Origin of the sequence: Nannocystis pusilla (assembly GCF_026626665.1) — a bacterium.
Classification (GTDB): Bacteria; Myxococcota_A; Polyangia; order Nannocystales; family Nannocystaceae; genus Nannocystis; species Nannocystis pusilla.
Genome location: NZ_JAPNKE010000002.1, coordinates 7666782 through 7723824, shown reverse-complemented (window position 1 = coordinate 7723824; position 57043 = coordinate 7666782). Strand labels below are relative to the sequence as shown.

The window sequence follows — 57043 nt, the reverse complement described above, 5'->3', positions numbered from 1 at the left end:
TCGAGAAGCTCTCTCTCGAGAGAGACACGCCCATGCGCCGCCAGTTCCTTGCGCGGCTCGAGAAGGAGGTCGGCAAGCGCGGCGTCATCGATGTGCTGCGCAAGGGCCTCGACCACGGCCCCGTACACGTCGACCTGTTCTACGGCACGCCCTCGCCGGGCAACGACAAAGCCGCCGAGCGCTTCGCGTGCAACCGCTTCAGCGTCACGCGGCAGCTCGCCTACAGCCGCGACGAGACGCGGCGCGCCCTGGACCTGGGCCTCTTCATCAACGGCCTGCCCATAGCGACCTTCGAGCTGAAGAACAGCCTCACGAAGCAGACCGTCCATGACGCGGTTGAGCAGTATCACCGTGACCGCGATCCGCGCGAGCCGTTGTTCGCGTTCGGGCGGTGCGTCGTTCACTTCGCCGTCGACGACAGCGAGGTACGCTTCTGCACCGAGCTGAAGGGCAAGGGCTCTTGGTTCCTCCCGTTCAACAAGGGCTATAACGACGGCGCGGGCAACCCGCCTAACCCGAACGGACTCAAGACCTCGTACCTCTGGGAAGAGATCCTCACGCCGCGCGGGCTGACAGACATCCTCGAGAACTACGCGCAGATCGTCGAGGAGACCGACCGCCGTACGGGCAAGAAGAAGCAGAAGCAGGTCTTCCCCCGCTTCCACCAGCTCGACGTGGTTCGCAAGCTGCTCGCTGACGCACGCAAGGTCGGCGCCGGGCGGCGCTACCTCGTCCAGCACTCGGCGGGCAGCGGCAAGTCCAACTCGATCGCCTGGCTCGCTCACCAGCTCATCGGTGTGAAGCAGCCCGACGGCAAGGACACCTTCGACTCCATCATCGTCGTCACCGACCGCCGCATCCTCGACGAACAGATCCAGGCGAACATCAAGCGGTTCGCGCAGGTGAGTGCGGTGGTCGGCGCGGTCACCGGCTCGGGTACGTCGAAGACGCAGCAACTCTCGAAGTTCCTCGAGTCGGGCAAGAAGATCATCATCAGCACCGTCCAGACGTTCCCGTCCCTCCTCAAGGAGATCGGTGACGCGCATCGCGGGCGACAGTTCGCTGTCATCATCGACGAGGCGCACTCCAGTCAAGGCGGCAAGACTTCCTTGGCGATGAATGAAGCCCTCGCGGAGGCGGCCGACGACCCCGAGGACGTCGTTAACGACGAACTTCAGCGGCGCATGGACGCGCGCAAGATGCTCACCAACGCGAGCTACTTCGCGTTCACCGCGACGCCCAAGAACAAGACGCTGGAGATCTTCGGCGACGCGCTCCCGCCCGACGCCGAGGGCAAGGTCCAGCACCGGCCCTTCCACAGCTACACGATGAAGCAGGCCGTGCAGGAGGGCTTCATCCTTGACGTGCTCAAGTCGTACACGCCAGTCAACAGCTACTACAAGCTGGTCAAGACCATCGAGGGCGATCCAGAGTTCGACGTAAAGAAGGCGCGCAAGAAATTGCGCCTCTACGTCGAGAGCCACAACACGGCGCTCCGGCTCAAGGCCGAGATCATGATCGACCACTTCCACGAGCAGGTGATCGCGCTCGGGAAGATCAAGGGGCAGGCTCGCGCGATGGTCGTGACCAGCGGCATCGAGCGGGCGGTGCAGTACTACGCCGCGTTCAAGGCCTACCTCGCCGAGCGGAAGAGCCCGTACCGCGCGATCGTTGCGTTCTCGGGCGAGCACGACTTCGGGGACGGCAAGGTGACCGAGTCGTCGCTCAACGGCTTTCCGTCGTCGGAGATCCCGGACCGAATCCAGGAGGACCCGTACCGGTTCCTCATCTGCGCCGACAAGTTCCAGACCGGTTACGACGAGCCGCTGCTCCACACGATGTACGTCGACAAGGGGCTCTCGGGCATCAAGGCGGTGCAGACACTCTCGCGCCTGAACCGCGCGCACCCCGACAAGCACGACGTCTTCGTGCTCGACTTCCAGAACAAGGTCGAGGGGATCGCGGAGGCCTTCGCCGACTACTACCGCACGACGGTCCTCAGTGAAGAGACGGACCCCAACAAGCTCCACGATTTGAAGGCAGCGCTCGACAGCTGGCAGGTCTACTCGCCCGAGCAGGTGGAGGAGATCAGCGCGCTGTTCCTCGGCGGCGCGCCGCGCGACAAGCTCGACCCGATTCTGGACGCGTGCGTCGCTGTATACCTCGATCGGCTCAACGAAGACGGCCAGGTTGACTTCAAGGGGAAGGCGAAGGCGTTCACGCGCACCTACGATTTCCTCGCGTCGATCCTGCCGTACTCGAACCCCGGTTGGGAGAAGCTCTCGATTCTGCTGAACTTCCTCATCCCGAAGCTGCCCGCGCCGAAAGAGGAGGACCTGTCCAAGGGCATCCTCGAGTCCATCGACATGGATAGCTACCGGGTGGAGAAGCAGGCGCTGCGCGGGCTCCAGCTTCCGGACGACGAGGCCGTCATCGACCCGATCCCGGTGGCGGGCGGCGGGCGGAAGGCCGAGCCCGAGCTTGACCGCCTCTCGCACATCATCAAGAGCTTCAACGAGCAGTTCGGCACACTGTTCGACGATGCGGATCGCGTAGCGCGACGGTTCCGCGAGGATATAGCACCGAAGGTCGCGGCCGATCCCGCGTACCAGAACGCCAAGCTCAACACGCCACAGACGGCGCGCATCGAGCATGACAAGGCGCTGGGCAAGGTAATGCTCGAGCTGCTCAAGGACGATACCGAGGTCTACAAGCAGTTCGTCCAGAACCCGTCGTTCAAGCGCTTCGTGACTGACATGGTGTTCGGGCTGACCTCGGACAGCGCGACACCAAGCACGGGGAAACGGGTTTTGTCGCGCCCGCCTAGCAAGCATCAGGCGCTGGAGGAGCGGCTTGCGAAGTCGGTGGACGGGCGGGATCGCCTGGGCGCGGTGCTCCTCGGCCGGCTCGAGCGCGCTCGACGCATCACGCTCGGGGACGCGATCCGGGCGGCCGAGAAGCTGGGCCTGGGCGATGATGACGCGCTCGCGGCGGTGGAACGCCTGGCTCGGCCGCAGACGGCGAGCCTGCATCGGTTCTACGTGGACCGGTCGGGCAGCCAGGCGCGCATCGTCAGCACCGACGAGGTGCGGGAGCGCTGCGCGAAGGCGACGGACACGCGGCACGAGTGGGCGTCGGCGGTCGAGGTCGTGTGGGCAGCGAATGAGGCTGACGCCATCGCCGGAGGTGCGGCGTGAGGAAAGTTGACAGGGATTCTTCCCTCGAGCGGCTCCTCGGTCTCTTGGAGGCGCACAACTCCAACCTGAAGGACCTGCTGCTCGCCGAGACCGGGCCAGAGTTCATCGTGGCCACGGAGGGAGCGATCGAGCACGCGATGAAGACGATCGAGAACGGCTCGAAGGAGTACTCGACGCTGAACGAGCTCGGCCTGTCCCATCTCCTGGCTGACTGCCTAAACCTCATGGGCTGGCGCGCGACTGCCGAGACGAACAACAACGGCCACGTCGACGTCGTCGTGGCGTGCGCGTTCGGCAGGCACTGGAAGTACCTGGGCGAGTGCAAGCTCCACAAGGGCTACCAGTACCACGTCGATGGGTGCGAGCAGCTCCTCGGCTACTGCACCGGCCGCGAGCCGCGCGCGTTCTGTATGGACTTCATCAATGCAACCGATGCCTTCAAGAAGATGATGAAGCTCCGTGCCGACATGGACAAGAAGCGCCCGCTCAAGCAGAAGGCCGCAGGCGCCGACCACCGTATCCTCGGCGGCTTCGTCACGAGTCACGCGCACGTTAGCGGCGCGGTCGTCGAGATCCTTCACCTCGGCTGCTCGGTACCGAAGCCGTGAGGGCCGATACCCGCCGCGCCCTCCCCTGACGGCGCCCGCGCCACCATCGCCGCCCGCATCGACCACTACAACCACCGTCGCCTTCACAGCGCCACCGGCTACATCACCCCGCGCGACAAGCTCGCCGGCTGCGAGACCGAGATCTGAGCCAAGCGCGACCGTAAACTCGAGCAAGCCCCGCAAGCACCGAGAACCGGACCACGCCGGCATCGCCATGGTCTCGTCAGACCCCGGGGAGCCGCGGGCGCCCGGCCAGCTCGGGACCGCGGTGTTGACTGCCGCGATGGAGAAGGCGTCGAGCCATGATGGCGGACTGAGGTCGTGAACTACGGAGCCCGGCAAGAATGTCTGCGCGCGGCTCTGTGTGATCCTGGAGCGTCTCCACTATCTCTCCACGACACAGGTCGACGCCCGCGAGCCTTGGGGACTCGCGGGCGTTCAAAGGGGGAGCGAATTCATGAACATCTACGCGGGCTTTGGCGAATTTGCGAACGCGATCAATGGGTTGAGAAATCCGCGTAGTTACTGCTTCGAGCAGTAAAGGGAAAGCGGATTTAGATTGAGCTTCCGAGCACTGACGAGTGCTCGGAAGCGCGTCTCCCCGACGTCTCCAAGGCGTGATCGCGTTCGACACCATCGAGCTGTGCGGGGCGGCCTGCAGCGGGCGACGGTGCTCGAGGTCGGCACCGACGACCCGCGCGACCAGGCCGAGTACCCCGACATCGACCTGCGCGCGGCCCCCGAGGGCTACGTGCATCGCGACGGCGCGCCGTACCCGCGGCGCGAGGGCTGAGCGGCGTTCGCGGGTGAAAAAATCTGCAATTGAAACGCGGCTCGCCTGGAACGACGCGGCGCCCGTGTGCATGCGGGGCGCGAGCCTGATGGACTACCCCGACGCGTGCGCTCGACGTGCCGGTGCGAGACCGCTGAGGCGAGATCGATCCGCGCCGCGATGGAGCGCGCTCCATCGCGGCGGCGGGCCTCGCCGGCGGCGGGCTCACTCGACGTCGATGTCGGTGAGGGCGTCCGACAGCGGGCCCGAGGGCTGCGGGGCGCGGGGCTTCATGAAGTTCGCCTGCGAGGGCTCGCGCATGAAGGCCGGCGGCGGGACGTCGCGGAGGTTCATGAAGTCACCGAGGCCGGGCTCCTGGTGGGCGAAGAACGCGAGGATCGGCTTGACGCCGGCGATCTGCTCCTCGGTGGCGGCGTCGCGGATCGCCTGGTCGGCCAGCGCGGCGGCCATCGACTCGCGGATCTCGGCGATCTCCGCGTCGAGCTCGGCGATGCGTGCGGTGCCCTCGTCGATCACCTTCTGGGCCCGCGCGCCGCCCTCGCGGATGAACGCCTGCAGCGCGTCCACCTCGGCGCTCGCAGCCTGGATGATCTTGTGCGTCGGGACATCGAAGGCGGTGAACGCCGCCTCGACGATCTGCCGCTTCAGCGCGGCCGGCGAGCTCTCCGGCAGGCTCCGCAGCAGGTCCTGAGCCTTGGTCACGCGCTGCTGCTGCTCGACATCGACGCCAGCCCGGCGGAGCACCGCCGGGAAGTCGATCTCGGTCGGGTAGCGCTCGGCGAGGCGAAGTGGGGCGGGGGCGGGGGAGCGGGTGGCTGGATCGGCATGGGTGCGGGTGCGGGTGCGGGTGCGGGTGCGGGTGTGAACGCGGGGACGGGTGCGGGGGGAGCGCGGGCATGTCGTCATCGACATCGGTCGGGCGGCTCCCGAACAGGCCCTTCAGGAAACTCATCAAGCCCATGGTCTGGCCCTCTCTGGCATGGGACCGACTTTACTCCATTTTTTGAGGGGGGCGCTCGTGCGGTTCGAAGGGGATTTCGTCGAAGTGTCGCGTACGAGACGCTTGTAGGTCCACGGAGCAGGGTCAGTTCGTGAACCACGATGCTCGACCTCGAACAGCTCTACAGAGCTCTCGGTCGGCAGGCATCGAGAACCTGGGCCCGGCGGGTGCGCCGAGACGGACTTCTCGTCGGGCAAACGACGAGGGGCAACGAACTCCTCGTCGGGCAAACGACAAGAGAGGCCGAGCGCGGCGCTGGAGGCCGGTGCGGTCAACCGGTGAGCTGCAGGAGCGGCGCTGGAGGTCACGACAAGAAGGCCGAGCGCGGCACTGCGTCCGCTCGACGGCGCCACCGCCGGGACCGCCGCGCGCTTCCTCGCCGCCTTGCTGGCCGCCTCCCCGGTCGCCTGCCTCGTCGACGGCAGCGCCCGCATGCGCGAGCGGCCCATGGAGGGCCTCCTGCAGGCCCGGCGGGCCCAGGGCGGCGACATCGCCTGCCGCGGCGCCGACGCCCTGTTGCCGTGCGAGCTCAGGGGCGCCCGCCTGCGCGGCGGCGAGATCCACCTGGTCCGTCCGGCGAGCTCCCGGTTCATCTCCGCCCTCCTGCTGGCCGCCCCGCTCGCCGCCGCCCCGCTGCGCATCGTCCGCGAGCAGGGCTCTCCGGCGCGGCCCTACGTCGACTTGACCCTCGCCTGCCTGCGCGACTTCGGGGCCGAGGCCGCGTGGGTCGAATCAGATGTCCTTCAGGTCAGCCCGGCCGAGCTGCGCGGGCGCGACCACCCCGACTGCGTCGGCAAGACCTTCCCCAAGTTCTTCGAGGTGCTCGCCGGACTCGGCATGGTCGAGTGACGGTGCGCCGCGGCGATCCGCTGCCCTTCGAGCTGGACGGGCTGTCGCCGGAAGATGACGGCCTGTCCTATGCGACAGGTATCATCGTACATATCCCCGGGGCGATGTACCGGCAGCTCTGACGCCGGGCGCCCCGAGGCGGCTCACCCCATTCCGCCCGAATGGGTGCGGTCACCGGCCACCACTCCCGTGCGAACGGCGTTGACCGGTGTACTGGCACGCGCTTTCACGCCGGCGATCGGCGAGACTTGATTCGGGCGGACTGGCGAGGAGATACTGCGGCGCTTGAATGAGTGGTGGACACCAACTATTCCGGGCGGAGCGCCACGACGACGAGGTCCCGACCGTCATGTTCGGCGACCGCGCGGCGGACGTGGACATGGACGAGCAGGGCGTCAACGACGTCCCTACCGCCCTGTTCCGTGGCGCCGCGGCGGCAGACGAGGGAGTGGTCGTGTACGACGCGGGTGTCGAGCCCGACGGGCACGGACCCCTGCGTATCGGCCACTTCACCGTGCTCCACGAGATCGCCAAGGGCGGCATGGGCGTCGTCTACGCGGCGCACGACGAGCAGCTCGGACGCAAGGTAGCGATCAAACTGTTGCGTGCGCAGGGCGACCTGGCCGGTCAGGCCGACGAGCGCATGATCCGGGAGGCGCGGGCGATGGCTCGCCTGTCCCATCCCAACGTGGTGCAGGTGCACGAAGTGGGGGCATTCGAAGGCAAGACCTTCGTCGCCATGGAATACATCGAGGGGCAGACGCTGCGGAAATGGCTCAAGACCGGCCCCCACGCGTGGCCCGACGTGCTCGACGTCTTCCGGCAGGCGGGGCAAGGGTTGGCCGCGGCGCACCGGGCCGGCGTCGTGCATCGCGACTTCAAGCCCGAGAACGTGGTGGTGAGCAAGGACCAGCGGGTCAAGGTCCTCGACTTCGGCCTGGCCCGCTGGAAGGCGGAGGAGGTCCAGGTCGAGGGCGAAGAGGTCGAGATCTCCCTCGACGAACATCCGTCGGAGTCCGACGACGGACCCTGTCTGACCAGACCAGGGTTCTTGCTGGGGACGCCCGCGTACATGTCTCCCGAGCAATTCGAGGGCAACCCGGCCGACACCCGCAGCGATCAATTCGGATTCTGCGTCGCCCTCTACGAGGCGCTCTACGGCCGCCGCCCCTTCCCGGGCAGCAACTTCGCCAAGCTGGCGCGCGCCATCACCAAGGAATCGCCGCTGCCCCCGCCGGCCGACGTCGACGTGCCCAAGTGGGTGCACGCGGTGGTCCTGCGCGGGTTGTCGCGCGACCCCTCCCAGCGCTTCCCCTCGATGGACGCGCTGCTGACCGGCTTCGGGGACTTCAAGGCCAGCGTCGACGCGCACAACACCGAGATGCTGCGCCTCGAGTCGGGGCTCGGCACGATCATGGTGCTGGGCTTCTGGATCCTCGATTGGATGTTCGTTCCCGAGCACGTCTATCTGGCGCTGTTCATCCGCCTGGGCATCGGCGGCGCCGCCCTCGTCGTCCACGTGCTGTGTCGACGGCGCCCGCGGCTGGTCGAGCGCCACATCGACGACCTCTCGCTGGCGATCAACGTCCTGACGGGGTGGGGCATGAGCGCCATCATCTGGCTGGCGGGAGGCTACGAGTCGGCCTACTACGCCGGGCTCTGCCTGCTGGTGCTGACGCTCGGCATCATGTTCCTGTGGACCGTGCGGCGGGCCCTGCTGCTGAACGCGATCATCTACGGCTTTTACATGACGCCGCTGGTGCTGGGCCTGATCGAGGTCCACGAGCCCACCGTGGTCCTGAGCAATCAGTTGTTCCTGCTGAGCACCATGATCATCGTGATGACGGCGCAGCGACAGCGCTACGTCCAGGAGCGCCGCCGATTCCTCGCCGAGCAGGAGCGGAGCCAGCTGCGCGAGGAGGTCGCGGCGATGGCTCGCGGCCGAAGGCGCGCCGAGCTGTACGAACGCACCCAGTTCCTGCTGCTGGGGGAGGACGAGCTGCAGCGCTCGCGTCGGGATCGACGACCCGTGTGGTGCATGGTGGTGGGGGTGGACGGCTTCGCCGAGATCGTCGCTCGCCACGGCGAATCGGTGCGCGACGAGATCCTCGAGGGCCTGCGACAGCGGCTCGCCGAGGACCTGTGGCGGTTCGACCTGGCGGGCCAGTACCACGGCGACGAGCTCGTGTTCCTGGTGTCCGACGCCCAGTCGCGGTCGGTGCGAAAGCTGACCGAACGGCTCATCCGCGCGCTCTCCAGCGAACCGGTGGTCACGCGGGCGGGCGCCTTGAAGCTCACGGTCAGCGCGGGGCTGGCCGTGTCGTCCAGCGCGAGCGGGAACCTGACGACCCTGCTCTCCAACGCCGTCTCGGCGCTGGAGCAGGCGAGACACGCGGGCGGGGCCCGCCTGATGCTGTGGAGCGTCGAGGAGCTGGTCACCACCCGGTCCGGCCCGTGAGCGCCGGGTCGACGAGCGCCCTGTCCTCGACGACATAACCCATACGACATGTCTTTTGCGCCATCCTGGCAGGGGTCGTCGTCGGCGTTCCGGCCGGCCTAGCGGTGGATGGGGCGTCGCGGCCCGGCCTCGGCAAACTTGACCACGTTCTGAGAACGTTCTGCGCGAATTTGCGCTCCCTTCGCCCATCGGCCCTCGAAGGGGGTCTGGGCGTGCAAGTATCACTTGCTTGTCGCCAACAAGTATTCCAAGATCCGGATTCGGCTCCTCCCGTCTGCCAGTGGAACCCCATGACTACCGAGCATCGCGTCATCCCAGCCGCTCAACGTCGCAACCACTGGATGAACCATATCGCCGGCCATGCCGCCATGCGGTCCGCCGAGACGGCATTCATCCATCGGGACACCGTCACCACCTGGAAGCAGGCCCATGAGCGTATCACCGCCTGCGCGGCCGCCCTGCAGCGGCGAGGCGTGAGGTTCGGCGACCGCGTGCTCATGTTGGTCCTCAACCGCACCGAGGTGATCGAGGCGATCATGGGGATCAACACGCTCGGCGCCATGGCGGTGCCCATCAACGCGCGCCTGACCCCGCCCGAGATCGCGTACATCATCGACGACGCCGACGGCGATGTCCTCGTCGTCGACGCGCCGCTCGTCCCGTTCGTCGCCGCGATCAAGCAATGCACCGAACGGGTCAAGCGGGTGATCGTCCTCGGGGCGGCGCCGGTCGGGACGGAGGCGTTCGACGACCTCGTGGCCGAAGGCCCGGGCGAGTTCGTCGCGCCCGACGTCCCCGAGAGCACCCCCGCGCTCATCATGTACACCTCGGGGACGACCGGTCGACCCAAGGGGGCGATGCTCGACCACGTGAACATGCTCGCGCAGTCGCTCACCTGCATTCGCGCGATGGAGATCTTCAAGGAGGACGACGTCTCGTTCATGACGGCGCCGCTGTTCCATATCGCCGGCCTGGGCTCCATCGCGTGCAACTTTCTGCTGGGGATCCCCACGGTGATCCATCCGCTCGGAGGCTTCGACGCCGGCGCCCTGCTCGACGCCTACGAGAGGTACGGCGCGACCATCGTCTTCAACGTCCCGTCGCAATGGCAGGCGATCTGCAACCACCCCGACGCCAGGCACAAGGGGCGCAAGCTGCGGGTGATCAGCTAGGGCGCCGCGCCGGCGTCGGGGACGGTGCTCCGGCAGATGGAGGCGACCTTCCCGGCCGCCCGCAACGTCGCGGTCTTCGGGCAGACGGAGATGTCGCCGATCACCTGCGTCCTCCGCGGTGCCGACTCGCTCCGCAAGCTCGGCTCGGTCGGCCTGCCGATCCCGACGATCCAGTACCGCATCGTCGACGACGACATGAACGACGTCCCCAGAGGCATGGTCGGCGAGATCGTGTACCGCGGGCCGACGCTGATGCAGGGCTATTGGCGCAAGCCCGAAGAGACCGCCGCCGCGTTCGCGGGCGGATGGTTCCACTCCGGCGACCTCGTCCGCCAGGACGACGAAGGCTACGTCTGGGTCGTCGATCGCAAGAAGGACATGATCATCTCGGGCGGCGAGAACGTGTACTGCGCGGAGGTCGAGAACGCCCTCGCGTCCCACGCCGAGATCCTCGACGCCGCGGTGTACGGGCGCGCCGACGAGAAGTGGGGCGAGGTCCCGGTGGCGGCCGTGGTGCTCCGACCAGGATCGACGCTCGACCTCGACGCGCTGCGGACCTTCCTCGACGCGCACCTCGCTCGCTTCAAGCAGCCGAAGGCGGTGGTCGTCCTGGACGTGCTGCCTCGCAACGCCGGCGGCAAGGTCATCAAGAGCATCCTTCGGGACAGGGACCCGGGCTCGTGCTGAGACCCGCCGGCATGCAGGTCCGAGGCCTACTTCGAAGCGGCCGCGGTGTGCGTCCGCAGGTGTGTTGCGAGCTCGACGAGGGCCTCGTCCGTCGCGGGGAGGCGCATGATCGTGAAGATCATGAACGCGTGGATCATGTCCGGGTAGACCGAGAGGCTCGCGTCGACGCCCGCGTCGATCGCCCGGGCGTGGAGCAGCCGCGCGTCGTCGACCAGGGTCTCCGCCTCGCCGGCCTGGATCAGCAGCGGCGGCAGGTCGTGCAGCGGCGCGTGCGCGGGGGAGAGCAGCGGGTGGGTGCGCGCCGTGTCGCGAGCGTAGCGCGCCGCGTAGAGCGAGAGGACGCGCCGCGGGATGTAATCGTAGCGCTCGTTGCTTGCGATGCTCGCGCCGCCCAACGTGAGGTCGACCCACGGAGACAGCACCGCGGCGGCGCCCGGGAGCGGCTCCCCGGCGTCGCGCGTCTCGATCAGCGTGGCGATCGTCAATCCGCCGCCCGCCGACTCGCCGGCGATCGCCGCCCGCGACGGATCGACGCCGCGCGCGAGGAGCCAGCGCCATGCGGTCCGGGCGTCCTCCAGCGCCGCGGGGAATGGGTGCTCGGGGGCCAGGCGATAGTCGACGAGGAGCACGCGCATCCGCGCCTTGCGGGCGATGCGGGCGACGTAGTGGCGGTGGGAGGCGATCGAGCCGCAGGCATATCCGCCGCCGTGGAGATAGAGGAGCACGCGCGCGGGGTCGGCGTCTTCAGGGACGATCCATTCGCCCGGGATCCCGTCGATGTCGACCGAGGACAGCCGCACCCGCCACGGGCGGTGCCGCGGCGCGATGGCGCCGATCATGCGCCGGTGGAACCCGACGGGCATCCAGCTCGAGAGCCGCGCGTAGTGGTGGAGCACCCGGGTCATGGCCTCGGTCTCGACGGACCAGCCCTCGCGCAGCGGACCACGAAAGACGCGCCTCAGACGCGTCGCTTCGATCAAGGCGCGACGGTACAGCTGAATCAACATGTCCCGAGCGTATCGCGCTCACCCCCGTTCCGCAACCCGCTCGCTCCATTGACGATGCGCAGAGTCGGCGAGCGTCCGACCCGCGAATGTCCGAGTCGTGAGGAAGCATGAAGCTGCTCAATGTCGTCGATACTTCGTGGCTCTTCGTCGAGTCCCGCGCGACGCCGATGCACATCGGCACCCTGTCGATCTTCGCGCTGCCCGAGGGGGCCCACGACGAATTCGTGCAGCAGACGGTCGCCTTGCTGCGGGACACGCGGACCTTCGCGTCGCCCTGGAACCTCAAGCTCAACGACGGCGCGCTGGTCACGTCGATCCCGCGGTGGGTCGAGGACGACGACATCGACATGGACTACCACTTCCGCCACTCGGCGCTGCCCAAGCCGGGTGGCGAGCGTGAGCTCGGCGTGTTGGTCTCGCGCCTGCACAGCCATCAGCTCGACCTCAATCGTCCGCCGTGGGAGGTGCACCTGATCGAGGGGCTGGCCGGCAACCGAATGGCGCTGTACACCAAGATGCACCACTCGATCGTCGACGGCGGCAGCGGCGTGCGTCTGCTGAGCCGGATGTACTCCACCGATCCGGACGCGCGGCAGATGCTGCCTCCCTGGTCGATCCCCCCGTCGAGAGAGCCGCGCAAGGCGGCGGCCAGGGTGCTGTCGCCGCGCGCGCTGTTCGAGATGGCGCGGAGCGGCGGCAAGAGCGGGGTCGCGCTGCTGCGGGCGTTGCGGCGGTGGGTCGAGAGCACCCGCGACGAGGGCTCGAACCTCAAGGTGCCGTTCACCGCGCGGCGCTCGGCGCTCAACTCGCGGATCAAGGGCAGCGCGCGGCGCTTCGCCACCCAGCAGTACGACCTCGGCGAGATCAAGGCGCTGGCGAGGGCCGCCGACTGCACGCTCAACGACATCGTCCTCTACCTGTGCGGCACCGCCCTGCGCCGCTTCTTGAAGGAATCCGACCGGCTCACGGACGCGCCGCTGACCGCGGGGATCCCCGTCGATGTCAGGCCCGCCGACGACGAGGGCGTGGGCAACGCGCTCAGCTTCATGATCGCCAGCCTCGGCACCGACATCGACGACCCGCTCGTCCGCCTCGCGGCGATCAAGGCGTCGACGAGGGAGGGCAAGGAGCTCCTCCAATCATTGCCGCGATCGGCGCTCACCCCTTACATGATGATGATCATGGCGCCCTATATGGTCCAGATGATGACCGGGATCGGGGCGAGCACGCGGCCGGTCTTCAATATCATCATCTCCAACGTCGCCGGGCCGCGGCGGCCGCTCTACTTCAACGGCGCCAGGCTCGCGGCGCTCTACCCCGTGTCGCTGCTCACCCACGGGGCCGCGCTCAATATCACCTGCCTGTCGTACGCCGACACCTTGAACTTCGGCTTCACCGGCTGCCGCGACAGCTTGCCGCACATGCAGAGGCTCGCGGTCTACACCGGCGAGGCGCTCGCCGAGCTCGCTGCGGTCCTCCGACCGGCTTGAGCGAGCCGCGGCCGCTCATCGCTCGCGCCGCCGGCGATGGCTCATCCATCGCAGGCCCTCGTGCATCAGCCGCGACGGCAGGAACTCGTTGGCCAGCGTGGTCAAGCGGAACTGCCAGCCGACGGCGCGGTGCAGCTGCGCGCTCCGGGACGTGACCGTGTCCCAGACGGCCGCCGCGACATCGGCGGCGCTGAGGCGAACGCCGAAGCGATCGATGAGCACCGACTGGTTGCTCCGCACCATGCCCGTGTCGACGAAGGGCGGCATGATGTCGCGCACCGCGATCCCCTCGTCGCGCCACTCGATCTCCAGCGCCTCCGTGAGGGCGCGGACCGCCGCCTTCGTCGCCGAGTAGGTCGCAAAGTCCGGGGTGCCGTGCAGCGCCGACGCCGAGCTCATGTTCACGACCATCGCGCCCGAGGTGCCGCGGAGGTGGCGGTAGGCGGCGTGGCTGAGGTTGATGAGCCCGGTGATGTTCACGTCCACCAGCAGCCGGTGGTCCGCGGCCGCGATGTCCTCGAAGCGCCCGGTCCTGAGCACTCCGGCGTTGTTGAAGAGCACGTGCAGTCGACCGTGGTGGTCCGCTGCGAACGCGTCGACGACCTCGCGGGCGGCGTCGGCGTCGGTGACGTCGAGCACCCGCGACCAGACCCGGCCTGCCTCGAGCGTACGGACAAGCGCTGCCAGAGCGGCTGCGTCGATATCGGTGAGCCCCACCGCCCATCCGTTGCGGTGGAACAGCTCCGCGGTGGCGCGGCCGATGCCGGCGGCGGCCCCCGAGATCAAGATCGTCTTCCTCATGGCGCACCCTCCTGCGGTCGTTGCATCCGTCGATCGAGGCATCGCTCGCGGACCTGCAGTGCCCCCCGCCGATCCCCGCGTTGCTGCCGGTAGCATGGCAAAGACGCGATTTTTTACAACAGATTAAAAAATTCTCGCTGCGGCCCTCAGGCCCCACGTCCACGGACATGAACCGCGCGGACAAGATCGTGAAGACGCCGGAGCGCGACGGCATCGAGCCTCCGCGGGGCGCCATGGACCGCAGCGGCGACGCAGCGCGTGGGTCGAATGCGCCGTGACGACGGTCAGCATCGCGAGGTGACCGATCGCCGCGAGCGCGGGTAACGTCATTCACCCGCGCGGGGCTGGGGTCTCCCTGCCAGGGCGTCGAGCACGATCCGCTCGATCGCCGCCTCGTTGCGCTCCGCCGACTGGCTGTTCTGCAGGATGACGACGCCGATCCGCTGGTCCGGGTAATACGCCGTCCACGACGAGAAGCCGTCGATGTCACCGGAGTGCCAGACCCGCTCCCGTCCGTCCGGCGAGCCGACCAGCACGCCCATGGCGTAGTCGGAGCCCCACGCCGCCTGCATCGGCGCCGGCATCGCCGCTCTCGTGGTGCGCCCGTCGGCGAGCCGCCCGGGAGCGGTCATCCGCGCGAGGCTGGCGGGCGACAGGATCCGCCCGCCGAACAGCGCCGCGTGCCAGCGCAGCAGATCGCCCGCGGTCGAGCGCAGCCCTCCCGCGGGTCCGGGCACCGTCGGGCTGATCCAGTCGGCGTTGTGGTAGCGCCCGGGCTCGGCCTTGCTGGCGCGGTAGCCTCGCGCTCGCCGCGGGACGATGTCGGCCGGGTCGTCGAATGCCGTGTGCTCCATACCCGCCGGCGCGAACAGGCGTCGCGCCAGGAACGACGGATAGGGCTCACCGCTCGCGCGCGCGACGACGAGTCCGAGCAGCGCGTAGTTGGAATTGCTGTAGCCCCACGACGAGCCCGGCTCGAACACGAACGGCGGCTGCAATCCGGCGATCCAGCTCGCCATCTCCGCGGGCGTCCGGTGCACCGACTTGAGGTGCTCGCCTGCGGGGTCTTCAGCGTAATCGGCGATCCCCGTGGTTTGCACGAGCGCCTGCGCGACCGTGACGCGGTGCGCCTGCGGCACCTCCGGCACGAAGCGCGACAGCGGGTCGTCGAGCCCGACCTTGCCCTCCTCGGCGAGCAGCAGGATCGCGGCCGCCGTGAATTGCTTGGTGATCGACGCGATCGGGAACACGGTGTCGACGGTGACCGCGACCTCGTCCTCGAGGTTCGCAAGGCCGTAGCCCCTGGCGAACACGACCTGGTCGCCGCGTCCGACCGCCACCACCATCCCGGGGCTGCCCGTTCCCATCGCCTGGGCGACCGCCTCGTCGAGCGCCGCCGCGAGGCCGGCCGTTTCGCCCTCCGTCGGCTCCGCCCTCGCGGCGTCCGCCTGTCGCTCGCCGCAGCCCGCCGCGCCGACGCAGGCGAACAGCACCGCCGCGCATATCTTCGCATGCGCCCGCCGATCTGTCCGCGTGAGCCTGCCTCGAGCCGGTGTGCGCGTGTCGTCCATGTGCTGCGGGTTCGGCCGACACGCATCCTAACACGTCCGGCGACGGCGGCGGCGGCCGCTGAGCCGAAGGAATTCGCTGCGCGATCGACCAGAGGCGAGATCCATCTCCTGCGGGTCTCATGAGTTCGGCGGCGTGCTCGGCGGCTGCAATTGACTGTGAAGCCGAGCCGTCGAAAGCCCGCGAGCCTGGGGACTCGCGGGCGCTCGAGCCAGGAGCGAGTTCGTGAATGGCTATGCGGAGTGGCCTGCGAGCGATGAAATCGTAGGAGCACGATATGTTCCGTGGCTTCGCCCGCCTCGACGAGGACGAAGTCGCGACCGCGGCGGATCCGTGCATTTCTCGCTCGCGCTGGGGGCTCCGCGGCGACCTCCGGCGCGCCACCTGTCGCCGACGCGACCCATGCATAAATCCGCGAAGGCGTGCGAGCATCTCGACGACCGAGATGCGAACGACCACGAACGTTTTTGTGCAGAACACCACGAAGATCCTGTATGCCGCCGCCATGTTCGCGTGGGCGGGGTGCGAGCCGCCGGACGGCGAGGAGAGCGGCGAATCGACCGCGGAGACGCTGGCGGGGTCCGAGGGCCCCGGCGACGGCGAGACCGGGGCGGAGGCGGGTCTCGTGAGAGACATCGAGGAGCTCCCGATCGTGGAGCCCGGAGAGGACGAGGTGCTGCCGGCCACGCCGAGTTATCGCAGCAGCGCGGTCGCCAGCGGCGCCGGGCTCACCGCGCTGACGATCGGCAAGCCCGCGGGCGTGGTCCAGGGCGACGTGCTGCTGGCGCGCGTCACCAATCGCAACAACGCCACCGCGGTCGTCACCCCGCCGGCGGGCTGGACTTTCCTGCGCTCCGATCAGAGCGCCTCGCAGATCAAGGCGTGGGTGTTCTACAAGGTCGCCGGGGCGGCGGAGCCGGCGAATTATGCGTTCTCGATCGACCTCGCCAGCAACATGGCCGGCAGCGTCGTCGCGTTCGCGAATGTCGACACCGCGAGTCCGATCGACGCGCACAGCGGGCAGAAGAACGGCCTGGTCGCGACCTTCGACACTCCACCGATCACGACCACCGCGGCCGGCGGGGTCGCGGTGTGGTTCGGCTCGCAGGTGTGGGCGGGCACGACCTGCCCGACGAGCCCGATCGTGCCGCCGAGCGGCTTCACGGAGGTACTCGACACCTGCCTGCCCTCGGCCGGGACGGCGCTCCTCTACGACGCGGCCTACAAGGTGCTCGGCGCCGCCGGGCCCCAGCCGGCGTTCAACGGCAGCTCGCCGTACGCGAACACCAACATCGCCCAGGTCGTCGCGCTGCGGCCGGCGGGCGCGCCCACCTGCACGGTCGGCGACAGCTTCGCGGGCAGCTACACGACCGTCGGGACGGTCGCTTCGCCGGCGATCGTCGAGCCGTCGGGGCTGGCGGCGAGCCGGGTCTCGCCGGGGGTGATCTATGTGCATAACGAGGACACGACCGCGGTGGTGGCGATCAGCGCCGCTAACGCGTCGACGCTCGGCACCTTCGCCGTCGCGGGCGTGACCCCGGCCGACTGGGAGGACGTGGCGACCGGCCCGTGCCCGACCGGCAAGTGCATCTACATGGGCGACATCGGCCGCTCGAGCGCGAACTTCCCGACCCCGCCGTCGACCTTCGCGGTCTACCGGATCCCCGAACCCGACGTCGCCGGCGGTCAGACCAGCGGCAACCTCACCGCGGAGAAGTTCCCGTTCCAGTACCCCGATTCGCCCAAGGACGCCGAATCGATCATGGTGCACCCGACGACCGGCGACATCTATGTGATCACCAAGTCGAGCACCGGGCTGAGCAAGGCCTACAAGATGCCCAATCCGCTGCCGGCCCCGAACACGATGTCGACGCTGATCTTCGTGGCCAACCTGCAGCTGCCGACCAACGGCGACCCCAACTTCTCGTACGCGACCGCGGCGGCGATCCATCCGTGCGCGAATCGCTTCCTGCTCCGCACCTACCGGACGGTCTACGAGTTCCGCGCCGCACCGAACGCCGCCTTCGAGACCGCGTTCGCGGCGACGCCGGTGGCGCTGACGGACACCGTCGAGGGCCAGGGCGAGGCGATCGAGTACCAGGCCGACGGCGCCGGCTACTTCACGATGAGCGAGAGCCCCTCGCCGTTCCGGCTCAAGCGCGTCGCTCGCCTGTGACGTGGCGCGGGCGGGCCGCCTCACTGCGGCCCGCTACGTGCCGGTCGGCACCATGCGGCCGATCGCCACGCTCCAGTCGGTCGTGTCGACCTGGTAGAAGGTCGAGAACACGATCGACTTGCCGTCGGCGGTGAACGTCGGGTCGCGGTCGTCGAGGCTGTTGCGGGTCAGCACGCGCATCGGCCCGCCGGTGAGCGGCACCACGGCGATCTCCGGCGGGATCTTGTCTTCGAGGCGGATCCGGAACGCCACCAGGTCGCCGCGCGGCGCGACCGCGGGGGAGCCCATGTCGAGGCGGTCGTTGTCCTGGACCAGCGGCGTGAACGTCCAGTCGCGCGTGTCGACGTCGACGACGATTGGTTCGCCGTCGGCGGGCGGGCGCTTCTTGCCCAGGCTCGCGAACAGCTCGGGGACGCTGCGCGGCAGGTCGACGCGGTACAGCTGCGAGCGGCTCTGCACGATCAGGCGCGGGCCTTTCGGACCGGGCGGCGCGGGCACTGCGGTGTGGATGGTGGCGTTGCCGGCGAAGTTGGCGGCGTCGATGCGCAGGGCGCGGTCGGGGTGCTCGGTGCTGAAGAACAGCAGGCCGTCGTGGCGCGCCGGCGCGTCCGGATCGTCGGGGTCCTCGGGGTCGCTGACCGCGATGAGCGTGGTGTCGTCGAGCCACGCGGGGTAGTGGAGGCCGAGGGACGGCGAGCGCACGAGGTCGAGCGCGACCTCGTCGCCGGGTTTGATCAGGGCGATCGCGGAGTCGTCGTCGCCGAGGCGCAGGCGCGCGACGGTGCCGGCGCTCGAGGGGACGCCGGGGTCTTGCTTGCGCTCGAGCGGCACGCGGATGTCGCCGCGGTGGACGAAGTTGCAGCCGCCCTCGCCGAGCGTGTAGACGCGCGAGACGCCCTCGTGATGGATGACGAGCGCGTCGCCGCGGGTCGAGGGGACCAGCAGCGGGCGCGCGCCGGTCTGCTCGATCGACCCGCCGAGCAGGCTGGTGCAGGGCGTGCGGCCGGCGATCGGGTCGGCGCCGGCTGGCACATAGGACAGGTCGTGGCGGGTGGTGAAGGAGGCCTGGGTGTCGTCGCCGTTGGTGGTGACGAGGCGCATGGCGTTGGTGACGAGCAGGAGGCCGCCGTCGGCCAGGGCGATCGTCTGCATGGCCTCGCGCACGCCGCCGAGCAGGACGGGCGCGGGGGTGGCGGTCTCGGTGGTGGTCAGCCGGGCCTGGCTGGTCTCGAGCACCTTGGCGACCCGCGCCTCGGCCTCGCGGACCGAGCGCACGGTGCGGATGCCGGCCTCCAGCTTGCCGCGCAGCAGCATGACCTCGGGCGAGCCGGGGTCGTCGCGGAGGGCGCTGGCCAGCGGCTCCTGGGCGAACAGGGCCGCCAGCAGGTCGACGGAGGGGCCCGCCATCACGTCCGACGGCTTCGGGTTGAGGGTCATGACGTGGGGGAACGCGAGGTCGCCGGCGCTGACGACCGCGAAGCGGTGGTGCGGCTCGAAGGTCGGGAGGCCGCCGGCGATGTCGAGGCCGCTCCAGTCGTGCTGCGCCGGGTCCTCGAAGGCGACGAAGGCGTGACCTGACCAATCGGCCAGGCGCAGCGCGGCGGCGACCCCGGTCTCGCTCGCGCCGGGCACCTTGTCGCGCAGCTCGGAGGTCATGCGCCCGAGCCCGCCCTCGACCGGCTCGAAGCCCCACTGGCCGAGGATGACGAGGTAGCTCAGGTTGCGCGCCGGGACGACGAACACCCGCTCGGCGGCCTCCGGCTTGCCGAACGGGCCCGGGCGCAGGTACAGGGCGATCGCCGCGACCGCCCCGCAGAGGAGCAGCGCGAGCGCGACGTACTTGCCGCGGCTGCTCCGCTGCATCGCCGCGAAGTCAGTGGCAGAACCCTCGGCGGACTCGGACATGCGCCTTCGTACCACGGGCGCAGCGCCCAGGGCAGGCGTCGGGCGTACGATTCGCAGGGGTGGGATGTGGGTGCATTCGGTGGTCCGCTCGCCCCGTGCTCGCCGCGGCCTCGGCGTCGTGGGACGGTGCTTCGCCGTCACAGCACCAGCCGCAGCGCCAGGGCCGAGGCCGCGGCCAGGGCGGCGAGGCCGAACACGCCGGTCACGCCGTGGTGCTCGAGCAGCAGTCCGCCGAGCGCGGAGCCGGTGGCCATGCCGATGAACACGACGGTGAAGAAGCTGGCGTTGAGGCGGCTGCGGGCGGCGGGGTCGAGCCCATAGACGATGGTCTGGTGGGCGATGAGCGAGGCCTGCACGCCCAGGTCGAAGCCGACGGCCGCCAGGGCGACCAGCCACAGCCCGGCGGCGCGGCCCAGCAGCGGCAAGGCCAGCAAGGCGAGGAACGAGGCGAGGACGAGCGCGGCGCCGAGCCGCGTCACGCCGTGCGGACCGCGGCGATCCGACAGGCGCCCGGCCAGCGGCGCGGCCAGGGCTCCGGCCGCGCCGGCGAGGCCGAACGCGCCGGCCGCGGTGCTGCCGAGGTGGAACGGCGCCGCGTGCAGCCACACCGCCAGAGTCGACCAGAACGCGCTGAAGGCCACCGACAGCAGGCCCTGGGCCAGGGCGGCGCGGCGCAGCGCGGGGTGCCGTCGCCACAATGTGCGCAGCGAGCCGAGCAACGCGAAGTAGGACAGGCTGGTGGTCGGGGCGAAGCGAGGCAGCCGCCAGCGCAGCGCCACGGCGATCAGCGTCACCGCGCCCGCGGCCAGCGCGAACATCATCCGCCAGCCGAGCTGCTCGGCCACCGCGCCGCTGACCACCCGCGACAGCAGGATGCCGAGCAAGAGCCCGGTCATCACCGAGCCGACGGCGCGGCCGCGACGCGCGTCCGGGGCGAGGGTCGCGACGGCGGGCACGATGTCCTGCGCGGCGGTCGCGACCACGCCGACGGCGAGGCTGGCCAGCAGCAGCAGCGGCAGGCTGGGCGCGAGGCTGCTGGCCAGGAGCGCCGCGGCGAGCAGCAGCACCTTGACGACGATGACCCGCCGACGATCGTAGCGGTCGCCGAGCGGCGTCAGCAGCAGGATACCGAGCGCGTAGCCGAGCTGCGTCAGCGTCGGCACCAGACCGACCGAGGACGGCGTGACGCGCAAGGACTCGGCCAGCAGCGCCAGCAGCGGCTGGGCGTAGTAGATCGAGGCCGCGGCCAGGCCGGTGCTGGCGGCGAGCAAGCCGAGCAGCGGTCCGGGCAGGTCGGCGGGGGGCGTCGCGGTGGAGCTGGGCGAGAGGTCTGGCATGCGCGGTCCTGCGGGGCGAGCGATGGACGACACTGTGCAGGACGGGCCCGGCGCCGTGTAGCGCGCGCGCGGCACAACTGCTATACGTCCGCCGCATGAGCCCGGAGTCGACCTCGACCGACCGGATCGCGCTGATGCAGACGTTCGTCCGCATCGTCGAGGCCGGCACGCTGTCGGCCGCCGCGGCCCAGCTGCAGACGACGCAGCCGACGATCAGCCGCCGCCTGCAGGCGCTGGAGCGCTTCTTCGGGGTGCGCCTGCTGCAGCGCTCGACGCACACGATGAAGCTCACCGAGGACGGCGAGCGCTGCTACGAGCAGGCCAAGGCGCTGCTGGCGAGCTGGGCCGCGTTCGAGTCGCACCTGCGCGGGGCGAAGGACGAGGCCGAGGGCCTGCTTCGCGTGGTGGTGCCGCACGCGTTCGGCCAGCAGCAGCTGGTCGAGCCGCTGCTCCGGTTCCTGCAGCGGCACCCGAAGGTGGACGTCGAGTGGCTGCTGCGCGACGACTTCCGCGACCTGATCGGCGGCGGGATCGACTGCGCGATCCAGGCCGGCGAGGTGCGCGACCCGTCGCTGGTGGCGCTGCGCCTGACGGAGATCCCCCGCATCGTGGTGGCCGCGCCGGCGCTGCTCGGGGCGGACCCGCCGGGCGACGACCCCGCGGCGCTGGCCGGGCTGCCGTGGCTGGCGTTCAGCACGTACTACCGCCGCGAGGTGGTGCTGACGCACCGCACCACCGGGGCGACGTCCCGCCTGCCGATCCGCCCGCGCCTGGCCACCGACAGCCTGTTCCCGCTGCGCCAGGCGGCGCTGGCCGGGACCGGCGCGGCGATCGTGTCGACCTGGCTGGTCGAGGACGACCTCGCCGCCGGTCGACTGGTGCATCTGGTGCCGTCGTGGCGCGCGGCGCCGCTGCCGGTGTGGCTGGTGTACCCGTACGCGCAGTTCTACCCGGCGCGGCTGCGGCGCTTCGTGGAGGCGGTGAAGGCGTGGGCGGAGCAGCCCCGCTGAACGTCTGTTGCCATCAATGTCCTTTCGGACATGTCCTCAAGAGCATCATGATCGGCGGCGAATGTGTGGGTGGCCGCAGCACGCGCGCGGTCGCCGTGCCGCGGGTGCTCAGCGCGACGGCACCACCGCGACCGGGCACGCGGCGCAGCTCGCCAGCGCCGAGGCGGTGCTGCTGAGGAAGGCGCGGGCCACCGTCCCGAGGCGCCGCGAACCGACGACCACGAGGGCCGCCTCGCGCGCCCGGGCGAGCTCGGCGATCTGCTGCGCCGGCTCGCCGTAGACGACGTGAGGGGTCCCGGTCAGCCCGCGCTCGACCGCCCACTCGCGCACCGCATCGACGACGTCGGCGCGGTAGATCTCCCTGGCCGCCAGCCAGCGGGGTTCGAGCGTGTCGATGAAATCATTGTAGAGCGCCGCGCCGACGTGGACGAGCTCGAGCGGGCGGCGGTGTCGCGCGGCGAATTGCTGCGCGAACTCGACGGCGCCCGCGCTGGTCTCCTCGAGGTCCGTCGCGATCAGGACCGGGCCCGGGGCGACCGCGGTCAAGTCGGGGGGCACCACGATCACCGGCGCGGGCAGCTCTCGCAGGACCCGCCGCGCGGTCGCGCCGAGGCGCAGCAGGGCGTTGCCCTCGCTCGGCGCGGCGCGGCCGATGATGAGCCCGGCCGCGCCCTCGGCCGCGCGCGCGAGGCCGACCTCGGCGCGGTCGGCCTCCACCAGCTGAATGTCGCCCGGCGAGCCGAGGCCCATCTCCGCGGTCGCTGCCGCCAGCACCGTCTGGAGGCGCGCGTAGTTGTCGCTGCGGAGGTAGCCGCGGATCCACGTCTCGAGCACGTGGACGCTCGTCACCGGCTCACCCGCCTCGCGCAGCCAGCGGGCGAACGCCAGCGCCCCGCGGGAGCGCGCGCCGAGATCGAGGCCGAGGACCCATTGCCGTGCTGTCGACATACGAATCATTGCTCCTGTCGTCTTCTGCGGTTTTGCAATCGCCGCACCTCGATGACGGCGAGAGAATCATTGATGATTCTGCGGTCCGGTGAATCACCGCGTGCAAACCATGCACCGCCGACGCAAGCCTCGCGGCGCGAGGCAGCGCTCGAACGATGGATCACGCGTCGACGCGCCTACGCCGGCCGTCGTCGACCGCGGGCGACGCAGGCGAGCGGGCGGGCGCGCAGCTCGGCTTGGCGCGGCCGTACTCGTTGAGCCGGTACTGGATCTTGCGCGCAGAGATGCCGAGGATTCGCGCGGCCTTGCTGGTGCTGCCGCCGGTGTGCTCGAGGGTCTGCAAGATCGCGTAGCGCTCGATGTCCCACAGGCTGGCGCCCGGGATCACCGGCGCGTTGCGCTGGTCGACCACCGCCGCGGTGTACTCGCGCGGCAGGTCGCGCGGCTCGATCTCCCGGCCGCGCGCCAGGATGACCGCCCGCTCGATGCATTGGTCGAGCTGGCGGACGTTCCCGGGCCAGTCGAGGCCGAACAGGATCTGCAGCACCCGCTCGGCGCAGCCGGCGACCGACTTGCCGAGCTTGCGCGCGTGGCATTGCACGAAGTGGTTGGCCAGCAGCGCGATGTCGTCCCGGCGCTCGCGCAGACTCGGGACCCGCAGGCTGACGACCTGCAGGCGCTCCGCCAGATCGGCGCGGAAGCGGCCGCGCGCGACGGCCTCGGCGAGGTCGCTGCTGGTGGTGGCGATGATGCGGACGTCGATCTCGAGGCGCGCGCCGCCGAGCCGGGTGACGCAGCGATCCTGCAACAGGCCGAGGACGCGGGCCTGCAGGGCGAGCGGCAGGGCGTCGACGTCGGCGAGCAGGAGGGTGCCGCGGTGGGCCGCCAGGACGCGACCCTCGGCGCCGAACAGCTCGTCGGTGAGGGTCGCCTCGTCGGCGGTGCTGCAGCCGACGCGTACGAGCCGGCCGGAGCGCCCGCTGAGCTGGTGGATCAGGCGGGCGATGTGCTGCTTGCCCGCGCCGCGCTCGCCGGTGATGAGCAGCGAGACGGGCGCCTCGGCGACCTGGCCGGCGAGCGCCACGAGATCGCGGTGGACCCGGCTCTGGCCGACGAGGTCGGCGGTGGCCTCGGCGCCGGCGCCCCCGACGGCGGCGCGCCCCTCCTGGACCCCGCTGGTGACGGCGCGGCCGGCGACGATGCGCTGGAGGGTGAGCAGCACCTGGTCGAAGTTGAGCGGCTTGGCGAGGTAGTCGTCGGCGCCGAGCTGCATCGCCTCGACCGCGCCCTCGACCGAGCCGAAGCCGGACATGACGACGACGGCGACCTCGGGCAGCCGCTCGCGCAGGCGCGTCAGCAGTTCGATGCCGCCGAGCGCGGGCATCTTGACGTCGGTGAGGACGATGTCGGGCCGCCACTCGTCGGTCCGCCCGAGCGCCTTGTAGCCGTCGGCGGCGCACTGGACCTCGTACCCCTCCTCTCGCAACAGCAGCGACAGGGCCGAGCGGGCGCTGGGCTCGTCGTCGACGATGAGGATCCGTGGGGCGGCGGGGCTCAGGTTCGGCATGATATGTCCTCAGGGCCAGGTGACTCGCGGCGACGGCGAGGCGGTCGGCGCAGGAGGTTCAGCAACCGCCGTGCCAGATCGGAGGCCGGTGAGCACGCAAGGTTGGCGGCGCCGGAGATGCAGCGGCTGCGTCGAGGTGCACGGTTTGCGCGAGGTCGGAGGGGGCCGGGCGGTCGACGAAGCGACGTGTTCGCCGCGGGCTCGCATCGACGCTCCAGGCGCGCGAGAGCTCGCGAATCATGGGCGCGGCGAGGAGCGAGGTGAGGTGAATGACGAGAGCGCTCGCGGTTCGCTCGAGCGAACCTCGGGCCGTGCGGGCGCGATCGTGGCAGCGCGAGCTCGCGGGCCGGGGCGTGCATGCACGCCGTGCATTCGCGTGCAGGATCTGCGCGTACGACCACGGCGGCGGCCGGATATCCTCGGCGAGCTCGAGAGGCGCAAGAGGTGACCTTACGGGAGCTCCGGCGTCGGGCTCATTACCTCATTGATTGAATTTAGAGCCGAAGAAGGGGGCGGAGGCGCCACGTGCAGGTCTTGCACGGGCGTGCAAGGCACTCGCGCGGGCGGCGGAGAAGGGCCGGCGTGGGGCCGCCAAGACGCCCGAAGAACGATGGCATGGCGCTTGCTCGACGCTCCTGGACCGCGACGCCTCTCCCCCTCACGACCATGATTCGAGGTGCCATCCAACAGCCCGTTCAGACCGTCGCAGCCGGCGAGCGGCCGGTCTCGGTCCTCGTGGTCGACGGCGAGCCGAAGACGGCGACCGTCCTGGTCAAGCTGCTGCGGGTCGACGGCTTCGTCGTCGAGGTCGCCGCCGACGCGGCGGCCGCCGAGGCGAGGGTCGAGCGCGGCCCGCGGCCCGACGTGCTGGTGATGGATGTCTCGCCGGCCCGCGCGGGCGAGGTCGAGACGCTGCGCCGGATCCACGCGCACCACCCGACGCTGCGCCTCGTGCTCGTCACGGCCCACCCGCAGGTCGCGGAGCGCCTCGCGCTCGGGGCCGCACCGGGCTGCCGGATCGTCACCAAGCCGATCGATTACACCGGGCTCTTGCGGCTCCTGGAGGTCGACGCGTGAGGCGGAATTGCCGGGGATACGGGCCCTTGTTGCCGCGCAGGTCGAGATGGTGATTTTCACGCGAACCCAGCGAGAGCGACGGTCTTCCCTGCCGAACCACGGTCTTCCTCCCGCCGCAGAGACCCGATTCGAGGAGCTGAAGCGCTACGTCGCGTTCGCGGCGGAGGACGCGGCGCTCCTGCGCTCGTTCCGCGACGTCGCGGCGCCCCACTTCGCGCGCATCGCCCAGGAATTCTACGACCGGATCCGCCTGCACGACGAGGCGCACGCGGTGTTCACGGGGGAGGCCCAGATCGCGCGGCTGCAGCGGTCGCTGGTGCTGTGGATGGAGCGGCTGTTCGGCGGCCGCTACGACGAGGCCTACTTCGAGGACACGGCGCAGATCGGCCGCGTACACGTCAAGGTCGGGCTGCCGCAGCGCTACATGTTCACGGCGATGGCGCTGATCCGCTCGTCGCTGCTGAAGATCGCCGAGGCCGCCGGCCCCTCGGGCCTCGCGGTCATGGACGCCATCTCGCGCCTTTTGGACCTCGAGCTGGCGATCATGCTCGAGAGTTATCGCGACAACTTCGTCGCCCGCATCCAGCAGGTCGAACGCCTCGAGCGCCAGGCGCTCGGCGCCTCGCTGGCGCGCACGGAGCACCGCTACGTCAACGCGGTGGAGCTCGCCCACGTGATCATCGTCGGCCTCGACGCGCAGGGCTCGATCCTGCTGTTCAACCAGGAGGCCGAGCGCATCACCGGCTTCGCGCGCGACGAGGTGATCGGCCGCTCGTTGCTCGATTGCCTGGCGATCGAGGAGACCGGCGAGGGCGCCGAGCGCGGGAGATCTTGCGCGCCTTCACGGCGGTGCAAGGCGAGGCGAGCCCCGAGCGCGAGGTGGTGAGCCGGGCGATCGAGACCGCGGTCAGCACGCGCAGCGGCCAGCGCCGCAGCGTGCTGTGGCAGCTCACGCACGCGCCCTCGAGCGGCGACGACGTGTGCGTGTTCGCCATCGGCCGCGACACCACCGACGAGAAGGCGCTGCTCGCCCGCACCAAGCAGCAGGAGAAGCTCGCGGCGATCGGCACGCTCGCGGCCGGCCTGGCCCACGAGATCCGCAACCCCCTCAACGGCGCGCAGCTGCACGTCACCTACCTCGACCGCTCGCTCAAGAAGTCCGGCGCGCACCCCGAGCTGATCGAGACGGTCGGCGTGGTGGCCGACGAGATCCGCCGCCTCGGCAGCCTCGTCACCGAGTTCCTGGCGTTCGCGCGGCCGAAGCCGCTGCTGGTCAAGCGCGTGGCGGTGCAGACGCTGCTCGAGCGGGCGGCGCAGATGGTGGCCGCGCAGGCGCACCAGCACGGGGTCGAGGTGGTGCTCGACGTGCCGCCGCAGGCGATCGAGCTCGAGGCCGACGGGGCCAAGCTCGAGCAGGTGCTGCTCAACCTGACGCAGAACGCGATCGAGGCGGTGGCCGGCGAGGCCGGGGCCGGCAAGGTGGTGCTGCGGGCGCGGCGGCAGCCGCAGACGGTCTCGTTCGAGATCGAAGACGACGGCCCGGATCCCCGAAGACGCGCCGATCTTCGACGCCTTCTTCTCGACCAAGCCGCAAGGCACCGGTCTCGGCCTGTCGATCTCCTATCGCATCATCACCGACCACGGCGGCACCCTCGACGTCGACAGCAAGCGCGGATGCACGGTCTTTCGCATCGTGCTGCCGCTCGACGGCCCGCCCGACAGCGCGCTCCGCTCGCGCGTGGAGGCCTCGTCATGACGCAGGAACCGGACAAGCCGCGAATCATCGTCGTCGACGACGAGCCGAGCGCGCGCCAGGGCCTGGAGAAGCTGCTGCGCCACGAGGGCTTCGAGGTGCGCATCGAGGCCGACGGCGCCGCCGCGCTGCGCACCGCCGCCGAGTTCGCCCCCGACGTGGTGGTGACCGACCTGCGCATGCCGAAGATGGACGGCATGGAATTGCTGAAGCGCCTGCGCGAGCAGGACCGCGACATCCCGGTGATCGTGGTCACCGCGTTCGGCGAGGTCGCGTCGGCGGTCGCGGCGATGCAGGCCGGCGCCGACGATTATCAGACCAAGCCGGTCGAGATCGACGCGCTGGTGCTGGCGATCCGCCGCGCCATGGAGCGTCGCGCGCTGCGCAACGAGGCCGAGAACCTGCGCCGGCAACTGCGCGAGCGCGACGGCAGCGGGCTGCAGGGGCTCCTCGGCACGAGCCCGGCGATGCAGCAGGTCTATCGCACGGCCAAGCAGGTGGCCGGCGCGCGCGCGACGGTGCTGCTCACCGGCGAGAGCGGGACCGGCAAGGGCGAGCTGGCGCGCGCGATCCATGCCCTCGGCCCGCGCGCCAGGCAGCCGTTCATCACCCTGCACTGCGCCGCGCTGGCCGAATCACTGCTCGAGAGCGAGCTGTTCGGCCACGAGAAGGGCTCGTTCACCGGCGCCGATCGCCAGCGGATCGGGCGCTTCGAACAGGCCGACAAGGGCACGCTGTTCCTCGACGAGATCGGCGAGATCTCGCCGACCCTGCAGGTCAAGCTGCTCCGCGTGCTGCAGGAGCGGACGTTCGAACGCGTCGGCGGCGGCGAGTCGATCAAGGTCGACGTCCGGGTGATCGCAGCGACCAACCGCGACCTGGCGAAGGAGGTCCGCGAGGGCCGCTTCCGCGAGGATCTGTTCTATCGCCTCAACGTGGTCCACGTCGAGCTGCCGCCGCTGCGCCTGCGCGGCCGCGACTCGCTGCTGCTGGCCGAGCATTTTTTACAGCGCTTCGTGGCCGAGAACCACGCGTCGATCCGCGGCTTCAGCGAGCGCGCGCAGGCGAAGATCACCCGCCACACCTGGCCCGGCAACGTCCGCGAGCTCGAGAACGCGGTCGAGCGCGCGGTGGTGCTGTGCGACGCGGACGTGATCGACGCGGAACACCTGCCGTTCGAGCAGGCGCCCGATGTCCAGGGGGGTGTGCGGATCCCCGGCGCCACGATGGCGGAGATCGAGCGCCACGCGATCCTCTCGACGCTCGACGCGGTCGGCGGCTCGACCGCCCGCGCGGCCGAGATCCTCGATATCAGCGTGCGCACGATCCAGTACCGCCTGCACACCTACGGGCGGCGCTGACAGGACGGCTTCGCAGGCCCTTGCGCTCTGCAGCTCGCGGGGGTCCGCGGCTGTCCCCGAGGACAGCCACCGACCGCGACCTCGGCATTCGGTCGCTCCGATGTCGGGTGTCCCCGAGGACAGGTTCATCGCGTGCTCGACCGCGGCAACCGGCGCTCCAATGTCGAGAGTCTCCGAGGGCAGGTCCGAGCGCACCCTCGGCACCGGCACGCTCGTCGCTCACGGGGCGGCGGCCGGCTTGTCGGCGATCTTCGCCGTCTGCGAACAATTGTTGAGGCAGGTCCAGCGATCGGTGTCGGCGAGGGTGCGGTCGGCGTGGCAGGCCTCGACGCAGGCGCCGAGGCGGTCGGTGGTGCCGGGGGACTCCGTCTCGACCGTCCGGGCCAGCTGCTTGCAATCGTCGATGCAGGCGCCGTCGCCCGGCGATTGCTTGTGGCAGCGGTCGAGGCACTTGGTGGCAGCGTCGAGCGCGGGCTCGCCGGCGGCCGTGGGCGCCACCCGGAACGTCACCTCGCAGTTGTTGCGACAGGTCGCCGCGTCAGTGGCGCTGAGCTTCTGCCCGCTGCACTCGTCGAGGCAGCCCGACAGGCCCTTGCGGTCGCCGCTGGGGTTGGCGTTGTGGACCTCGACGCGCGGCGCGGGCGGCGGCGCGTCACAACCAGCGACGAGGAGGAGGGTCGAGAACAGAGCGCGGTGGGCGGCGTGCATGTGCCGCATGGTCAGCAAGCCACGTGCCAGCCGATCTGCCAGCGATTCTTGCCGGCCCCGCGGGCCCGAGGCGAACGCCCTGCGTCGCGGCGCAGTTGTTGCGTCGGGCGCCCGAACCATGAGCCCGGCCTCACGACGCTCATTCGGGCGACTGCTGGCGCAGGCGGTAGCGGTTGAACAAGAACACGCCGAGGATCATGAGCGCGCCGCACAACCAACCGAGCATGTTGGTGGCAAAACCGGGGAAGGTGGCGATGAAGGCGATGCTGGTTGTCATTCGATGCTCCTCGCCGATCGAGTAGCAAGGCTCGTACCATTCGCACGTGGCGTGGAAGCGGCCCTGCGGCGGCCTCGACGGCGCAGACCGGCGATTCGTTTGCGCCGAGCCGCAGAACGTGCGACAGCGCGGAGATCACAGGGTGCACTGACGTCACGGCAGCGACAGGCGAGCGAGCTCCGCCGCAGTCGGCGCCATGGATTCGCGAGACATGAATGCCCTCATCGTGACGCGGTCGCTCCGGACAGTATCGCTATTGCAGCGCCAAAATCGCGGGTGATCGCCGCGAGCTCGTCGGTTCCCTTTTTTTATTTTTTATAAATGGGGTCGGAGCTCTGCTGAGCAGTCGGGTAACGTCGATGGCTGACCATCTCCGCGAGCCGCGCGAGTCCCGCGCGAGCGACGCGGCCTCGGCACCGCCATCACGAGTCCACCCTCGGCTTGTTTTTGCCGTTTAAATGTGTTTTGTTAGTTAGGAAATGGCCATGTTTTCCGCAAGTCTGAGTCGATTCCGCGCCCTTCGAAGGGTCCGGCGCTCGCTGGTCGTCGGGCTCTCCTGGGCTTTCGCGGCGTGTCAGCCGACCGGCGGGACGGACGCGACCAGCGAGGGGCAGGGTCCGGGCACCGCGGACGGCGAGACGACGGGCGACGCGAGCACGACGACGAGTGGTTCGTCGTCGACCTCGTCGACCTCGCCGACCACCGGCGCGACCTCGGAATCGTCGGACGACTCCAGCTCCTTCGTCGAGGAGAGCACCGGTACGTGTGTCGCCCCGACGCCGGACGGATCGATGGTCCGCTGCTCGCCCGCCAGTTGCTCGCTTTGGGAGCAGAACTGTCCTTCGGGACAGAAGTGTACCCCCGACCAGGACTGGAGTTTTCACGCGTGTGTCCCGCTCGACCCCGAGCCGGGTGCTCCGGGTGAGCCGTGCACCGTCGAGGACGCTCCCGGCGACGGCGGGGACTCCTGCGATCTCGCCTCGATGTGCTGGGACGTCGATCCGCAGACCCACGAGGGAAAGTGCTTCCTCCGCTGCACCGGCAGCCCGGAGGCGCCGGTCTGCCCGGACGGCTCGACCTGCGTGATCAGCAACGAGGGCGCCTTCATCCTCTGTCTGCCGACGTGCCACCCGCTCGCGCAGGATTGCCCGGACGGCGAGACGTGCCTGTGGGGAGGAGGACTCCGAGCCTTTCGCGTGCATCGCCGAAGACTCCGGCGACGAGGGGCAGGTGTTCGATTCATGTGATTACGCCAACGGCTGCGACCCGGGCCTCCTGTGCGCGAGCCCGGAAGCGGCCGTCGAGTGCGACCCGAACGCCAACGGTTGTTGCTTGCCGTACTGCGACATCGAACAACCCGACACCTGCCCGGGGGCGATGCAAGCGTGTCTGCCAGGGTTCGAGGCGGGCGCGGCCCCGGCAGGGTACGAGAACGTCGGTGTCTGTGGATTGCCTTCGTGACATGTCCCTCGGGACATTGACGCCGCAGCGGGGATTGGGCGCTATCGGTCCGGCGGTCGCGCGATGACGTCGTGGCGTCGGGCGCGGTAGAGCGATACAAGAGCTCCCGGGGACCCTGCGGTCGCGTCTCGCGCCCGGTGACGAGCGCGGCGCGATCGATCGCCTGCGCGCGTCGAGGCCGCAAGGTCGGCCTGCCTCCGGGGACATGCTCCAAAGAACAGGCGAAAGCCGCGGGCGCGAGCGCGAGCAGCGCGTGAGGCGCCGGGGCCGGGCCGCGGACTTCGGCAGAACCGCTGGGCTGCGGAGCGCTCCGTGGGCGGACGACGGCCCGGCTGCGTCGGTTTTTTGCCGGAAGCGCGTGGAAGAGCGGACAATGGCCCCCATGCTGCGCTCGCCGCGAGGTGCTCCGGCGTCCCGAGTCTGTGGTTTTCGCCCGCTGGTCGTCGCGGCCGCGCTGACCGGCTGTTCGGCGCCGCCCGGCGAGTTGCTGGAGGCCCCGGAGAGCGTGCCGGCGACGAGCGACGAGCGCCTCCCCGACGAGCCCACCGCGGAGTCGGCGGTCGCGAACGAGCCCGCGGCGACGACCCCGGACACGGCCGCGAGCGCGACCCCGATCGGGCATCGAATTATTAAATCGGGAGGGATCGTCTACGCCGCGCCGCATCGTCGGGCCGAGCGGCGCGGGCGGACCGAGGCGCGGCGGCCGTTCGCCATTTATTCGGTGGAGCCGGGAGACGGCTGCGAGGGGGACTGGGCCCGCGTCGACAAGGGCGGGTTTGTCTGCCTCGAGTACGGGACCGTCGGCAAGGGGCCGGCGCAGATCCAGCCAGAGCTCGCGGACGGGCAGATGCTGCCGTTCATCTACGCGAGGCCGAAGATCCTCGACCGCAAGACCGGGGCGATCGCCAGGGTCCCGCGCTATCAGGACCGCTACGCGCTGGTCCGCGGCGACCCGCCGCTCGACTTCCTCGAGCCCGATCGGCAGTACACCTTCGTCCGCACCAAGACCCGTCGCGCCGGGCTGATGCTGATCGACGCGGAGGAGCGGGCCACGCCGGCCCGCGACATGAAGATCGCCGCGCCGAGTCTGTTCGCCGGGCGCGAGCTGGCCAGCGAGCCGGTCGCCGACGACCTCCGCCCGGCGTGGGCCGTGGGCCGCCCGGCGGTGCTGCGCGAGCGACCCGATCCCGCGGCGCGCCAGGTCGGCGTCGTCGACTATCACGCGGCGCTGGAGATCGATCCAGCGCCGATCGTGGTCGGGGAAGAATCGTGGTACGCGGTGCCCGACGGCGGCGGCGCGGGCGCGAAGGCCTACGTGGTCGCCGCCGACATGAATTATTGGATCCCCGGCCCCGCGCTGGCCGAGGCCGGGGCCGACGAAGTGTGGATCGACGTCGAGCTCGGGCAGCAGACGCTGGCGGTGATGCGCGGACAATCACCGGAGTTCATCACGTTGATCTCGAGCGGCGCCGGCGGCACCGGTACTCCGCTGGGGTTGTTCCGGATCTACGAGAAACTCGCCATCTCGCCGATGCGCAGCGGGCCCAACGCGGAAGATCCGTATTACGTCGACGGCGTCCCGTGGGTGCAGTACTTCCACCGCCGCTACGCGCTGCACGCCTCGTACTGGCACGATGACTTCGGCAAGCGCCGCAGCCACGGCTGCATCAACCTGTCGCCGAAGGACGCCGCCCGCGTCTACGCGCTCACCGCCCCGGAGGTGCCGCCCGGCTGGAACTCGCTGCGCGAGCACACCGGCGAGCCGGGCACGCTGGTGCGCGTGCGCCGGGGCGCCGAGCCGGTCGCCGACCGCCGCCTGCCGCTCGGGGTGATCGAGGAGGGGCAGGAGGGGGCGGAGGAGCCGGAGAGCCAGGAGTGACATCGGACATGTCCGAAGGGACATGGCGATATTTGTCGCGCCCGCATCGGCGCTTCCGCGGCGACAGCTTGGCCGGCGCGTCCGCGTCGAATTTGTGCGGCGGGTCGGGATCGGCGACTTGCTCCCGCCGCCGTCGCGGCGAGGTTCGGGGCCGCGGAGAGCGATGCCGCGGTCACCGGCGTGTGCGCAGGTAACATGGATGTGCCTCCTTGCGGGTTGCTGCCGCGGCGCACTACACCTGCATCGCGAGCGCGGCTCCATCGTCGGGGCGCCCGCGCGATCTTCGACCTCCGCGGTCTCGCGGCGACGCACCGGCGCTCGCGCGTTCGGGGCGGGTCGATCGGCCAATCATCACACCCCCGGTGTGAAGGAGCAGCAGACATGACCACGGTTTCGATCATCATCGGCAGCACCCGCGAGGCGCGGTTCGGCGACAAGCCGGGGCGATGGATCTTCGACCATCTGGGGCGGCGCGCGGGCGTGACCGCGAAGCTCCTCGATCTGCGCGACTACCCCCTGCCGTTCTTCGACCAGGCGGTGCCCCCGGCGATGCCCGGTCGCCCGCCCTACGCGAACGAGGTGGTGCAGCGGTGGACCGCGGCGATCGGCGCCTCGGATGCCTTCATCGTCGTCGCCGCCGAGTACAACTTCGGGCCCCCGGCGGTGCTCAAGAACGCGATCGACTGGGTCTACCCGGAGTGGAATCGCAAGCCGGTCGGGTTTGTCAGCTACGGCGCCGCCGGCGGCACGCGCAGCGTCCAGCAGCTGCGCGAGCTCGCGGTCGAGCTGCAGATGGCGCCGATCCGCAGCGCGGTGCATCTGCCGCGCGAGACCCTGATGGCGCATTTCACCGGCGGCGACATCCCGAGCGCGCTGGCCAAGAGCGACGCCGACGCGGACAGGTTGCTCGACGATCTGCTGTGGTGGGCGAACGCGCTCAAGGTCGCGCGAGCGGGCGGCACCTGAGATTCGTGCGACGGAGCGGGGGCGCGAGGCCAGCCTCGGCATTCCTGGATCGGCCCGCAGCCTGGCCCGCACGAGGCTAGACTGCGGTCATGCGATTCACCAGTCGGCTCGTGCTCACCGCCCTCCTCTTCTCCGTCGCCAGCGAGGCTGCGGCCGTCGACAACCCCGAGTGCCTCGGCAGCGCCTGCGGGCGGCCGACCGAGCAGCGCGTCGAGGAGGGCTTCTTCGCCTCGCTGTGGGGCGACTTCCTGGCTCTGTTCGCCTGACCGTGCGGGCGCGGGGTCGCGCCGGCGCCTGCACCCGCAGAAGGCCCGCGGTTTGTGCGGCGCAGCATGGTCTGCGGGGCCCCGGGTCAGGAATCCGCCCATTCCTGGCGATCCATGTTGCAGTGCAGCAAAGGTCGCGGCATGCTGCGGGCCTGCATGCTCTACGAGCTCCACGACCTGCAACGCCGCTGGATGCGACCTTTCGCCGGGCTCGCCCGGGTCCAGGCGGACCTGCTGCGGAGGGCGCCGGCGGGCCTCGGGCGGCCCGCCGCGGCCGGCTGGGAGTTGCTGCGCCGCATCACGAAGGACCACCCGCGGCCGGCCTTCGGCATCGACGCGGTGGAGGCCCACGGCCAGACGGTCGCGGTCCGTGAAGAGGTGGTGGCGCGCACGCCGTGGTGCCGGCTGGTCCGGTTCGCGCGGCACAGCGACGACCTGCAGGTCGGCGCGCGCCTGGCCCGTGACCCGCGCGTGCTGCTGTGCGCCCCGCTGTCGGGCCACTTCGCCACGCTGCTGCGCGACACCGTGCGCTCGCTCGCGGCCGACCACGACGTCTACCTCACCGATTGGTCCGACGCTCGCGAGGTCCCGCTGGCCGACGGCTTCTTCGGGCTCGACGATTACGTCCTGCACCTCGAGCGATTCCTGCGCGCGCTCGGGCCGGCGCGCACGCACATGATCGCGGTGTGCCAGCCGGCGGTGCCAGCATTGGCCGCGGTGGCCCGCATGGCCTCGACGGGCCAGGAGACGCCGGCGACGCTGGTGCTGATGGGCGGGCCGATCGACGGCCGCATCAACCCGACCCAGGTCAATCGCCTGGCCAGCGAGCGGCCGCTGGTGTGGTTCGAGCAGAACCTGATCCACCGCGTGCCGGCCGGCTTCCCCGGCGAGGGCCGAAGGGTGTACCCGGGGTTTTGCAGCTGGCGGCGTTCGTGTCGATGAACCCGGGCCGCCACTTCGCGGCCTACCGCAATTACTGGCTCGACCGCGTGCGCGGACGCGACGAGCAGGCCGCCGCGCACGAGCGCTTCTACGACGAATACAACGCGGTCCTCGACATGGACGCGCTCTACTACCTCGAGACGGTGCGGCTGGTGTTCCAGGAGCACGCGCTGGCCCGCGGCACCTGGTGGGTCGCCGGCGAGCCGGTGCGCCCGGGCGACATCCGCGACACCGCGGTGCTGACCGTGGAGGGCGCCGAGGACGACATCACCGGCGCCGGCCAGACCCACGCGGCGCTCGGCCTGTGCACGGGCGTGCGCGAGGCCGACAAGCAGCGGCTCACGGTCGAGGGCGCCGGTCACTACGGGATCTTCTCCGGCGCGCGCTGGCGCGGATCGATCTACCCGGCGGTCCGCGAGTTCGTGCGCGCCCACGACCGCATCACCACGAGAGGACAATTGCTGCCATGACGCAGTCCGCGGGCAAGACGGCGCTCGTCACCGGCTCGACGAGCGGGATCGGCCTCGGGATCGCCGGCGCCCTGGCGGCGCGCGGCGCCCACGTGCTGCTCAACGGCTTCGGCGACGTCGAGGCGGCGCTGGCGATCGTCGGCGACGCGGCGGCGAAGTCGGGCGCGCGCGTGGCCCACCACGCCGCCGACGTGGCGAAGCCGGCGGAGGTCGAGGCGATGATGCGCTACGCCGACGACGTGTTCGACGGGGTGGACATCCTGGTCAACAACGCGGGGATCCAGCACGTCGCGCCGGTCGAAGAATTCATGCCGGAGCGGTGGGACGCGGTGCTGGCGGTCAACCTCAGCTCGGCGTTCCACACCACGCGGCTGGCGCTGCCGCAGATGCGCCGCAAGGGCTGGGGCCGGATCGTCAACGTCGCCTCGGTCCACGGGCTGGTCGCGTCGGCCCACAAGGCGGCGTACGTGGCGGCCAAGCACGGCCTGGTCGGCCTGACCAAGGTGGTGGCGCTCGAGACGGCGCGCACCAACATCACCTGCAACGCGGTGTGCCCGGGCTGGGTGCTGACGCCGCTGGTGCAGGCGCAGGTCGAGGCGCGGGCGATCTCCGGCGGCCTCGACCTCGACGTCGCCCGCGACGCGCTGCTGGCCGAGAAGCAGCCGTCAGGCCAATTCGTGACCCCGAGCAGCTCGCCGAGCTGGTCTGTTTCCTCAGCAGCGACGCGGCCGCGCAGGTCCGCGGCGTGGCCTGGACGATGGACGGGGCCTGGACCGCGCAATAACGACACCGCAAGAGTGGAGGATACGGCCATGCATCGATTCGCCCCGCTTCTCGTCACCGCCGCCGCAGTGGTCGGCATGCTCTCCAGCCCCGCGCCCGCAGCCGCCGACGGCGTGTGGTCGTCGCGCACGGTCGCCGGGATGACGACGTATGTCTATACCCCGGCGACCGCGGGCGTGGTCGGCGAGGGCCGCGGGCTGCTCGTCGCGCTGCACGGCTGCTCGCAGCAGGCGACGGTGTTCCGCGACCTCGGCAACTGGGCCAGCGCGGCCGAGGCCTACGGGATGGTGGTGGCGGTCCCCTCGGCGCCGAACGGCGGGGTGCTGCTCGGCTGCTGGGACTACTTCGGCGGCAATCACTCGCGCACGCAGGGCCACGCCGGGGCGCTCTTGCAGCTGGCCGCGAACCTCACCGCCGACGCGGCGCTCGACGTCGACCCGGCCCAGGTCTACGTGGCCGGGCTGTCGTCGGGCGGCGGCATGGCGATGGTGATGGGCTGCGTGGCGCCCGACGTGTTCGCCGGGATCGGCATCGACGCCGGGCCGACGGTCGGCACCACTTCGTCGCAGATCGGCTCGGTCTCGACGTCGAAGCAGGCGGCCGTGTCGCTGTGTACGAGCCTCGCGGGGACGCACAGCGGCTCGTTCGCGACCCAGCTGACGTCGGTGCTCGCGGGGACGAGTGATTACGTGGTGGCCCAGGGCTACGCCGACCTCAACGCGTCGGTGATGGCCCAGCTGTACGGGGCGACGTCGGCGGGCGGCTTCAGCGTGGCCGACCTCGAGGGCTATCAGCCGGCCGGCACGGGCCTGCTGTGGGCCGACGCCGACGGGCCGCGGGTGTCGCAGATCCGCGCGACCTCCCTGGGCCACGCGTGGCCGGCCGGCAGCGGCGGGGGCGCGGACAAGTCGTACGTGTCGCCGAAGCACGTCAACTACGCCTGGTACCTGGCGGACTTCTTCTCCACCAACAACCGCCGGCTGTGCCCCGACTGCGGGGGCGGCAATGACGACGGCGGGAACGGCGAGACCGGGAGTGATGACACCGGGAACGGCGAGACCGGGAACGGCGAGACCGGGAGTGGCGAGACCGGGAGTGGCGAGACCGGGAGTGATGATTCCGGCGGCGACACCGGGGTCGAGCCGTGCACGCCGTCGACCCCGTACGTGCAGGCGGTGACCGCGACGATCTCCGGGCACTTCTCGCGCTTCGCCAGCTACCCGCACGGCTACGGCACGGCGGACGCGACCTACACCTCGCTGTTCTCCAAATACGGCATGTCGACGGCGTTCCCGCTGTACCAGGGGAGCGACGGCAAGTGGTACGCCGACCCCGCCAAGGTGCCGGGGGCGGTGGCGTGCCCCTGAGGGCCGTCGGCCCGGCGAGCGCAGCAGGGCTGCGCGGAGGCCGGGCCGAGCTCGGGGTGACGACGTGGATGTTTTTTGGGACATGCTCGAGTGAGCATGTCCGCATGGACATGTCGAGCCGATGGCCCGTGGAGCTGCTCGGCTCGCCGTGGCCGCGGCCCTGCGGCGCTGGGGGCCGAGCGCGCAGGCTGCGGCCGGGGGTGGTGAACGTCGGGCCGTCCTCGCGTCTGCGCGGCGCGAGGGCGATCGTCGTGTCGACTTCAGAACGACAGCGAGTCGGCGTCGAGGACGTCGTTCGCCGGGTCGGTGGCGATCGTCTTGCCGGCCGGGGCGGGGACCTGGTTCTCGACCCAGTCGACCAGGTAGAGGAAGGCCCGCTCGGCGTAGGGCTGCATCAGGACGAAGCGGTCGGCCGCGTTCTCCTCGCCGAGGGTGCCGTCGAAGTCGAAGTCGAGGCCGAGGCCGTCGCTGTGGGCGTCGACGTGGCCGCCGTGCGACACGACATAGAGGCGGTGCTGCGACGGCGTACCGAACGCGGACACCGCGGCGCGGTAGCTCAGGCCGTGGGCGCCGAGGCCGTTGAGGCCGTCGCCGTCGCCGTGGACGCTGATGAGCGGGGCCGAGAACTCGCCGGTGGTCGCGTTGGCCAGCGCCCACTCGACGTGCTCCTCGGTGAAGCCGGCGTTCTGGGCCTGCGCCAGCCACTCGTACATCGCGGGCGGCTCGTCGTTCGGGCCGGTGTAGCACGAGTAAGCGGCGGCCTCGGTGGCGTCGTGGCCCATGAGCTCGGCGCGGAACACGTAGCCGGTGAAGTTGTAGTAACCGACGCCCTTGAACTGCGGCAGGCCGAAGCCCTTGAGGTAGTCGAAGGCGGTGTTGTAGGCGCCCCAGATGGTCGCCGAGGCCGGGTCGAAGCCGGCGGCCTGCATCGCGGCCTGCGCGTTCGGGTAGGGCGGGATCTGGGCGTAGTTGGCCGGCGTCGTCTCGGTCAGCGGGTCGTAGGCGTAGCGCATCGTCAGCGCCGCCGCCTCGTTGGTGCGCACCAGGTGGTCGCTCGCGGCCAGCTCCGCCGGGGTCACGACGGCGTCGGCGTCGGTGTCGAGGACGCGGGCGTCGGGGTAAAAGACGCCGGCCCAGTCGACGCCGCCGGCGAACACCGCGGGCTCGCCCTGCAGCACGCGCAGGCGGTCGAGCTCGAGCGCGCGGCGGACCTGGTAGCCGCCGTTCGAAAGGCCCGCGGCGTACACCGCGGTGGGCGCCTCGCCGTAGGCGGCGGTCAAGCGCTCGCCGGCCCACAGGCCGAGGTCGAGCATCATCGGGCCCCAGTGCTGCGACGGGTGAAGCTTGTTGAGCATGGTCGCGTTGCCGTCGACGCCGCCGTTGGTCATGCCCTTGTTGCCGACCACGACGGCGTAGCCCTGCGAGACGAGCCAGGACAGGAGCACGCCGTGGCTCGACCACTCGTTGCGCGTGCCCGGGGTGCCGAGCACCACGAGCCGGCCGTTGTAGTCGGTCGGCACCGCGAACACGAGCTCCTGCGTGCGCTCCTCGACCGTCAAGGCGCCGGTGACCTCGACGCCCGGGGTCTCGCTGGTCGGCACGCGCTGGGCGCTGTGCAGGATGCTCGCCTTCATGGCGTCGACCTTCTTCTGCTCGCCGGGCGGCAGGGCGTCGTACTCGGCGCTGCCCTTCACGAGCGGCCAGTAGGTGCTGTGCTCGATGCCGCCGTCGCCGCCGCCGAGCCAGTCGACCCGCACGCCGCCGTCGAGCCCGACCACCAGCGCGTCGAGGTCCGGCGGCAGGTCGCCGGTGGTGCCGGTGGTGGTGTCGGTGTCGCCGGTGGTGGTGTCGGGACCCGTCGAGGTCGAGGTCGTGGTGGTCGTGTCGCTGGTGGTGTCGACCGGGTCGGTGGTGGACGTCGTGTCGCCGGTGGTGGTGGTCGTCGTCTCGCTGGTGGTGGTCGCCGTCTCGCCGGTGGTGGGCGGCTCGCCGGTGGTGGGCGGCTCGACGGTGGTCTCGGTGGTCGACGTGGTGGTCGTCCCGTCGGTGCCGGTCGAGGTGTCGGTGCCGGTCGAGGTGTCGGTGTCGGTGGTCGTCACGGCCGAGTCGCCGCAGGCGACCAGCAAGGCCAAGGAAGTCGGGAGCGCGCTGCGAATGTGCATAGCGGAGCAGACCACATGGATCCGTGAAAGCAAAGCGGCGCATCATCACAGCCCACGGCCCGCAGCGGCGATCGACGCAGCGGCGATCGCTCGCGTCGGCGGATCGATCTGCGCGTGAATCGAACGAGAGATCGCCGATGCGAACGGGCGCGATGCCCCGGCGCGAGCGCGCGAGAATCCGGGTGAAGCGCGAGGGCCCGCTCTGAGGCGCAGGGCGAGCTCCGGCGCGAGCGCGCGAGAATCAGGGGACGCGCCGGGTGAAGCGCGACGGCCTGCTCTGAAGTGCAGGGCGAGCGCGCGAGAATCAGGGGACGCGTCGGGTGAAGCGCGAGGGCCCCGCTCTGAAGCGCAGGGCGAGCGCGCGAGAATCAGGGGATGCACTGCGTGAAGCGCGACGGCCCGCTCTGAAGCGCCGGGCGAGCGCGCGAGAATCAGGGGACGCGCCGGGTGAAGCGCGAGGGCTCGCTCTGAAGCGCCGGCGCGAGCGCGGTGGAACGCGTTGCACCGGGATTGTCATGATCGCGCTCGTACAATTCCCTGCGCGGAAGAGTGCGCGCCGGTGCGCATTGGCGTGAGCGGCGAAATCGCGGCAGCCGAGTGGCGCGGCGCACAGGGCGACGCTCCCCGGCGGCCCGGCCGCCGCGGACTCGCGTATGGTCCGCGCCATGTCCGAAGCGCTTGCACCTGCGAACCCGGGCCTCTCGGGGCTCTCGTTGTACGTACCACGACCGCGCGTCGCGCTGAGCGCGTTCGCCGGGTGGACGGGCGCCGATCCGGCCAAGCTCGCGGCGGTGGTCGGCGACGCGTTCCGCGTGCCGCAGCCCGAGGAGGACGTCTATACGATGGCGGCCGCGGCGGTGCTGCGCCTGCTGCGAGAGCACGACGTCGATCCGTCGCGCGTCGGCATGCTGGCGCTCGGCACCGAGTCGAGCGTCGACAACGCGGTCGGGGCGGTGATCGTGCGCGGCATGGTCGACGACGCGCTGCGCCGCGAGGGGCGAGCTCCGCTGCCGCGCGACGTCGAGGTGCCGGAGGTCAAGCACGCGTGCCTCGGCGGGATGTATGCGCTCAAGGCGGCGCTGCGCTACGTGCAGACCGACGGCGCCGATCGGGTGGCGATCGTGGTCGCCGCCGACATCGCCCAGTACGAGCGCGGCAGCTCCGGCGAGCCGACGCAGGGCGCAGGCGCGGTGGCGATGCTGGTCGAGCCGCGGGCGCGCCTGCTGGCGCTCGACCTGCGCACCGCGGGCAGCTCGTCCGACGAGCGCGGCTGGGACTTTCGCAAGCCGGTGGCGCGCCACTTCATGGCGGAGTACCCGGAGAGCTGCCGCGGCGAGCGCGACTTCCCGGTGTTCAATGGCAAGTACTCGACGGTCTGCTACGTGGAGGCGGTGGTGCGGGCGCTGCAATCGGCGCACGCGCGCGGCGGCGGCGATCCGCGGGCGCTGCTGGCCGAGCCGGCGGCGCTGCTGCTGCACCGGCCCTACGATCGTATGCCAGTCGCGGCCCTCGGCGCGGCGTGGGTGTGGGCCTGCGTGCGTGCGGGCGAGCGCGAGGCCCTCGGCGCGGCCTGCCTGGCGGCCGACGTCGGCTTCGAGGCGCTGGCCGCCGAGCTCGCCGGTGAGAGTCGCGTCCGCGAGGGAGTGCTCGCGCACGGGCCCGAGTTCGACCCGCTGGCCCGCACGCAGGCGGTGGCGCGGCACGTGGTGAAGGACGAGGGGTTCGCGCGCGTGCTGGCGGCGACGCAGCCGGGCCGGGCGCTGGTGCGCCAGCTCGGCAATCTCTACACCGCGTCGCTACCGGCGTGGATCGCCGCGGCCTTCGCGGAGGCCCACGCGCGCGCGCTGGCGTGGGACGGAGCGGCGATCACGCTGGTCGGCTACGGCAGCGGCGACGCGGCGGAGGTGTGGTCCGGACGGGTGGTGCCCGGCTGGCGCGAGGCGGCCGGCCGCAGCGACGTCAAGGGGGCGCTGGCGGGGGCGATCGAGCTGGCGCGCGAGGACTACGAGGCGCTGCACGAGCGCCGCGCGCCGGCCAGCGAGCTGCCGGCGCCGACGCCGTTCGCGATCGCCGGCCGCGGCCGGACGTACGGGCGCAACTGGCAGGACGTCGGGGTGACGCACTACCGCGTGAGCGAGGCCGGCTGAGCGGAAATACGGCTCACTCGCTGAGGGACGGGTGAGATGTCCTCGGGGACATGTCCCGAGGTGCATGCTGGCGAAGGTCGGCCCGCCGGGCGACGGCGCGGCGGAGATCGACGCACTCACGGTCGTGAACGAGATGTCCTCGGGGACATATGTTCGCGGGCGCTGGCGAGGGCCGGGCCGCAGATGCAAGCCGACCCGCCGGCGACGGCGCGGCGAAGATCGACGCACTCGCGTCCGTGAACGAGATGTCCTCGGGGACATATATTCGCGGGCGCTGGCGAGGGCCGGGCCGCAGATGCAAGCCGGCTACCGCGGCGGAGATCGACTCACTCACATCCGCGATTGAGATGTCCTCGAGGACATGTCTCGACGAGCGTGATGAAGAGGACCAGGCGCAGATGCGAGCCAGGCTCCCGGGCGACGGTGAGGGCGGACACCGGCTTCCGCGTCAGCCTGCGGGCCGCAGCGCCGCGAGCGTGAGCTGCACGCGGCGCCGCAGGGCGGCCTGGGACGGCAGGGTGTGGGCGTCGCTGAGCGCTCCGATGCAGAAGGCGGCCAGCTCGGGCGGCGGGATGTCCTCGCGCACGAGCCCCTGGGCGATCGCGTCGGCGAGCAGCGCTTGCAGGAGCTGGCCGAGCTGCTGAAACCCGCGCGCGACCGACTCGCTGTGGCGCATGCGGGCGACCAGCTCCGAGCCGTGCTCGACGTGGGCCAGCCGCGCGTAGGTGTCCAGGACGCGCTCCAGACGCTGCCAGGGCGTGCCCTGGCGGTCGCGCGCGGCCTGCAGCTCGGCCAGGTGGCTGGCCACGTCGCGCTCGTGGAGCGCCAGCAGCACCGCGTCGAGCTCGCGGAAATATTTATATAGGGTCGCTCGACCCATGCCGGCGCGCTCGGCGATCGCCAGCATGGTCGTGGCGCCCAGCCCGTGCTCGGCGATCAGCGCGGCCGTGGCGTCGAGGATCGAGGCGCGCATGTCACGCCGGTGCAGCTCCATGGTGTCCGCCCAGATCTTCGGCACCGGCGCAGGATAACGCAGCCGCGGTCAGCCTGGCACCGCCGAGGACACGATGAGTTGACAGTAGACAGTCTGTCTTGATAAAGATCGCCGCGGCGCCCTGCACCGCGAGGAGACGACTTCATGCTGACGATCATGGCGTTCCTGGCCAGGCGGCCCGACCTCACGCCCGAGGCGTTCATCGACCACTATGAAAACCACCACGTGCCGCTGATCTGCCGGCTGGTGGGGGCGCCGCCGGTCTACCGGCGCAGCTACCTGCGGCGCGACGAGCCGCTGCTGCCCGGCGCGCCGATCGGCTTCGATGTCGTCACCGAGCAGAAGTTCGCCGATCGCGAGGCGCTGCAGGCGTGGCTGGCCGCGGTGTCACAGCCCGAGGTGGCCGAGCAGGTGCGCGCCGACGAGGCGCGCTTCCTCGACCACCGCCACTACTTCGCCTACGTCGTCGAGGAGCACGTCACGACCAGCGGCTGAGGATCAGCGCCGGACCCCGCCGCCGCTCCGGCGAGTGATGCGCTCGCCGGCTCGCCGCCGGACTCTGGCGTTCGCTGCGACGAAGTTCGGGTACCATCCGCAGCGTGTCCGAGCTGTTCGCAGCAGCCGTCTCGATCGCCCCGACGCGGCGGCGTCGCTTCCTGTGGGCCGCGTGGTGGACCGCGCCGCCCTCACGAGAACCATTTCGCCGGCCGGACGCGTCGGAAGGGGGCGCGCGCACGCCGGACGAGGCGCTGCGCCGGGCGGAGAAGGCTGCTGGACGCGCCCTGGTGCAGATCGAGCCGCTGTGGGCGCGCGCGTGGGGCCGCGTGCTGATGGGCGAGCCGCCGTTCACGCAGGCCGCGGGCGAGGGCTCGCGCGCGGCGCCGCGAGCGAGCCGGGAGCCGGAGCAGGCTTCCATCTGGCAGCTCCTCGGCCTGACGCCGCACGCCACGGTCGCGGAGATCCGCACAGCCTTTCGCCAGCGAGCGCTGGTGACCCACCCGGACCGCGGCGGCGATCCGGAGGCCTTCCGCGCGCTCCGCGAGGCGCACGACGAGGCCATCGCCCGCCGCTCCCGCGCCGGCAAAAGGCCGCGCCGCAAGCGACCGGAGACTTGAGCCCGACGGACTCGCCGGCGAAGACTCGCAAGGGTGACGCCGCGGCACAAGCGAGCGAGCGGCGAGCTGCATCACCATACATGTCTATTGGGACATGTATGATGATTGGCCGCTCACTCGACGACCACGTGGCGGTAGCCGAGCTGGGCGTCGACGATGTGGATGTCGAGCTGGCGGGCGGCCGCGTCGCCGGTGATCCACGCGGCGCTGCCTTCGAGCGGGAAGGCGTCGTCGCCGCGGGGCAGGTGGGTGTCGGCGACCAGCGCCGCCGGCACCAGCGCCTCGCCGGTGGCGTCGATGACCATGCCCCACGTCCCGGCGAAGGCCGGCTGCGCGCCGTCCCAGCGCTCCCACAGCACGACGTAGGTGTCGTCGCCGAGCGGCACCAGCTTGGGCCGCTCGGCGTGGGTCGTGCCGCCGGTCTCGGATTGATAGTGGGTGAGCCAGCGCAGCCGGTTCTGCCGCGGCTCGCCGCCCGACTCGACATCGAAGGTGTCGGGCAGCGCAGGGTCGAGGTGCATGCCGCTGTCCGGCGGCGACGATTCGAAATCGCGGCGGACTCGCACGATCGCCAGCTCGCGCGAGCCGGACACCAGATCGCCGGTGCCCGTGGTCGACTCGGTGGCGAACAGCGCCAGGTAACCCCAGGTCGGGTCGCCGTCGATCGGCGCGGCGTTGCCCAGGCGCGTGAAGGTGTTGTTGTTGCCGGTGTTGCCCTTGATCCCCAGCAGCGAGTACGGGTCGCTGTCGGGCTCGACGCGGGCGAAGGTGACGTCGCGGGGGAAGGCGTCGCCGAGGTGGAGCTCGAGGAAGCCGGTGCCGTCGTGGAACAGGCGGTGGTCGAAGGAGTGACTGACCCAGATCGAGGAGGTGCGGGTGACAGCGCCCGAGCCGGCGTCGAGGTGGGTGGTGAGCGCCTTCTGGTGGCGCGCCATGATGTTCCAGTCGGTGTCGGTGTTGTTGCCGTGGACGAGGGCCAGGGCGCCGTCGCCCCAGGCGAGCCGCGCGGTGCCGGCGACCATGGGGTTGATGATCGGCTCGGAGTCGGGCGCGACGGACTCGCGGCCGAGGTCGACGTCGGTGTCGAAGTGGACGGCGCCGTCCCACGACTGCTTGACGACGCGGACGATCCCGCCGCGGTGCTGGCCCGGCTGCGGGTCGTCGAGGGTGAGGGTGTCGCCCTCGGCGACGCCGCTGGCGACGTAGAGCTGGCCGTCGGGGTCGCGCGCGAGGCCCATGACCTTGTCGAGCATCGCCGGCTCGAGCACGGCGGTGATGACGTAGTCGTCGGCGCTCGGCTCGAGGCGCAGGACGTAGGCGTGGCCGTCGGGGCCCTGGGCGTAGTCCTGGACGAGGACGTCGATCGCGGCGCCGAGCGGGACCGCGACGATCTCGGGGGGCTTGCCGTACTGCGACTCCCAGCTCGCGGGGCCGACGAGGTCCTCCTGATTGACGTCGAACGGCACGAGCAGCTCGGCGATCGTGCCGACCGGCACGGGCGGCGGCTCGCCGGTGTCGGTGGTGCCGGTCGAGGTCGGGCCGGTGTCGGTGGCGACCGGCCCGGTCGTGCTGGTGGTCTCGTCGGCGTCGGTGGTGCCGGGCACGCTCGTGCTGCCGGTGGTCGGCGCGTCGGCGGTGTCGCTCGTGGTGTTCGTCGAGGTCCCGGCGGTCGCGTCGGTGGCGGCGTCGACGGTCTCGCTCTCGTTCGGATCGCCGACCTGCCCGCACGCCGCCGCCCACGTGAGCCCGAGCGCCACCCACTTGCTTCGCCTCGCGTCGATCGCCATGAGGCGACGGTAGAGGATCGACGCGGCCTTCGTCGAGAGGTCGCGCAGCCCTGGCCCGAGGCCGCAACCTTGCGGCTCGTGGACCTCATGCGCGTGAGCGGATGCGTCCGCGAGGCGCGGGGTGAATCATCACATGTCTAAAAAGACAGGCATGATTCGCGGCGAGGCGCGGGTGGGGACTTGCGAGCGCCGAACCCGCTGGTGGGAGTCGGCAATCACCACACCTGCGCCGATTTTTTCGTGGCGTCAGCGAGACGGCGGCGGGCCGCCGAGCCCGGCCTCGATCGTCGCGACGTCCTCGGCCGCATAAAACTTGGCCTGGAACGCCTGCATCTCGGGGCGCGTGAACACCTCGGCGCGCGGCTTCTCGATGGCGGCGGCGATGATCTCGGCGACCTCCTCGACCGGCTGGGCGCCCGGGAGCTGCCGCGAGTCGAGGCCGCCGTGGCGGGCGTTGTCGCCGAAGCCGGTGGCGACCACGCCGGGCAGCACCGTGGTCGCGTGGATCTCGGGGAACTGCGGCCGCAGCTCGAGGCGCACGCTGGTCATCAGCGAGTTCACGGCGGCCTTGGCCGCGCTGTAGGCGCTGCGGACGGGCGTGAACGGGATGCGCCCGAGCATCGACGAGACGGCGACGAGCTGGCCGCGCTGCCGCTCCTTGAAGTGGGGCAGGACCGCCTGCACGGCGTAGAGCACCGACTTGAAGTTGGTGGCGATCATGTCGTCGACGTCGTCGTCGGTGAGCTGGGAGGGCATGCGGGAGATCCCCCGGCCCGCGTTGGCGACGAAGACGTCGAGCCGACCGAACTCGGCGAGCGTCCGCTGCACGAGGCGCTCGTTGTCCGCGCGGCGCGAGACGTCGGTGGGGACGGCGAGCGCTCGCTCGCCGAGGCGGCCGGCGACCGCGGCCAGCGCCTCGGCGTTGCGGGCCGCCAGCACGATCGTCGCGCCGCGCGCGTGACAGACGTTCGCCAGCGCCTCGCCGATCCCCATCGACGCGCCGGTGATGACGATGATCTTGTCCTTCATGGCCGACATCATAAAAAATCTCGGCGTGAGGAGCAGCCGGGCCGCGGCGAACGGCCAGTACGACGACGCCGAGCCCGCTGGACGGGGTGCCCGCTCGCGTCATCCTCCGCGGTCGTCGCCCTCGCGGCGCGGAAGCAGGACGGACCGTCATGTTCTTTTTTATGAGAGAAATCTGCGTGCTCCTCGGCGCTCTCGCAGCGCTGCCCTCGCCGGACGAGCCGGGCTCGGACGAATTCATGGCGGACGTGCCGGCCGGGAGCTGGGGCTGCATCGTCGACATCCTCGCGGCGGACGACGCCGCGTATTGCCTGGCCAACTGCGAGGGCTTCGCCCCCGACGCGACGCGCCCGGCGTTTCGTCTCAAGGTCAGGTTGGGCGACGTCCCCGACGATTGGTGCGCGAAGAAGGCCCGGCGGTATTGCCAGAAGCGCGGCCGCGAATTGAACTACGCGTGTTGGGGCGATTTCTTCGCATGGTGACGGCGGCATGACGCCGAACGCGCTCGGAACTGCGAGCGTGTCGGGCGCACCGGGGGGTCCTCCACGGCGATCACCGCACGGGTGTCTCCGCCGCGCCGATCTGCGCGAAGCGGAGCGCTCCGCCTTCGCTGACGTTGGCGTCATGTCGGCGGTGTCGCACCTCGTACCGACGTAGCTCGCGCGGCTCTCGTCGCGGGTTCTGTTCTGTTACGATGCGACGGTCACCCGCATCGGTGGATGCATGCCCGACGCCGCGCGCATCAGCGACTTTCACGTCTGTCCCCACCCCGGGGCCCCGGCGCACGTCGGCGGCCCGATCCACAGCGGCAGCGCCAACGTGATCATCGGCTTCCTGCCGGCCGCGCGCGAGGGCGACGCGATCGTCTGCTTCCCGCTCGGCCCGGCCGACAAGATCAAGCAGGGCTCGGCGACGGTGCTGATCAATTCGCGGCAGGCCGCGCGGCGCACCGACCCGGGCGTCCACATCTCCGGCGACCTGATCGCGGCGGGTTGCCCCACGGTGATCATCGGCGATTCGACGCAGTGCTTCACCATGCGCAACGCGGCGCGCCGCGGCACCCCGTTCTGCGAGGAGTGCGAGAAGCCGCGGCGCGACGACCTCGACACCCACGACCACTCGGCCCAGCCGCGCCCGCCCGACCCCGAGACCGCGACGCTCGACGACGAGGAGCCGCCGCCGGGCGCTCGCGCGGGCCGCGACGCGATGGTCGACGTCGACGCCAGCAAGCACGAGCTGGCCGGGCCCGGCGACGACCTGCCGCACGAGCGCATGTCGGCGCGCTTCGCGGTCGCCTACCAGTTCTACGCGGCGCACATCGGCACCCTCAAGCCGAGCCAGATCCTCTCGCACATCAAGGGCATCGACCTGTCGCACCCGGTCGGGGTCGTGTCGGTCGCCGCGCAGACGCTGTATCAGCACTGCATCCCCGGCGCGGGGCTCGGGCAGTACTTCACCGCCGACAAGAAGACCACCGCCGAGCAGCTCGGCTGCTCGTCGACGGTGTACCCGATGGTCGGCGACTCGCCGCGACCGCCGCCGGTGACGCGGGAGACGCGGCCGGTCGAGTTCGGCGACGACGAGGCGCTGGCGCTCCAGAGCACCAGCGCGGCGATCGACGACGATTGGTCGTACAAGCAGAAGGACAAGCCGGCGCCGGACAAGATCGTCCGCTGCCCCGGCGGCGGCACGCAGCTGATGATCCCCCGCAAGTTCCACCCGCCCGTCGGGATGTGACGCGTCATGGCCGACCTCATGCGGATCGTCTCGCGCGACGCCTTCGCCCAGGTCCTGGGCGAGGCCCGGGCGCGCACGCAGGCGCTCGACCCGTCGCAGTCGGCGACGCTGCGGCGGATCGCCGACCAGCTCGAGCTCCTGGCCCGCACCACCGCGCGCGGCCGCGTCCCGCACGAGGACGACCGCGCGCGGATCGACATCGGTCTCATCGCCGCGCGCGAATTCGAGGAGACCGATCCGCGCTACGCCGATCAGCTGCAGGAGCTCGACTACACGTTCAAGCGCTACCCCTTGTTGCCGCCGGGGCCGCCGGTGCGGCGCCGCGGGGTGCTGCAGGTGTGGTCGGGCCGCGAGGCGTGGCACAAGCTGGTGCTGGAGCCCGGGGTGCCGCGCACCGTCGGCACCGCGAAGGCCGACTTCGTGGTCGAAGCCGACGCGGCAGGGTCGCCGCATTCCAGATCCTCTGGGACGGCGTGTGCGCCCAGGTGCAGGCGATCGATCCGCACCGGCTCACCATCAACGGTGAGCCGGCCTGGCACGGCGAGCTGGCGCATCGCGGGTGGATGACCGCCGGCGCGACCACCTTCCGCTTCCTCGTCGAGGACTACAGCCCACCGCCCGGGCCGGTGAAGCCGAGCGACGCTGCCAAGGCCGCGCTCGCCGAGCTGCAGCCGCGCAGCAAGGTCGGTCGGCTGTACGCGATCGTCGACGCCGCTCGCTCCGACCGCGCGCTGCAATTGCTCGAGGAGAGCGTCGACGCCTACGCGTCGCTGTACGACGGCGAGCAGGGGCGGGCCTACGACGACGTCGCGCCGTACCTGGTCCAGCTGCGCGCCGACTCGGGGCTGCTGCAGCGGCTGGTCGAGGAGGGCTGGGGCGACGCGTGGGGGATCTACGTCGAGAGCGCCCGCGAATTCGTGGCGGTGCGCCGGCACTTCCGTCAGTTCCTCATGGTCGAGGCCGAGGGCGAGGCGCACCGGCTGTTCTTCCGCTACTACGACCCGCGGGTGATGCACGCGTTCGCGGCCACGATCACGCCCGAGCAGCGCAAGGAGTTCCTCGCCGGCATCGACCGGATCGTGTTCGAGCGGCCGGACACCGCGGCCCTGCAGACCTTCTCGATGTGAAGCCATGCTGAAGATCACGCGCGAACAGATGGACGACTTCCGCCAGCGCAGCGTCCGCGGGTTTCAGGAGCGGATGGTGGCCCACCTCGGCGAGCGCTTCCCGCTGCTCAGCGCGGCGCTCGGGGGCCAGGGGGTGACGGCGATGATCGAGAAGGGCCTCGGCAGCGCGGCGCTGCACGGGATCGTCAAGGAGAAGGATGTGTGCCGGCTGATCGAGCTGCTGTGCCTCGTCCGCGACGTGAAGGAGGGCGAGCCCGGGTGGATGACGCAGGTCCTCGACCTCGCGACGCCGGCCAACATCTCGGCGCGGCTCGAGCAGCTCGGCGCGATGGCCTCGGAGCGGCTGGCGCAGGCCCCCGAGGAGGAGGCCGATCCGGCGCAGAAGGAGGCCGCGGCGGCGCTGTCGAGCGGCGAGGCGCCGCCGTTCGACGAGCGCGCGGGCGTCGAAGATCCGGTCACGCCATGCCCGGCCGCGCCGGGCAGAAGCGGCTGACCTCGTTCTCGTCGTAGCCGCGAATCACTGCGGTGATTCGTCGGGGTCGCCCGCCGCGATCACGACACGGGGCGCGGCCGCGGCAGCGGGATCGGCACCGTGTTGCAGGTGCCGTCCTCGCCGCAGATGCCCTCGAGCTCGCCGGTGATCGGCGGCCCGGCGCCGGGCTCCTGGCGGTCTTTGGCCTTGTCGCCGACGCGGAAGCGATCGGGCGAGCTCCAGTGCTCGGGCCGGGTCAGCTTCGAGTCGTCCTTGTAGGCCTTGAAGTCCATTGGTGCATGTACAGGCTGTAGAACACCAGCTTGGGCCGCTTGTCGGGCTCGCCGTCGGGGATCTCGAGGCGATGGCGGACGAGGACGAAGCCGCGCGAGAAGAGGGCGCGCGCGCCGTTCGGGAACTCGACGTGGGGGTACTCTTTGTCGACGCGATAGGCGACGATCTCGCCCTCGCGGATGCAGCGGACGCCCTTCTCCTGGTCGAGGGTGGCCTTGCTGTGCTCGTCGAAGTGGATCCCGCCGTGCCACAGGCTGTTGCCGCCGATCGGGTAGAAGCCGTCGTCGGTCCGCGCGAGCGCGCCTTCCTGGCCGCCGAGCACGCCGAGGAAGGTGCCCTCGTTGGCCTTCTGGTTCTCGTTGCCCTCGAACGGGTAGGACCACGGACCGCCGCCGGTCTCGGCCGGCTGACCGCCGCCGCCGTCGGGGAAGTCGAAGGTGTGCGGGTCGACCGTCGAGTGGCCGCGCGCGAGGTTGGGCCGCCCGGGCGTGCCGCCGGGCATGACCTCGAAGTGCAGGTGGTTGCCGGAGCTGACGCCGCCGGTCATGCCGACGGTGCCGACGGTCTGGCGCGCGGTCACCTGCGTGCCGACGGCCAGCGGCGAGGCGACGTTCATGTGGCCGTAGAGCGTGTGGACCGTCTGGCCGCGGATCGTATGCTCGAGCACGATCGTGTTGCCGTAGCCGCCGACCCACCCGTTGAACACCACCGAGCCGTCGGCCGCGGCGGGAATGGGGGTACCTTCGGGGGCGCCCCAATCGTCGCCGCGGTGCGGCTGGACCTTGCCGCTCGTCGGGTGCTTGCGCGCCGGGTTCCACCGGCTCGTCAGGCGGTACGGGGAGCCCGGGTTGTAGGTCGGCATCGTCCTCCTCGCGGCGGCGGGCCCCGCATCACTTCGAGCCGCGCTCGGACGGCGTCGCGGCGGTCGGCGCGGCGTCGTTGGCGTCGCGCGCGGTGTTCGGCGCGGCGTCGGTCCCGCGCACCGGGGCGCCGGCGCTGTTGATGTAGACCATGTTGCCCTTGATGTAGATGCCGCCGGAATTGATGGTGATGAACCCGCCGGGGCCCTGGATCGTCAGCGCGCTGCCGGCGTCGAGGACGATCTTGGAGGAGCGCAGGTGGATCTCGTCGGCCGCCTCGATCGCCAGGCGGCCGCCGATGGTCGTCTGCTCGTTGCCGTCGACGATCCGCGAGACGTGGCCGTCGACCTTCTCGAGCGTGTTCTTGCGGGTGTGCTCGTTGCGGTCGCCGTCGATGAGCTCGAGCTTGTCGCCGAGCAGGTGCATGTCGACGCGGCCGACGCCGTCGATGCCGCCGACCAGCAGCTCGACGTCGCCGCCGAGGTGGGCCTTGGTGTGGCGGTGGATCGTCAGGTGATGGTCGTGGAACAGCTGGACGAAGCTGTCGCCGGCCTTGCCGCCCTCTTCGTGGCCGACGGTCACGTGCGAGTTGTTCCACACCGTCGAGAAGGCGTCGTTGTTGACGCGCACGTCGATGTTGCGCTCGGCGTGGAGGAAGATCTGCTCCTCCTTCTTCTTGTCCTCGAAGCGGAACTCGTTGTAACCGCCGCCGCCGAGCGAGCTGTCGGACTTGATGGTGCTCTTGGTCTTCTGCTCGGGCAGCGGGTACGGCACCTCGTTCTGCCCGTGGTAGATGCGGCCGGTGATGATCGGCCGGTCCGGGTCGCCCTCGAGGAAGTCGACCAGGACCTCGTGGCCGATGCGCGGGATGAACATCGCGCCCCAGCCGTTGCCGGCCCACAGCTGGCTGACGCGCACCCAGCAGGTGCTGGTCTCGTCGAACTTGCCCTCGCGGTCCCAGTGGAACTGGACCCGCACGCGCCCGTACTTGTCGACGTGGACCTCCTCGCCCTCGGGGCCGGTGACGACCGCCGACTGCAGGCCGCGCATCACCGGTCGCGGCGTCACGCGGGCCGGGCGGTACGGGACCTTGAGCTCGGTGACGCCGAAGCTGTTGTCGTACGAGCTCGCCTTCTGGCCGTCGTGGTCGAGCACCTGCTGCTGCTCGCCGCGGTGGTGGACCTCGGTGATCCGGTACTGCGTGTTGAGCTCCTGCTGCGGGTGACTGGCGAGCGTCATCGTGTGCCCGGGGGTCAGCCGCGGGCAGTCGCTGTCGCCGCTGCCCTTGCGCCGGGTCGCCTGCAGCTCCTCGAGGCGGATCTTCGCCAGCACGGCGCCCTCGTTGGGGCCGGCGCGGCCGGGGTCCTGGTACTCGCCGGGGAAGTCGTAGACCTCGAGCTCGGGCTTGGCCTTGCCGGTCTCCTTGACCTCCATGGCCTGGTCGGGCTTGTGGAGGTTCTTGTCGCGCAGCGAGACAGTGCCGGTCCGGATCCGTCCGCCGAACCGGAACTCCTTGATGTGCTCGCGATCCTGGACGGCGCCGTCGGGCGGGTTGAACCACACCGTCGAGCTGCCGCCGATCGCGGGGTGGGCCTGGCTGCTGTCGGCCATCACCCAGACGTGGCGGCTCTCGTCGTGCTCGAACCAGTAGCAGATGCCGTCCTCTTCGAGCAGGCGGCTGACGAACGCGAGGTCGGTCTCTCGGTATTGCACGCAGTAGTTGCGCGGCTCGTACTTGGCCGACAGCGCGAAGCGGAACCGGTCCTTCGCCACGCCGGCCTTCGTCAGCACCTCGCTGACGATCTGCTGGGTGGTCTTGTCCTGGAAGATCCGGCAGTCGCTGCGGTGCAGCAGGAGGTGCGCCGAGGGGCCGAGCTTCAACGCGTAGAGGTCGAACTCGCGGGTGTGCCCGATGTACTCGGCGTCGTAGATGATGCCGTGGACGTGGCGCGGGCTCTCGGCGCCCTCGATCGTCAGCAGCGCCGACTGCCCGAGCATGCCCTCGGTGTCGAGGTCGACGGCGGCGACCTCGATCGCGAACTCGAACGGACTCGAGATGGCCTCGCGCCCGGTGAAGCGAACCACCCGCAGCGAGGCGCCGCCGACGTCGAGGGTGAAGATCGCGTCGCTCGACTGCAAAACCGAAGAAGGATTGGAAACGTCGACAGCCATCCGTAGGGGCCGGGCCCTCGTTTCGCAAGATAGGTGCAGCGGCGAGAGCCCGTCAACACGGGGCCTTCCGCGACGGCATCCGACTGCACACATGCGCCTATGGCCTAAGAAGATCCCCGCGCACGGATCCGCGCGCGCGGAGCGATGCTGCGCAGCGACGCACAGTTCGTCGGCCGCGGCGCGCGTGTACGCCCGGACGACCGTCGCAGTGCACATTCGCGGGCGCCTGCCGCCCCGATGACGAGGACCGCGCTCTCCGCAGCGGCGGGGGCGGCGCGAGGTTACGGGCGCGTCACGAGCGAGGCGTGGGCCGCGAGCTACGCGCGCTTCGATTCGCGACTGTCGACATTCGGCCCGCGAATGTGCAGCGATGCGAGTGCGATGATTGCGGCGACCCTCAGCCGCGCAGCGACTCGATGCGCCAGGCGAACTCCTCGCGCAGGTTTTCGGACGCGCCGGGCAGCGTGTAGGCGAGCCGGCCCTCGCGGTCGAGCACCCAGAAGGTCGGGAACATCTCGACCCCGGCCTTCTGGCAGAAGCCGGCGTCGAGCAGCACCGGGAAGCGGTGCTTGTGCTCGCGCATCCACCGGGCGACCTCGTCCTTCTCGCCGCCGAAGTGGATCGTCAAGATCTCGACGTCGCGGTCGCGGGCGTAGTCCCTGATCAGCTGTTCGAATTCGGGAAGCTCGTCGATGCACGGCTTGCATGTCGTGAACCAGAACTTGATCACCGCGATCTTGCCGCGCAGCGACTCGTTGGTGATCTCGGCGCCGTCGAGGCGCTCGAGCGCGAAGGCCGGCGCAGGCGCGGGGGAGGCGGCCCGGGCGGCGATCACCCTGGCGCGCCGGAGCTCCCTGGCGCGCGCGCGGATCTTGTCGAGGTACTTTTCATAACCTCGGAGGTCGCCGTGCTCCTCGCGGTAGATCTGCGCGAGCATCCGCTTGCACGGATTTTCGCGCTGGAAGAGCTCCAGCTCGAAGCCGGCGGCGAGGTAGCCCTCGGCGGCGTCCATGTCGCCGCGCCCGCGCGCGAGGGCGGCCAGGCGCGCGAGGCTCTCGGGGTAGCCGGGGCTCACCTCCTGCGATCGCAGGAGCGCGGCCTCGGCCTCGGCGGATCGACCGGTGGCGAGGAGCACCACGCCGAGCGCGTCGTAGTTCACGCCGAGCATGTCGCGCCGGATGATGTCGCGCATCTCGTCGGGCATCCCGGCGGCCGCGAGCTCGGCGACGAGTCGGTCGAACGCGGCGGGCCCCTCGCGCACCAGCGCCTCGGCGCGCTCCAGGTGGACGCCGCGTTCGGCCAGCGCGATCGGCCCGTGCGAGTACGGGGTGTTGAGGTCGATGCGGCCGGCGATGCGCGTGAACTCGATCGCCGCGAGCAGCTCGTCGGCGGGGGTGGCCGGGTCGGCGCGCAGGAGCTCGAAGCGCAGGCGGCCGACCTCCTCGCGCAGCGACGGATCGTGCAGCTGCGGGCGCGCGAGGAAGGCGTCGATCACGGGCCGCTGCTCGGGCTTCGGTTTGCCGTCGGGGCCGAGCCCGGCGGTGATCTTTCGGTACAGCAGCAGCTCGTGCGCGGGGCTGCCGTCGAACTCGCCGGCGATCCGGCGCTCGAGGTCGTCGGCGCGCTGGGCCTGGCCGTGCTCGCGGAGCGCGTCGGCGGCCGCCAGCAGGGTTGACGGCTGCTGCCCGCGCAGCGCGAGCAAGGCGTCGATGTCCTGCACGATCGCCGCGCGTCGCTCGTCGTCGCTGCGCTCGGGCGCGCCGCGCAGCAGCTTCCACCGCTGCTGGTGCAGTCGCACCGAGCCCGGCGAGGCCTCGACGGCCCTGGCGATCCACGTCAGCGCGTCGGCGGGGCGCTCGGCCTGGGCGAGCGCCTGCGCGGTGGCGAGGGCCACCTCGATCGCGGCGACGCCATGGACCTTCTCGACCTCGGCGAGGGCCGCGGGGAGCTGGTCGCGCGCGACCTGACTGCGCTGCAGCAGCCCGCGCGCGCGCCGGCTGCAGCACCTCGGGGTGCGCGTCCGCCAGCGCCATCGCGTCGTCGGTGCGCTCGAAGCCGAGGAGGCCGCGCGCGCAGGCGGAGGATGTCGGGGTGATTGTCCAGCCGGGTCGTGAGGGCCTCGGCGGCGAGCAGCGCGCCCCGGTCCGGGTTTTCTGGATCGACGAGCCCGACGGCGACGCGGGCGAACTCCGCCCAGGGATCGTCGGGCCGCTCGGTCCGCAGCTGCTCGGCGAGGGCCTCGGCCTCGAGTCGCCGGCCGCTGTCGGCCACGCAGGCGAGGGTCCACGCGCGCAGCCGGCTGTCGTTCGGGTGCGCACGCAGCAGCGTCTCGCCCTCGGCGACGCACGCCTCGGGATCGAAGACGAGCGCCAGGTCGCGCACGCGATCGGCAGCGGCGGGATCGTCGGCCGGCGGCGATGGCTCCGCCGGCGGAGGCGCGACGGCCGGCGCGACCTCGGCGGCGGCCGGGCGCTCTCGCGGCTGCGTGCAGGCGCAGACGAGCGCGACGAACAGGACTGCTCGAGAGACGCGGATGGGGTCGGCCACGCATGCGACGGTAACAAGTGATCCCGTCGCTGTCGTGCTCGGGCTTTCTACGGTGTCGCCGCCACACCTCGCAGGAGGGCGACGACTAGCGGGCCAGCTGCGAGTTGAAGCGCACGTCGAACTCGCGCTCGCTGGACAGCACCAGCATGATCGTCTCGATCATGCTGATGACCACGGGGATGAAGGTCCAACAGAACAGCAGATAGGCGATGCCCATGCCGGTCTGGCCGAGGTAGAACTTGTGCACGCCGAGCCCGCCGAGGAAGAAGGCGAGGAGCGCGGCGACCCACTTGTTGCGGTCGGCGACCCGCACCAGCGCGCCGGCGGTCGGGCCCTGGGTCATCGTGTTGGTGTTCTGCACGACGATGTTGATCGGCTGCGGGTAGGCCTGGCCGGGGTACGGCGCGGCTTGCATCGGCATCGGTCCGCCGACGACGGCCTGCGGGTGACCGGGCGGGGGATAGAACTGCGGCTGGTGACCGGCGCCCGGCTGGACCGCGCCGCTGGCCCACGCGGGGTCGAACATCGGCGGGGTGGCGAGCGGTGCGGCGTGCGAGCGCGGAGGCGGGAGGAGCGATGGCTGATTCATGGGCGGTGGTCCTGAGCGAGGGATGCGGGGCGGACGGCGAGAGAGAACTGGAGGTGGCCGGTGTCGAGGTCGACGTCGGCGTGGACGTGGCCGCTGCGGCTCATCTCGGTGAGCGCGGCCTCGGCCTCGG

49 protein-coding genes and 3 pseudogenes (2 of these 52 only partly in view) are annotated in these 57043 nt (G+C 70.8%); 30 read left to right on the top strand and 22 right to left on the bottom strand.

Annotation, left to right across the window (positions count from 1 at the left end; genetic code table 11):
- From OV079_RS33935 to OV079_RS33925, 4 genes are all read left to right on the top strand, one after another.
- Window positions 1-3197, top strand: partial view of a type I restriction endonuclease subunit R gene (locus OV079_RS33935; RefSeq protein ID WP_267773448.1) — the 3' portion only. 223 nt of this gene lie to the left of the window's left edge; the window shows 3197 of its 3420 coding nt (coding positions 224-3420); the start codon falls outside the window, past its left edge; the stop codon is at window positions 3195-3197.
- Window positions 3198-3241: 44 nt separating this feature from the next.
- The gene (locus OV079_RS33930; protein WP_267773447.1) at window positions 3242-3805 is read left to right on the top strand and encodes a hypothetical protein; all 564 of its coding nucleotides are present in this window, start codon (window positions 3242-3244) and stop codon (window positions 3803-3805) included.
- A 6-nt stretch (window positions 3806-3811) separates the two neighbouring features.
- Complete coding sequence (locus OV079_RS59080; RefSeq protein WP_420829563.1) at window positions 3812-3952, top strand: integrase core domain-containing protein; 141 nt, start codon at window positions 3812-3814, stop codon at window positions 3950-3952.
- Between the two features lie 496 nt (window positions 3953-4448).
- Window positions 4449-4598 carry a hypothetical protein gene (locus OV079_RS33925; RefSeq protein ID WP_267773446.1) on the top strand — a complete coding sequence of 50 codons (150 nt, stop codon included), beginning with the start codon at window positions 4449-4451 and terminating at the stop codon, window positions 4596-4598.
- A 204-nt stretch (window positions 4599-4802) separates the two neighbouring features.
- On the opposite strand, the gene OV079_RS33920 is transcribed toward OV079_RS33925, so the two are convergent.
- Window positions 4803-5342 carry a hypothetical protein gene (locus OV079_RS33920; protein ID WP_267773445.1) on the bottom strand — a complete coding sequence of 180 codons (540 nt, stop codon included), beginning with the start codon at window positions 5340-5342 and terminating at the stop codon, window positions 4803-4805.
- A gap of 553 nt (window positions 5343-5895) precedes the next feature.
- Here OV079_RS33920 and OV079_RS33915 point away from each other — a divergent pair.
- From OV079_RS33915 to OV079_RS33900, 4 genes and pseudogenes are all read left to right on the top strand, one after another.
- Window positions 5896-6447 (top strand): 3-phosphoshikimate 1-carboxyvinyltransferase, encoded by a 552-nt coding sequence (locus tag OV079_RS33915; protein ID WP_338089118.1) that lies wholly within the window; start codon window positions 5896-5898, stop codon window positions 6445-6447.
- The gene (locus OV079_RS33910; protein WP_267773441.1) at window positions 6444-6569 is read left to right on the top strand and encodes a hypothetical protein; all 126 of its coding nucleotides are present in this window, start codon (window positions 6444-6446) and stop codon (window positions 6567-6569) included. Before OV079_RS33915 ends, OV079_RS33910 begins: the two co-directional genes overlap by 4 nt.
- A gap of 227 nt (window positions 6570-6796) precedes the next feature.
- Window positions 6797-8905, top strand: a complete 2109-nt coding sequence (locus OV079_RS33905) for a protein kinase domain-containing protein (RefSeq protein WP_267773439.1) — start codon at window positions 6797-6799, stop codon at window positions 8903-8905.
- 290 nt (window positions 8906-9195) lie between these two features.
- Window positions 9196-10764, top strand: a pseudogene (locus OV079_RS33900) (long-chain-fatty-acid--CoA ligase).
- A gap of 26 nt (window positions 10765-10790) precedes the next feature.
- Here the strand turns inward: OV079_RS33900 and OV079_RS33890 are convergent.
- A complete protein-coding gene (locus OV079_RS33890) occupies window positions 10791-11771 on the bottom strand; it encodes an alpha/beta hydrolase (RefSeq protein ID WP_267773437.1) in 981 nt (326 codons plus the stop codon).
- A 107-nt stretch (window positions 11772-11878) separates the two neighbouring features.
- Here OV079_RS33890 and OV079_RS33885 point away from each other — a divergent pair, with 107 nt between their 5' ends.
- The gene (locus OV079_RS33885; RefSeq protein WP_267773436.1) at window positions 11879-13261 is read left to right on the top strand and encodes a WS/DGAT/MGAT family O-acyltransferase; all 1383 of its coding nucleotides are present in this window, start codon (window positions 11879-11881) and stop codon (window positions 13259-13261) included.
- A gap of 15 nt (window positions 13262-13276) precedes the next feature.
- Here OV079_RS33885 and OV079_RS33880 read toward each other — a convergent pair whose 3' ends face one another.
- On the bottom strand, window positions 13277-14062 hold the full coding sequence (locus OV079_RS33880) for an SDR family oxidoreductase (protein WP_267773434.1): 786 nt from the start codon (window positions 14060-14062) through the stop codon (window positions 13277-13279).
- A gap of 20 nt (window positions 14063-14082) precedes the next feature.
- On the opposite strand from OV079_RS33880, the gene OV079_RS33875 reads away from it, so the two are divergent.
- Window positions 14083-14340 (top strand): hypothetical protein, encoded by a 258-nt coding sequence (locus OV079_RS33875; protein ID WP_267773432.1) that lies wholly within the window; start codon window positions 14083-14085, stop codon window positions 14338-14340.
- 48 nt (window positions 14341-14388) lie between these two features.
- Here OV079_RS33875 and OV079_RS33870 read toward each other — a convergent pair whose 3' ends face one another.
- Window positions 14389-15555: a serine hydrolase domain-containing protein gene (locus tag OV079_RS33870; RefSeq protein ID WP_267773431.1), complete on the bottom strand. Its 1167-nt coding sequence runs from the start codon at window positions 15553-15555 to the stop codon at window positions 14389-14391.
- Between the two features lie 545 nt (window positions 15556-16100).
- On the opposite strand from OV079_RS33870, the gene OV079_RS33865 reads away from it, so the two are divergent.
- Window positions 16101-17807: a cell wall anchor protein gene (locus OV079_RS33865; RefSeq protein ID WP_267773429.1), complete on the top strand. Its 1707-nt coding sequence runs from the start codon at window positions 16101-16103 to the stop codon at window positions 17805-17807.
- Window positions 17808-17840: 33 nt separating this feature from the next.
- On the opposite strand, the gene OV079_RS33860 is transcribed toward OV079_RS33865, so the two are convergent.
- Complete coding sequence (locus OV079_RS33860) at window positions 17841-19670, bottom strand: TolB family protein (protein WP_267773427.1); 1830 nt, start codon at window positions 19668-19670, stop codon at window positions 17841-17843.
- A 179-nt stretch (window positions 19671-19849) separates the two neighbouring features.
- Complete coding sequence (locus OV079_RS33855) at window positions 19850-21049, bottom strand: MFS transporter (protein WP_267773426.1); 1200 nt, start codon at window positions 21047-21049, stop codon at window positions 19850-19852.
- Window positions 21050-21144: 95 nt separating this feature from the next.
- Here OV079_RS33855 and OV079_RS33850 point away from each other — a divergent pair, with 95 nt between their 5' ends.
- Window positions 21145-22059 carry a LysR family transcriptional regulator gene (locus OV079_RS33850; RefSeq protein WP_267773425.1) on the top strand — a complete coding sequence of 305 codons (915 nt, stop codon included), beginning with the start codon at window positions 21145-21147 and terminating at the stop codon, window positions 22057-22059.
- A gap of 108 nt (window positions 22060-22167) precedes the next feature.
- Here the strand turns inward: OV079_RS33850 and OV079_RS33845 are convergent, their stop codons facing one another.
- Both OV079_RS33845 and OV079_RS33840 read right to left on the bottom strand, forming a co-directional pair.
- Window positions 22168-23007, bottom strand: a complete 840-nt coding sequence (locus OV079_RS33845; RefSeq protein ID WP_267773423.1) for a universal stress protein — start codon at window positions 23005-23007, stop codon at window positions 22168-22170.
- 160 nt (window positions 23008-23167) lie between these two features.
- Window positions 23168-24574, bottom strand: a complete 1407-nt coding sequence (locus OV079_RS33840) for a sigma-54-dependent transcriptional regulator (RefSeq protein ID WP_267773420.1) — start codon at window positions 24572-24574, stop codon at window positions 23168-23170.
- A 666-nt stretch (window positions 24575-25240) separates the two neighbouring features.
- Here OV079_RS33840 and OV079_RS33835 point away from each other — a divergent pair.
- From OV079_RS33835 to OV079_RS60640, 3 genes are read left to right on the top strand one after another with little or no spacing between them, the layout of a single operon-like run.
- A complete protein-coding gene (locus tag OV079_RS33835) occupies window positions 25241-25651 on the top strand; it encodes a response regulator (protein WP_267773418.1) in 411 nt (136 codons plus the stop codon).
- A gap of 46 nt (window positions 25652-25697) precedes the next feature.
- The gene (locus tag OV079_RS33830) at window positions 25698-26537 is read left to right on the top strand and encodes a protoglobin domain-containing protein (protein ID WP_267773416.1); all 840 of its coding nucleotides are present in this window, start codon (window positions 25698-25700) and stop codon (window positions 26535-26537) included.
- On the top strand, window positions 26501-28765 hold the full coding sequence (locus OV079_RS60640; RefSeq protein WP_338088964.1) for a sigma 54-interacting transcriptional regulator: 2265 nt from the start codon (window positions 26501-26503) through the stop codon (window positions 28763-28765). Before OV079_RS33830 ends, OV079_RS60640 begins: the two co-directional genes overlap by 37 nt.
- Window positions 28766-28984: 219 nt before the next feature.
- Here the strand turns inward: OV079_RS60640 and OV079_RS33810 are convergent, their stop codons facing one another.
- The 3 genes from OV079_RS33810 to OV079_RS33800 all read right to left on the bottom strand — a co-directional run bounded on the left by OV079_RS33810 (window position 28985) and on the right by OV079_RS33800 (window position 30507).
- A complete protein-coding gene (locus tag OV079_RS33810) occupies window positions 28985-29473 on the bottom strand; it encodes a hypothetical protein (RefSeq protein WP_267773415.1) in 489 nt (162 codons plus the stop codon).
- 139 nt (window positions 29474-29612) lie between these two features.
- A complete protein-coding gene (locus OV079_RS33805) occupies window positions 29613-29750 on the bottom strand; it encodes a hypothetical protein (protein ID WP_267773413.1) in 138 nt (45 codons plus the stop codon).
- Between the two features lie 574 nt (window positions 29751-30324).
- On the bottom strand, window positions 30325-30507 hold the full coding sequence (locus OV079_RS33800) for a hypothetical protein (RefSeq protein ID WP_267773412.1): 183 nt from the start codon (window positions 30505-30507) through the stop codon (window positions 30325-30327).
- Between the two features lie 34 nt (window positions 30508-30541).
- Between OV079_RS33800 and OV079_RS33795 the strand changes: the two genes are divergently transcribed.
- The 7 genes and pseudogenes from OV079_RS33795 (at window position 30542) to OV079_RS59050 (ending at window position 37884) form a co-directional block, all read left to right on the top strand.
- Window positions 30542-30997, top strand: a complete 456-nt coding sequence (locus tag OV079_RS33795; protein ID WP_267773411.1) for a hypothetical protein — start codon at window positions 30542-30544, stop codon at window positions 30995-30997.
- A gap of 596 nt (window positions 30998-31593) precedes the next feature.
- Window positions 31594-33090 carry a L,D-transpeptidase gene (locus OV079_RS33790; protein WP_267773407.1) on the top strand — a complete coding sequence of 499 codons (1497 nt, stop codon included), beginning with the start codon at window positions 31594-31596 and terminating at the stop codon, window positions 33088-33090.
- A gap of 381 nt (window positions 33091-33471) precedes the next feature.
- Complete coding sequence (locus tag OV079_RS33785) at window positions 33472-34056, top strand: NADPH-dependent FMN reductase (protein WP_267773406.1); 585 nt, start codon at window positions 33472-33474, stop codon at window positions 34054-34056.
- Window positions 34057-34145: 89 nt separating this feature from the next.
- Complete coding sequence (locus tag OV079_RS33780) at window positions 34146-34322, top strand: hypothetical protein (RefSeq protein ID WP_267773405.1); 177 nt, start codon at window positions 34146-34148, stop codon at window positions 34320-34322.
- Window positions 34323-34478: 156 nt separating this feature from the next.
- Window positions 34479-35734, top strand: a pseudogene (gene phaZ, locus OV079_RS59060) (polyhydroxyalkanoate depolymerase).
- A pseudogene (locus OV079_RS59055) lies at window positions 35731-36518 on the top strand (3-hydroxybutyrate dehydrogenase). Before phaZ ends, OV079_RS59055 begins: the two co-directional pseudogenes overlap by 4 nt.
- Before the next feature lie 28 nt (window positions 36519-36546).
- Entirely contained in the window at window positions 36547-37884 is a 1338-nt protein-coding gene (locus OV079_RS59050; protein WP_420829442.1) for an extracellular catalytic domain type 1 short-chain-length polyhydroxyalkanoate depolymerase, read from the top strand.
- Between the two features lie 260 nt (window positions 37885-38144).
- On the opposite strand, the gene OV079_RS33755 is transcribed toward OV079_RS59050, so the two are convergent.
- Complete coding sequence (locus tag OV079_RS33755; RefSeq protein ID WP_267773400.1) at window positions 38145-40016, bottom strand: alpha/beta hydrolase family protein; 1872 nt, start codon at window positions 40014-40016, stop codon at window positions 38145-38147.
- A gap of 695 nt (window positions 40017-40711) precedes the next feature.
- Between OV079_RS33755 and OV079_RS33750 the strand changes: the two genes are divergently transcribed.
- A complete protein-coding gene (locus OV079_RS33750) occupies window positions 40712-42193 on the top strand; it encodes a hydroxymethylglutaryl-CoA synthase (protein ID WP_267773399.1) in 1482 nt (493 codons plus the stop codon).
- Between the two features lie 448 nt (window positions 42194-42641).
- On the opposite strand, the gene OV079_RS33745 is transcribed toward OV079_RS33750, so the two are convergent.
- A complete protein-coding gene (locus tag OV079_RS33745) occupies window positions 42642-43211 on the bottom strand; it encodes a TetR/AcrR family transcriptional regulator (RefSeq protein ID WP_267773397.1) in 570 nt (189 codons plus the stop codon).
- Window positions 43212-43331: 120 nt separating this feature from the next.
- On the opposite strand from OV079_RS33745, the gene OV079_RS33740 reads away from it, so the two are divergent.
- Together OV079_RS33740 and OV079_RS33735 are read left to right on the top strand one after the other, a co-directional pair.
- A complete protein-coding gene (locus OV079_RS33740) occupies window positions 43332-43682 on the top strand; it encodes an EthD domain-containing protein (protein ID WP_267773396.1) in 351 nt (116 codons plus the stop codon).
- A 104-nt stretch (window positions 43683-43786) separates the two neighbouring features.
- A complete protein-coding gene (locus OV079_RS33735; RefSeq protein WP_267773394.1) occupies window positions 43787-44302 on the top strand; it encodes a DnaJ domain-containing protein in 516 nt (171 codons plus the stop codon).
- A 113-nt stretch (window positions 44303-44415) separates the two neighbouring features.
- Here the strand turns inward: OV079_RS33735 and OV079_RS33730 are convergent, their stop codons facing one another.
- Complete coding sequence (locus OV079_RS33730) at window positions 44416-46089, bottom strand: hypothetical protein (protein WP_267773392.1); 1674 nt, start codon at window positions 46087-46089, stop codon at window positions 44416-44418.
- 246 nt (window positions 46090-46335) lie between these two features.
- Window positions 46336-47118 (bottom strand): SDR family oxidoreductase, encoded by a 783-nt coding sequence (locus tag OV079_RS33725; protein WP_267773391.1) that lies wholly within the window; start codon window positions 47116-47118, stop codon window positions 46336-46338.
- A 176-nt stretch (window positions 47119-47294) separates the two neighbouring features.
- On the opposite strand from OV079_RS33725, the gene OV079_RS33720 reads away from it, so the two are divergent.
- The 5 genes from OV079_RS33720 (at window position 47295) to OV079_RS33700 (ending at window position 50472) form a co-directional block, all read left to right on the top strand.
- The gene (locus OV079_RS33720) at window positions 47295-47597 is read left to right on the top strand and encodes a hypothetical protein (protein ID WP_267773390.1); all 303 of its coding nucleotides are present in this window, start codon (window positions 47295-47297) and stop codon (window positions 47595-47597) included.
- Between the two features lie 241 nt (window positions 47598-47838).
- A complete protein-coding gene (locus tag OV079_RS33715) occupies window positions 47839-48852 on the top strand; it encodes a PAAR domain-containing protein (protein WP_267773389.1) in 1014 nt (337 codons plus the stop codon).
- Window positions 48853-48858: 6 nt separating this feature from the next.
- Window positions 48859-49419, top strand: coding sequence for an immunity protein Tsi6 family protein (locus tag OV079_RS33710; RefSeq protein ID WP_267773388.1), 561 nt, complete (start codon window positions 48859-48861; stop codon window positions 49417-49419).
- Complete coding sequence (locus OV079_RS33705) at window positions 49326-49979, top strand: DUF4123 domain-containing protein (RefSeq protein ID WP_267773387.1); 654 nt, start codon at window positions 49326-49328, stop codon at window positions 49977-49979. Before OV079_RS33710 ends, OV079_RS33705 begins: the two co-directional genes overlap by 94 nt.
- 4 nt (window positions 49980-49983) lie before the next feature.
- Window positions 49984-50472: a hypothetical protein gene (locus OV079_RS33700; protein WP_267773386.1), complete on the top strand. Its 489-nt coding sequence runs from the start codon at window positions 49984-49986 to the stop codon at window positions 50470-50472.
- A gap of 59 nt (window positions 50473-50531) precedes the next feature.
- On the opposite strand, the gene OV079_RS33695 is transcribed toward OV079_RS33700, so the two are convergent.
- From OV079_RS33695 to OV079_RS33665, 7 genes are all read right to left on the bottom strand, one after another.
- Window positions 50532-50744: a hypothetical protein gene (locus OV079_RS33695; RefSeq protein ID WP_267773384.1), complete on the bottom strand. Its 213-nt coding sequence runs from the start codon at window positions 50742-50744 to the stop codon at window positions 50532-50534.
- A complete protein-coding gene (locus OV079_RS33690; RefSeq protein WP_267773383.1) occupies window positions 50708-51607 on the bottom strand; it encodes a M23 family metallopeptidase in 900 nt (299 codons plus the stop codon). Before OV079_RS33690 ends, OV079_RS33695 begins: the two co-directional genes overlap by 37 nt.
- A 28-nt stretch (window positions 51608-51635) precedes the next feature.
- Window positions 51636-53744 carry a type VI secretion system Vgr family protein gene (locus OV079_RS33685; protein WP_267773382.1) on the bottom strand — a complete coding sequence of 703 codons (2109 nt, stop codon included), beginning with the start codon at window positions 53742-53744 and terminating at the stop codon, window positions 51636-51638.
- 430 nt (window positions 53745-54174) lie between these two features.
- The gene (locus tag OV079_RS56425) at window positions 54175-55671 is read right to left on the bottom strand and encodes a redoxin domain-containing protein (protein ID WP_267773379.1); all 1497 of its coding nucleotides are present in this window, start codon (window positions 55669-55671) and stop codon (window positions 54175-54177) included.
- A complete protein-coding gene (locus tag OV079_RS33675; RefSeq protein ID WP_267773378.1) occupies window positions 55614-56324 on the bottom strand; it encodes a hypothetical protein in 711 nt (236 codons plus the stop codon). The genes OV079_RS56425 and OV079_RS33675 overlap by 58 nt, the downstream gene beginning before the upstream one ends.
- Before the next feature lie 85 nt (window positions 56325-56409).
- Entirely contained in the window at window positions 56410-56913 is a 504-nt protein-coding gene (locus tag OV079_RS33670; RefSeq protein ID WP_267773377.1) for an NINE protein, read from the bottom strand.
- Window positions 56910-57043, bottom strand: partial view of a hypothetical protein gene (locus OV079_RS33665; protein ID WP_267773376.1) — the final stretch only. Its footprint extends 436 nt past the window's final position; 134 of the gene's 570 nt are visible here — the last part of the coding sequence; its start codon lies off the right edge, out of view — the gene reads right to left on this strand; the stop codon is at window positions 56910-56912. The genes OV079_RS33670 and OV079_RS33665 overlap by 4 nt, the downstream gene beginning before the upstream one ends.

Excerpts from the sequence above, each read along its gene's own strand:
- OV079_RS33905 (WP_267773439.1), top strand. The coding sequence starts at position 6,797 with ATGTTCGGCGACCGCGCGGCGGACGTGGACATGGACGAGCAGGGCGTC.
- OV079_RS33890 (WP_267773437.1), bottom strand. The coding sequence starts at position 11,771 with ATGTTGATTCAGCTGTACCGTCGCGCCTTGATCGAAGCGACGCGTCTG.
- OV079_RS33885 (WP_267773436.1), top strand. The coding sequence starts at position 11,879 with ATGAAGCTGCTCAATGTCGTCGATACTTCGTGGCTCTTCGTCGAGTCC.
- OV079_RS33880 (WP_267773434.1), bottom strand. The coding sequence starts at position 14,062 with ATGAGGAAGACGATCTTGATCTCGGGGGCCGCCGCCGGCATCGGCCGC.
- OV079_RS33860 (WP_267773427.1), bottom strand. The coding sequence starts at position 19,670 with ATGCAGCGGAGCAGCCGCGGCAAGTACGTCGCGCTCGCGCTGCTCCTC.
- OV079_RS33855 (WP_267773426.1), bottom strand. The coding sequence starts at position 21,049 with ATGCCAGACCTCTCGCCCAGCTCCACCGCGACGCCCCCCGCCGACCTG.
- OV079_RS33850 (WP_267773425.1), top strand. The coding sequence starts at position 21,145 with ATGAGCCCGGAGTCGACCTCGACCGACCGGATCGCGCTGATGCAGACG.
- OV079_RS33845 (WP_267773423.1), bottom strand. The coding sequence starts at position 23,007 with ATGTCGACAGCACGGCAATGGGTCCTCGGCCTCGATCTCGGCGCGCGC.
- OV079_RS33840 (WP_267773420.1), bottom strand. The coding sequence starts at position 24,574 with ATGCCGAACCTGAGCCCCGCCGCCCCACGGATCCTCATCGTCGACGAC.
- OV079_RS33835 (WP_267773418.1), top strand. The coding sequence starts at position 25,241 with ATGATTCGAGGTGCCATCCAACAGCCCGTTCAGACCGTCGCAGCCGGC.
- OV079_RS33830 (WP_267773416.1), top strand. The coding sequence starts at position 25,698 with ATGGTGATTTTCACGCGAACCCAGCGAGAGCGACGGTCTTCCCTGCCG.
- OV079_RS33810 (WP_267773415.1), bottom strand. The coding sequence starts at position 29,473 with ATGCACGCCGCCCACCGCGCTCTGTTCTCGACCCTCCTCCTCGTCGCT.
- OV079_RS33805 (WP_267773413.1), bottom strand. The coding sequence starts at position 29,750 with ATGACAACCAGCATCGCCTTCATCGCCACCTTCCCCGGTTTTGCCACC.
- OV079_RS33795 (WP_267773411.1), top strand. The coding sequence starts at position 30,542 with ATGGTCCGCTGCTCGCCCGCCAGTTGCTCGCTTTGGGAGCAGAACTGT.
- OV079_RS33790 (WP_267773407.1), top strand. The coding sequence starts at position 31,594 with ATGCTGCGCTCGCCGCGAGGTGCTCCGGCGTCCCGAGTCTGTGGTTTT.
- OV079_RS33785 (WP_267773406.1), top strand. The coding sequence starts at position 33,472 with ATGACCACGGTTTCGATCATCATCGGCAGCACCCGCGAGGCGCGGTTC.
- OV079_RS33780 (WP_267773405.1), top strand. The coding sequence starts at position 34,146 with ATGCGATTCACCAGTCGGCTCGTGCTCACCGCCCTCCTCTTCTCCGTC.
- OV079_RS59050 (WP_420829442.1), top strand. The coding sequence starts at position 36,547 with ATGCATCGATTCGCCCCGCTTCTCGTCACCGCCGCCGCAGTGGTCGGC.
- OV079_RS33750 (WP_267773399.1), top strand. The coding sequence starts at position 40,712 with ATGTCCGAAGCGCTTGCACCTGCGAACCCGGGCCTCTCGGGGCTCTCG.
- OV079_RS33740 (WP_267773396.1), top strand. The coding sequence starts at position 43,332 with ATGCTGACGATCATGGCGTTCCTGGCCAGGCGGCCCGACCTCACGCCC.
- OV079_RS33730 (WP_267773392.1), bottom strand. The coding sequence starts at position 46,089 with ATGGCGATCGACGCGAGGCGAAGCAAGTGGGTGGCGCTCGGGCTCACG.
- OV079_RS33725 (WP_267773391.1), bottom strand. The coding sequence starts at position 47,118 with ATGAAGGACAAGATCATCGTCATCACCGGCGCGTCGATGGGGATCGGC.
- OV079_RS33715 (WP_267773389.1), top strand. The coding sequence starts at position 47,839 with ATGCCCGACGCCGCGCGCATCAGCGACTTTCACGTCTGTCCCCACCCC.
- OV079_RS33710 (WP_267773388.1), top strand. The coding sequence starts at position 48,859 with ATGGCCGACCTCATGCGGATCGTCTCGCGCGACGCCTTCGCCCAGGTC.
- OV079_RS33700 (WP_267773386.1), top strand. The coding sequence starts at position 49,984 with ATGCTGAAGATCACGCGCGAACAGATGGACGACTTCCGCCAGCGCAGC.
- OV079_RS33695 (WP_267773384.1), bottom strand. The coding sequence starts at position 50,744 with ATGGACTTCAAGGCCTACAAGGACGACTCGAAGCTGACCCGGCCCGAG.
- OV079_RS33690 (WP_267773383.1), bottom strand. The coding sequence starts at position 51,607 with ATGCCGACCTACAACCCGGGCTCCCCGTACCGCCTGACGAGCCGGTGG.
- OV079_RS33670 (WP_267773377.1), bottom strand. The coding sequence starts at position 56,913 with ATGAATCAGCCATCGCTCCTCCCGCCTCCGCGCTCGCACGCCGCACCG.